This is a genomic window from uncultured Sphingomonas sp., from assembly GCF_913062585.1.
Taxonomy (GTDB): Bacteria; Pseudomonadota; Alphaproteobacteria; order Sphingomonadales; family Sphingomonadaceae; genus Sphingomonas.
Genome location: NZ_CAJXWX010000010.1, coordinates 57,401 through 114,259 on the forward strand (window position 1 = coordinate 57,401; position 56,859 = coordinate 114,259).

A 56,859-nucleotide genomic window follows, 5' to 3' on the forward strand; every position below is an offset into this window, starting at 1 on the left:
AATGCTCGATATTCTTGATGGTGAGCATCTTGCCGGTCTCACCATATTCGATCTGGTCGCCCTGGCTGCGCGACGAGGCGACGACCGCCAGCTCGTCGATCGGGAATTCCCGCTCCGCCAGAATGTTGATCATTTCCCGGCCGACATTGCCCGTCGCCCCGGCGACCACCACGCGATAACCCATTCAACCCTCCACTCGGAAGCCTGAGCCGGTAGCGACATTGCGCGGACACGTCCACCGGCTTTGCGAAAAGTGCGCATTGGGGACGGGCAAGCCGGGGTTTAGGCGGCCTGTCCCAGCGCTGGCACCTGCCACCAAGTGGGTATGGTCTGCGGACGGAGATCGGCCGCCGCCACACGGGGCGCGATGACGGCGAAGCGGTCGCCCTCTACCATCACCTCCGCCGCCAGCGCCCGGCTGTTGTAGCAGGATGCCATGGACGCGCCGTAAGCACCCGTGTCGCGGATCACCGCCAGATCACCCTCGCCCACCCGGTCGATCAGCCGTGCCTTGGCGAACCGGTCGCTACTTTCGCAGACCGGGCCGACGACATGCGCCCGCATCGTGGCGCCATTCGGCGCGACCGCCGCGACCTCGTGCCAGGCATCGTAAAGCGCGGGTCTGGCCAGGTCGTTCATGCCTGCGTCCAGCACGACGAAGGGGCATGGCTCGCCGGGCTTGACCCACAGCACGCGGGTCAGCAGCACCCCAGCATGGGCGGCGATATAGCGCCCGGGCTCGAACATCAGCGTCACGTCCCAGTCGCGCGTGACCCGCGCGACCATCGCGCCATATGCCACGACATCGGCATCCGCCCCGCCCCGATAGTCGACCCCCAGGCCACCGCCCAAATCGACATGGGTGATGCCATGCCCTCGCGCGCGCAGCGCCGCGACCAGTTCGCCGATCCGGCGATAGGCCGCCTCCAGCGCGTCCAGTCCCATGATCTGGCTGCCGATATGGACCGCCACGCCGTGCAGCATCAGGCCGGGGCGGGCCGCCAGCCGGTCATAAATGCCGGGCGCATCGGCGATCGGCACCCCGAACTTGCTGTCGCTGGTCCCGGTCGTGATCTTGGCATGGGTCCCTGCGTCGACATTCGGATTGACCCGCAGCAGCGCGGGCGCATGTCGCTCGGACAGTTGGGCGAGCGCGGCCAGCACCTCGCCCTCGCGCTCGCCCTCCAGATTGATATGGCCGACCCCGGCCTGCAGCGCTTGGGCGAGTTCGCCCACCGTCTTGCCGACGCCCGAATAGACGATGCCGCCCGCGGGAATACCCGCCGACAGCGCCGCTGCCATCTCGCCACCCGACACGATGTCGGCACCGTACCCCTCGTCCACCAGCAGCGTCAGGACGGCGCGTGACGGATTGGCCTTTACCGCAAAGGCCAGCGTCTTGCGCGGGACGGGTGCCAGCCCCTCCCGGAAGCGCCGCGCCGCCGCCCGCAAGGCACCCGCCGAATAGACATAGGTCGGCGTGCCCACTGCCTCGGCGATACGCACCAGCGAAACCCTTTCGGCATGCAGCACGCCGCCGCGCAGGGCAAAGCCCGGACCATCCGTCACGACCGCCGCCCCCGACGCAGGCGCGCGGCATGGATCGCCTCCGCCGTGTGATAATGGCCGCGCCGCTCGGCCCGAAGCGCCTGGACCAGCCGCTTGCCGTTCAGCAACAAGGTCATGCCGCCCAGCGCGACCAGGAACCAGAACAGCGCGAGCAGCGATCCGCTCGGCTCCATGAGGGTGGCCGCCGCTGCACCCAGCATCATCGCGCCGCCCAGCGAACGCCAGGCCATATCCCGTCCCGTCATGCCGTGATCTCCCGGGCACATCGCCCCTCGACCGGATCGCCGATCACCGATGTCCCCGCCGCCGCCAGCGCGGGTGCCAGACCGCCATGGCGGTGGCACATCACGATATCCGCCGGGAATTCCCGCTCGCTCGCCAGGGCATCGACCGGATCGGCGCGCTCGAAGACAAGGCCCATGCCCGCATCGCGGTGCCGGAGCGCCGCCGCGCGGGCGCGACCGATCAGTGCGGGCGAGCCGCCGATGCCGCGCCCCTCGATCGCGGTGAAGCCCATCGCGCGGGCCCGTTCGGCCACCGCGATCAGGAAACCGCCAGCGCCGCAATCGGCGTCGACGATCCGCACGGCGCGGCGACGCCGCTCGCGCAAGGAACACAAGGCCGCCTCGACGGCTGGCCAGCGGGGATCGTGTCGGTATCGCGTCATGGTGTGCATCACGCGGCCTGCGACAGCGGAAGGGGATCGAAGGACACCAGCGGGATCAGCGTATCGGTCGCGATCGCCACGCTGGCATGATAGATCTCGGCCTCCTCGGCGGCGTAACGCATCGCCGCGCTGCGAGAAACGAAACGGCCCTCCAACTGGCCCTCGCTATCCTGGACCAGCCAGTGACCGTCACGATCCTGGCCGACATAGATGAGCCGCGACGGGGGCACGGGCTCGGGGGAAACATCGGAACGCATAAGGACTTGCAACCTCTGCCGATCGGGCGAACCATCGCCCGCCGCCATCAGCTACGCCCCGCCCCATAGGGTTTCGAGAGCGATTTCCGGCTATCGCATAGCGGTGGCATAATGTCGGCGGCGCCGACCGCTCAGACCCGCCGCCAGCGCGCGCTAACCCGTACCTCGTCAACAAAGATGTGGCCGCCCAGCACGGTCAACGCGCTGCCCATGCTACCGGCCAGAAAACCGAGCGTCGCGACCGCATATCCGGCCAGTCCGGCGCGGCCGCCATGCGACACCATGACGACCAGATGCGCGATCATCCGCCAGGCGAGCACGCACAGCCCGAGCCCCAGCAACCGCAGCGCCCATGCCTGCCACCATGTCCGAACCCGTGCCGCCATACCGCCTCCTTCGACGGCCCAGCGGCTAATCGGGGCCCGCATAGCAATGCGAGAGCGATTCCGGCCTTTCGCATAGCGCCCGCATAAAGTCGGGCCATGACCTCAGTCGTGGGTACTCGCGCGCCAAGTGGCGTGGGCGATGCCATGGACCGCCTGGAAATGGTCGGTGATCCGGTCCAGTTCGGCCGCCTCGACGATGGTGGCGGTCAGCACCGCCATCACCCGGACCTGTTCGTCGCCCTGTTCCTCGATATCCAGCTCGCCGACGGGCAGGCCGGCGCCCTCGAGATGCTCGACCAGCAGATCGCCGACCGGCCCCGCCTCGGCCGCACTGGTGGTCAAGCTGACCGAATAGGTCGCTTCGACATGGCGTCCCTCAACCGGGATACGGTTGATCGCGTCGACCAGCGGACGCAGCGCGGTATTGGCCACCAGGACCATGACGGTCAGCAGCACCGCCTCCGCCACCATGTCGCTGCCCGCGATCGAGCCGACCGCCGCCGAGCACCAGAGGGTCGCGGCGGTGTTCAGCCCGCGGACGTTCATCCCCTCCTTCATGATGACGCCCGCACCCAGAAATCCGATGCCGGAGACGACATAGGCGATGATGCGGATCGACTCGACATCGCCGCCCAGCCGCTGCCCCAGATCGACGAACGCCGCCGCGCCGATTGCGACAAGGGCATTGGTGCGCAGGCCCGCCGTGCGCTGACGATATTGCCGTTCGGCGCCGATCAGCGTGCCGAGGACGAAGGCGGTCAGATAGCTGACCACCGTGTCGAGAAAGGGCCAGAGGTGGAAGGTCTTCAGGAATGCCATGGTCAAATCCGTACATCCTCCCCGTTACGGGGAGGTGGCAGCGCGCCAGCGCTGACGGAGGGGGCGTGCCGCATGGGTTTACCCTAGCGGCCAGCCCCCTCCACCATGCTGCGCATGGTCCCCCTCCCCGTGCCGGGGAGGATTGGGATCACTTCGCCGACTTGTCCTTCACGGTCCGGTCCAGGAAGTTCAGGATCGTATGCCACAGATGCTCGGACACGCCCGGTCCGCCGACGCGGTGGGTTTGCCCGGGATAGAGCATCATCTCGAACGGCGTGTCGGTCTTCTGCATCTCGGCGGCGAAGGCGGTCGCATTGTCGAGGAAGACATTGTCGTCCGCCATGCCATGGATCAGCATCAGCGGATCATGGATCTTCGGCGCGGCGGTGATCGCCTGCGACGTCGCATAGCTTTGCGGGTCGGTGCGCGGATCGCCCAGATAACGCTCGGTATAATGGGTGTCGTAGAGCTGCCAGTCGGTGACGGGCGCGCCCGACACGGCGGCGGCGTACACGCCCGGCGTCTTCTCCAGCATCTTGATCGACATATAGCCGCCGTAAGACCAGCCATAGGTCGCGATCCGGCCCGCATCGACGAAGGGTAGCGTCTTCAGATAATTCGCCCCCGCCAACTGGTCGGCCACCTCGACCGTGCCCATCGCGTGATAGATGGCATCCTCGAACGCCTTGCCGCGATTATACGAGCCGCGATTGTCGATCTGGAAGAAGATCCAGCCCTGGTCGACCAGATATTGTGGCAGTGCGCCCTGCCAGCCGCGCGTCACCTGCTGGCCGGTGCCGGGGCCGCCATAATGCTGGAAGAAAACGGGGTAGCGCTTGCCCGGCTCCAGCTTGGGGGTGATCATCTCCCAATAGAGCGTCGTGCCGTCATCGGCCTTGATCGTGCCGAACTTCGTCTCGCGGTGGCTGGCAAGATAGGGCGCATAGGGATGGCCCGCGACGATGGCGTTCTCGTTGATCCAGCTCAGCCGCTTGCCGGTCGTATCGGCCAGATAGACCTGGGTCGGCTGGCTGGGGCTGGAGCGCGAGACGATGAAGCGGCTGGCCGACGAATCCATCGTGGCGCTGTTGGTATAGCCGCGCTCGGTCAGGCGGGTGATGACATTGGGCTGGGCGATGTCGACGGCATAGAGATGCTGTTCGAGGACATCGTCCTTCAGGCCGGTGAAATAGAGCCGGCCCTTGGCCTCGTCGACGCCGACCAGATTGGTGACGACCCAGGGGCCCTTGGTCAGCTGCGTCCACTGGCCGTTCGCGAAGTGATAGAGATGGCCATAGCCATCGCGCTCCGACCGCCAGATCAGGCTGCCGTCCTTCATCGGGCGATAGGCGTCGGACAGGTTCAGCCAGCTGCGCTGCCCCGACCGCTCGGTGAACAGCACCGTCGACTTGCCGGTGGTCGGGTCGACACGCAGCATATCGAGTGTCTTCTGGTCGCGGCTCTCGCGCTGGACGAGCAGGGTCTTGCCGTCCGGCGTCCAGTCGACACGCGCCAGATAGATGTCGGGGTTGGTGCCCAGATCAACCTTCACCCGGCCCGCCCCGTCCGCCTTCATCACGTACAGGTCGACCAGCGCATTGGGCGTGCCCGCCGCGGGGTAACGCTGTTCATAGACCTTGGTGCCGGCCGCACCGATGGCGGCACGGACGGCGACCTTGACCGGCGCGTCGTCGAACCGCTCGACCGCGATATAGCGCTCGTCGGGGCTCCACCAGTATCCGGTGAAGCGGTGCATTTCCTCCTGCGCGACGAACTCCGCCTCGCCGAAATGGACGGTACCGCCGCCTTCGGTGGTCAGCGCACGCGCCTCTCCGCCCGCCAACGGCATGGCCCAGAGATTCTGGTCGCGCACAAAGCTGACGAAACCACCCCTGGGGCTGACGATCGGATTCAGCTCGCCGCCGGGGGTGTTGGTCAGGCGACGGACCTGCCCGTCCAGGCTGGCGAGATAGAGGTCGCCGTCCAGCGGCACCAGGATCGACTTGCCGTCGGGCGCCCAGTCATAGGCGACGATTCCCTTCGACCCGCCGATGCGCGCGCGCTCGCGCTGCATCTTCTCGGCCTCGGACAGTTCCGCGCCCGAGCCGACCTTCTTGGAGTCGACCAGCATCCGTTCCTCGCTGGTGCGCGTGTCGCGCGCCCAGAGGTCCAGGCGTTCCTTCTCGTCGGCGCGGGGGCGCAGCGAGGTCAGCAGCGTGCCATCGGGCGACAGGCGAAGCCCGCGCGGCTGCGATCCCGACAGGTCCGGGCTGCCGAAGACGCGCGCCAGGGTCAGTTCGCCCTGCTTCGCCGGGGTCTCAGCGGCCATGGCCGCGCTCCCCGATCCGATCGCGATCGAGGCCCCCACAGACGCCAATGCCAGACCCAACACCCATTTGCGCATTCATACGACTCCAGACCTCGAACGCGCCGGGGCATCGCCCGGCCATTGGTCCGGCGTTATCGCGACGCCGCCGCGATCCGGCAAGCGGCATCGCCAAACACCGCATTTCCGGACCGATTCGCCGTGCAAAGAAAAGGATATGATTCGTTACGGAAACGTTTTTGATTTCGTAAACCGGCCGTTAACGAAAAGTCTCTAGGCCGACTGTTCGGGCGCGACACCGGGACGACCTGTCATGGTGCCGTGAACGGCGCATTATCGGAACGGACATGGCGATCATCACGGCATTGGACATTCAGGACGATCGACGCGGTGACGTACGGGCGATTCTGGCGCGCCTGGGCAGTGCCGGGCATCCGTATGTCCAGTCGCTTCTGCTTCCCCATGTGCTGCTTCACGACCTGACCGACGCGGTTCATGCGGTGTGTGCGGTCCATGGCAATCATCCGTGCATGATCGACTATGCCATGGCCCGCGGAATCCAGATTGAGACGCTGCCGTGGCTGATCCAGTCGTCCACCGCCTTTTCCCATGAGCGCGCCTACCTCGCCGGCCTGACCTCGGCCGCCGGGCCCCTTCCCTCCACGCCGGGCCAGGCGCAGACCGATGCGGCGCTGACCCAGCTTCGCCAGACGCTGGAGATGCTGGCCAATTCGGATCGCCGGGGATGCGCGACGGGGGCCGTCTCCGCCCTTATTCTCGACTGGCAATCCATCCGCCAGGTCCTGGATCAGGCCGCTTTGCGGTTCGGCGTGACGGTGCCGGGCAACGCCATGCCGGACCCTCTGCTCGATTTCGCCGAGGACGAGACGACGCTCGGCCTGGCGCGGGCGCGCGGCTTCGGGGCGACCCAGCTGCTCATCCAGCATCGCGGCCTCTGGGACCTGCTGGAAGCGCGGGCGAGCGCGCGCCGCGGATAGGCCGGTTTCACGGTTCATCGCGTATAAGCCACGAATAAAATACCTAATATCCCGTTTACCAAAGCAAACAGTCGCTAGTTAAACCGGCAATGGATAGCGTCACCGCCATGAAAGGCATGGTGTCCAAGGCAATCCTATCGCTCTGCGCACTGACGGTCGCCCGCCCGGCCGATGCGCGTTCGCTGCTCGACTATGTCGGACAGTGCGTCCCCTTCGCACGCGCCGCCTCCGGCATACCCATCTATGGCGACGCCTGGACCTGGTGGGGCCAGGCGGAGGGCAAATATCCGCGCGGCCATAGCCCGCGGGTCGGGGCGGTCGTCGTCTTCGAGAAAACCAGCCGCCTGCCGCTCGGCCATGTCGCGGTGGTCAGCCGCGTGGTCGAGGACCGGGTGCTGATGCTGACCCATGCCAACTGGTCGCGCCAGAATGGCGAACGGGGTCATGCCGAGCAGGACGTCACGCTGTTCGACGTGTCCCCGGCCAATGACTGGAGCATGGTCAAGGTCTGGTTCCGCGACTCGGACGGCCTGGGCAGCTCGACCTACCCCATTTACGGCTTCATCTATGGCAAGGGCCGCCCCGCGCCCGAATTGACCAGCGACAAGCCGGATTATGTCGGCGCGCTGATCGACGCCTATGTCGCGCGCTGATTGTCCGCGATAACATGACGGTGTAGGATCTTTCCGACAAAAGGGAGGATCTGGACCATGCTGCTCGTCGCGCTCGCGCTCGTCGCCGAACTGGGGCTACCCGGCTCCGCCATGCCGACTATCGGCCAGGTGCCCGACCGGTGCGTTCCGAAGGAACGGCGCATCAGCCGCCGCGCCCCGACGGTCGATCTGCGCAAGCTGAACGAATTGCCTGACGCCGAGGCCCAGTTCCCGGTCGTGCGGGAGATGGATGGCTGCCCCATCCCCGCCAAGGTCGCCGCGGAACGGACGAAGCGGCGATAACCTATGTCCCGGACGGCCGGTGGATCACGCCGCCGGTCATCGGCTCGGGCACGCCCGTCGTGCCCGGAAAGCTGATCGGCCGATCGCTCAAGCGCCGGACCGCCATATAGGCGAAACCCTCCGCCTCCATGGCATCGCCGTTCCAGCCAAGGGCGTCGCTCGGCTCGGGCGTCAGGCCGGTTTCCGCCGCGATCATCGCCAGCATCGTCGCATTATGCCGCCCGCCGCCCGCGACCAGCAAGCGCCGGGGTCGCTCCGGCAGATGGTCGAGTGCGCGTGCGACGGTGCGCGCGGTAAAGGCGGTCAGCGTCGCCGCCCCGTCCGCCGCCGACAGGCCCCGGACCGGCTGGATGGAGAAGTCGTTGCGGTCGAGCGACTTGGGCGGCGCGAGGTCGAACCACTCATTGTCCATCATCGTATCGAGCACGGTGAGCTCCACCCGCCCGATCCCTGCCAGCGCGCCGTCCGCATCGTAACGCTGGCCGGTCTCCGCCTCCATCCAATGGTCGATCAGTCCGTTGGCGGGCCCGGTATCGAAGGCGACGACCGCGCCCTCGCCGCCGATCCAGGTGATGTTCGCCACCCCACCCAGGTTCAGGATCGCGACCGGCTTCTCCAGCCCCGCCGCCAGTGCCGCGTGATAGACGGGGAGCAACGGCGCTCCCTGCCCGCCCGCCGCGACATCGGCCGAGCGGAAGTCGGACACGGTGACGATGCCCGTCGCATCGGCCAGCGCCTGGCCGTCGCCGATCTGCCAGGTCCAGCCGCGATCGGGGCGATGCGCGACCGTCTGTCCGTGAAAGCCGATCACCTCGACCGCGCTCGCCTCGACCCCGGCATCGCGGAGCAGCTTCTGCACGACCATGGCATGGGTCCGCACGATCAGGTCGCTCGCCGCGACGATCGGCGGGCTGGCGCGCGGCCGGTCGAAGGTCAGCGCGAGCGCCGTCGCCTCAATCAGCTCGCCACGCGCGCTGTCCGAATAGGCTTCGGACCGGAAGGCGATGGGCCGCACCAGCGACTCGCCGTCGGTTTCGATCAAGGCCGCATCGACGCCATCGAGCGAGGTTCCCGACATCAATCCGATCGCCAGCATCGTCTCACCCTCTCCCATTCTGCGTCCTCATGCCGCGATCCTGCGGCGGTGTCGACCACATGACGATCCCGCCATCTGGAAAAGCGGTCCGATCTGGACTATGTGCGAGCGCATCCCATGGCAACGAAACTCCCTACTCCGCCGCGTGTCGGCATGGTCTCGCTCGGCTGTCCCAAGAACCTGGTCGACAGCGAACGCATCCTGACCCAGCTGCGCGCCGATGGCTATCAGATGTCGCCCGACTATGCGGGCGCGGACGTCGTGCTGGTCAACACCTGCGGCTTTCTCGACTCCGCCAAGGAGGAAAGCCTGGAGGCGATCGGCGAGGCGATCAAGGAAAACGGCCGCGTCATCGTGACCGGCTGCATGGGCAAGGAGGCCGAGGCGATCCGCACCCGCTTCCCGGACGTGCTCGCCATCACCGGCGCGCATGAATATGAGCAGGTGGTGGAGGCCGTCCACGCCGCCGCGCCCGCGAACCTGTCGCCCTATATCGACCTGATCCCCGATGCGGGCCTCAAGCTGACCCCGCGCCATTACAGCTATCTGAAGATTTCCGAGGGCTGCAACCATCGGTGCAGCTTCTGCATCATCCCCAGCCTTCGCGGCGACCTGGTCAGCCGCCGCCCCGACGCGATCCTGCGCGAGGCGGAGAAGCTGGTCGCGGCGGGCACGCGCGAGCTTCTGGTCATCAGCCAGGACACTTCGGCTTACGGCATCGACATCCGCCGCGAGCCGCGGATGTGGAAGGGGCAGGAGGTCGTGCCGCACATGACCGATCTGGCCCGCGAACTGGGCAAGATCGCGCCCTGGGTGCGGCTGCACTATGTCTATCCCTATCCGCATGTGGATCAGGTGATCCCGCTGATGGCGGAAGGGCTGGTGCTGCCCTATCTGGACATTCCGTTCCAGCACGCCGCGCCGTCCGTGCTCCGCCGCATGAAGCGCCCCGGCAACGATGCCAAGGTGCTGCAACGCATCCATCAATGGCGTGAGATTTGCCCCGACATCGCGATCCGCTCGACCTTCGTCGTCGGTTTCCCCGGAGAAACCGAAGAGGATTTCGAATATCTGCTCGACTGGCTCGATGAAGCCCAGCTCGACCGAGTCGGCGCCTTCCGCTTCGAGCCCGTCGAGGGCGCCGCCGCCAATGCGCTGCCCGATCACGTCCCCGAGGCGGTGAAGGAAGAGCGTTACGCGCGGATCATGGAAAAAACCGCCGCCATCTCCGCCGCCAAGCTCGCCGCCAAGGTCGGCCGCACCCTGCCCGTCATCATCGACGCGGTGGACGAGGAAGGTGGCGCGACCGGCCGCTCCCAGGCCGACGCGCCCGAGATCGACGGCGAGGTCTTCCTGCGCGATGCCGGGCATCTGACGGTCGGCGACATCGTGGCGGTCGAGATCGAGGATGCCGACGAGCATGACCTGTACGGCGTGCCCGTCACAGGAAACGGATAAGCATCATCACGATCCCGGCCATCGACACCAGATAGGCCAGCGACCGCACATAGCGGACGCCGAGGATATAGAGCGGCACATAGGCGACCCGCGCGAGGAACCACACCCACGCGCCGGTCGCCGCGATCCCGCCGCTCCTGCCCGTGATGGCCAGGCCCAGCACCAGCGCGATGAAGACGGGCCAGGTCTCGCGAAAATTGGCCGACGCCCGCTCGGCGCGGCCCGCATAGCGCCCGAGCGGCGCGGGCGTGCCATCGCGCGGGCCTGCGTTCCAGCCCAGCCCCCGGTCCAGCGTCGCCATCTGCGATTGCAGCGCGATATGGACGAACAGCAGGATGATCGACCAGCCGAGGATGGTCAGTTCGGTCGTCATATCCCCATGTCCTTACCCGTTACGGCGCCACCCCGGCGAAGGCCGGGGTCCAGACGCCAGCGGTCCGAGGCGCGCCACGGGGTCTCCAACGCAGAACGTCGCAACTGGACCCCGGCCTTCGCCGGGGTGGGCTAGAAAAAGCGCCGGGTGCCTCCCATCCCCGTTCAGCCTGAGCGTAGTCGAAGGCCAAGGGAAAACCATTCACATCACGGTTGGCAGATGAGCAGCGTGGCCTCCGACTTCGCTCAGGCTTAACGGCTGTTGGGTTGTTGCCTTTATGTATACGGAGCAAAGTCGAAGGCCACGCCCGCACACCCGTTGCACCACCCCGGCAAACCTGCTTCCTTAGGGGCCATGAAATACCCCTATTTGCTGGCGGCCATCGCGCTCGTCGCGCCCGCCCCGCTGTTCGCCCAGGCGCTGACCCCGGCGGAAACCCAGAAGATCGACGCGCTGGTCAGCAAGACCCTGGCGGATACCGGCGTCCCCTCCGCCTCGATCGCGGTGGTGCGCGACGGCAAGATCGTCCTCGCCAAGGCCTATGGCAAACAGTTCGAGGGACAGACGGGCCCGGCGGACCCGAAGCTGCCCTATCAGATCGCCTCGGTATCCAAGCAATTCACCGCCGCCGCGATCCTGCTGCTGGCCGATGAGGGCAAGCTGTCGCTCGACGACACGGTGTCGAAATACGTCCCCGGCATCACCGACGGCGACAAGATCACCATCCGCCAGCTGCTCAGCCACACCTCCGGCCTGCGCGATTACTGGCCGCAGGATTACAGCTTCAAAGCAATGGCGACGCCGACCACGCCACAGGGGATCGTCGACCGCTGGGCCAAGGCGCCGCTCGATTTCGCGCCGGGCATCCAGTGGCAATATTCTAATACCGGCTATGTCGTGGCGGGCATGATCGTCGAGAAGGTGTCGGGCCAGACCCTGCTCGACTTCCTCCAGACCCATGTCTTCAAGCCGCTCGGCATCCGCGCGCTCGATCAGGACAAGGCGGTCGGCCCCGGCTTCCCGCAAGGCTATCTCCGCCACGCGCTCGGCCCCGTCCGCGTCGAGACGCCCGCGGCCTCGGGCTGGCTCTATGCGGCGGGCGAGCTGTCCATGTCGCCGCAGGACCTGGCCAAATGGGACGTCGCCCGGATGAACCGCACGCTGCTGCCGCCCAAGGACTGGGCGGAACAGGAGACGCCGGTCAAGCTGACCGACGGGTCCAGCACCAATTACGGGCTGGGCGTCGGTGTCGGCAGCGCCAATGGCCGCCGCTTCATCGAACATAGCGGCGAGGCGGTCGGCTTCCTGACCGAGAATATCGTCTATCCCGACGACAAGGCCGCCGTGGTCGTCGCGGTCAACGCCTGGTTCGCCGACGCCCAGAGCCGCATCGCCAACGGCATTTCGCAGATCATCCTGCCCGCCCCCCAGGCCAGTGCCGAGGATACCGCAGCACTCGACCGGACCAGGAACGTCTATGCGCAGCTCCAGGCGGGTAAGCTCGACCGGGCGCTGCTGACCGAGGATGCGGCCTATTATTTCACGCCGGCGACCATCGCCGACTACCAGGCCAGCCTGTCGCCGCTGGGTGCGCCGACCAAGATCGAGCAGGCGGGCCGCACGCGGCTGCGCGGCGGGTTCGTCAACCGGTCCTACCGCGTGACCTATCCCGGCCGTACCTTGCGGATCAGCACCTATGCCGAGCCGGGTCCAAACGGTCGTATCGAACAATTTCTGGTGAGCCCCGCCGAATGATGGACTTTGCCCCCCTGCTCCAGCCCGATCGTGGCCAACCTGCCCGGACGATCACGCTGTTGCCGCCCGAGACCTTCGACGGCTGGCTGACCCGCCAGTCGGTCGCGACCCGTGCGCTGGCGACGGCCCAGCGTTTCGCCGCCAAGCCGAACACCCATATGCTGATCCCCGACGGCGACGGGATCGTCGTGGTCGCGGGGGCGGCCGATGCGACGTCACCCTGGGCACTGGCCAAGCTGGCCGAGTCGCTGCCCGAGGGGACCTATCGCCTCGACGGGGCGGAGGTCGGTGCGAATGCGCTGGGCTGGCTGCTCGGCCAATATCGCTTCACCCGCTATCGCAAGGCCGAGGATAGCGCGCCGCGCGTCCTCCTGACCCGCGACGTCGCGCACCGGGACGAGGTGATCCGCCTCGCCGCCGCGACCGCCCAGGTCCGCGATCTGGTCAATACCGGGGCGGGCGATCTGGGCCCCGCCGAACTGGAAGCCGAAGCGCAGATATTGGCGCGCGCCCATCATGCCGAAATCGTGGTGACGAGCGGCGATGCCCTGGCCCGCGACTATCCGATGATCCACGCGGTCGGCCAGGCCGCGACGCGTGAGCGCGCGCCCCGCCTGATCGAGCTGCATTGGGGCGACCCCGGCCATCCGCGCATCGCCATCGTCGGCAAGGGCGTGTGCTTCGACACGGGCGGGCTCGACATCAAGCCCTCGGCAGGTATGCGGCTGATGAAGAAGGATATGGGCGGCGCGGCCCATGCACTGGCGCTGGCCGGGCTGGTCATGGCGGCGAAGCTGCCCGTCCGGCTGCACCTGCTGATCCCGGCGGTCGAGAATGCCATATCGGGCGCGGCCTTCCGCCCCGGCGACGTACTGAAGACCCGGAAGGGCCTGACGGTCGAGAACACCAATACCGACGCCGAAGGCCGGTTGATCCTGGGCGACGCGCTGACCCGCGCGGGCGAGGAAAAGCCCGAGCTGATCCTCGATTTCGCGACGCTGACGGGCGCGGCGCGCGTGGCACTCGGCCCCGATCTGCCACCGCTGTTCACCGATGACGAGGCGCTGGCCGCCGAGCTGCTGGCGGCGGGCGTGGCGGAGGACGATCCCGTCTGGCGGCTGCCGCTATGGGACGGCTATGACGACATGCTGAAGTCCGACATCGCGGACATGGTCAACGCACCCGATGGCGGCTTTGCTGGCGCGATCACGGCGGCGCTGTTCCTGCGGCGCTTCGTGCCGAAGGACACGACCTGGGCGCATCTCGACGTGTTCGCCTGGCGGCCATCGGGTAAGCCGGGGCGACCCAAGGGAGGCGACGCCTATGCGCTGCGCGCGGCGTACCGGGTGTTGAAGGGGCGGTATTCGGGGGTTTGAGGCGAAGATTGCAGCGTGCGCTTCGACTTCGCTCAGCGTGAACGGCTGTTGGGTATAAGTCCAAACCCCCGTTCAGCCTGAGCACAGTCGAAGGCCGCGCCCCACCCTCACCCGGAAATCACAACCCCGCCGCCGCCTCGATGATCGGCACGAACTTCGCCGCCGTCAGGCTCGCCCCACCGACCAGCGCGCCGTCGACATTCTCGACGGCCAGCAAGGTCGCCGCATTATCGCCCGTGACCGAACCACCATACAGGATCCGCACCCCGTCCGCCGCATCGCCGATCAGCATCCGCAGCTTGGCGCGCGCGATGGCATGGATGCTGGCGATCTCGTCCACCGTCGGGGTCCGCCCGGTGCCGATCGCCCAGCGCGGTTCATAGGCCAGGGTGAACCAGCTGCCATCCGCATTGTCGGGCACCGACTTTTCGATCTGCGCCTGCACGACCCGTTCGGCACGGCCCGCGTTGCGCTCGGCCTCGGTCTCGCCGCAGCACAGGATGACGTTCAGCCCGTTGCGACGCGCCGCCGCCGCCTTGGCCCAGGCGTCCTGGCTCGTCTCGCCCTGGTCGGCGCGGCGCTCCGAATGGCCGACGATGGTGAAGCGCGCGCCCGCCTCGCGCACCATGGCGGCGGAGACGCAGCCCGTATGCGCGCCCGAATCGCTTTCGTGCACATCCTCTGCCCCGATCGCCAGGCCCGGCACCCGCTCGGCGGCGGGCGCGATCAACGTGAAGGGCACCGCCATCGCGACATCGACCCCCGGCGCCGCCTCCGCCGCCGCAGCGATCGCATCCAGTTCGACCAAAGCGGCGCGCGAGCCGTTCATCTTCCAGTTGCCCGCCACCAATTTGCGCCGTGCCATATCAGGCTCCCGATTTGAGTCGTCTGTTATACGTGTTCAACACCGATAGCGGATCGTGGGTTTCGCACAAGCTTGATGCCGAGCCGCCTCGCCCCTAAAGCACGTTCCGATTTTATTCCTTGCCGATCGGTCGTCCATGCTCAGCTTCTTCCGCCGGATCATCAATTCCAAGGCCGGCGTCGTCTTGACCGTCATCATCGTCGGCGTGTTCGCCGTCGCTTTCGGCGCCAGCGACGTTTCCAATATCATGGGCATGCCGGTCGGCCAGAACGGCGCGCAGGTCGCCAAGGTCGGCGATGCCAAGATCACCGCGAACGATCTGCGCAGCGCCGCGCAGAGCGAAGTCGATGCCTATCGCCAGGAACAGCCCACGCTCGACATGGCGCAGTTCATCGCCGGCGGCGGGTTCGAGGGCACGCTGAAGCGCGAGATCACCGGTCTGGCGCTCGAACAGTTCGGCAAGCAACAGGGCATGGTGGTCTCGCGTCGCCTGATCGATGGCCAGATCGCCTCGATCCCGACATTTCGCGGTCTCAATGGCCAGTTCGACCCGGCGCTTTACCAGCGTTTCCTGGCCCAGCGGAAGATGACCGACGCGCAGGTCCGCACCGACCTGACCCGCACGGCCTATGCGCAGCAGCTGACCCTGCCGAACAGCGATGCGTCGCAGCTCGCGATGCAGATGGCCCTTCCCTATGCCTCGCTGCTTCTGGAAAAGCGGCAGGGCGAGGTCGGCTATATCCCGACCCGCCTCGTGCCCGCCGGTCCCGCGCCGACGGATGCGGACCTCCAGGCCTTCTACACCCGCAATGTCCAGCGCTACACGCTGCCCGAGCGCCGGGTCATCCGCTACGCGCTGGTCAGTCCCGCGACGGTCGCCGCCCAGTCGACGCCCGGCGAGGCGGAGATCGCCCGCTACTACCAGACCAACCAGTCGCGTTATGCCGCGACTCAGAAGCGTGACGTGACCCAGGTCATCATCGCCGACCAGGCGGGGGCCAACGCCCTGGCCGCCAAGGCGAAGGGCGGCACCTCGCTGGCCGACGCCGCGCGCGCCGCCGGGCTGGAGGCTTCGGTCCTGAAGGGCCTCGACAAGGCCGCCTATGCCGCGCAGGGCTCGGCCGCTGTCGCCGATGCCGTGTTCGGTGCGGCGCAAGGCGCGGTCGTCGGCCCGGTGCGTGGCCCCCTCGGCTTTGTCGTCGCCAAGGTCGATGCGATCACCCAGGTCCCCGGCAAGTCGCTGGCCCAGGCCCGCCCCGAGATCGTCGCCGAGCTGACCAAGCAGAAGCAGGCCGCAGCGCTGGGCGATACGCGCAACACGATCGAGGACTCGCTGTCGGGCAATGCGACCTTCGACGAGGTCGTGGCCGACCGCAAGCTGCAGGCGCAGGCGACCCCGGCCGTGACCGCCCAAGGGATCGCGCCCGACGCCCCCGCCTTCCAGGCGACGCCGGAACAGCGCGCGATGATCACCGCCGCCTTCACCGCCCAAGAGGGCGACGCGCCGCAGATCGTACCGATCGGCCAGGACGGCAGCTTCGCCGTCGTCGGTGTCGGCCAGGTCCAGCGTTCCGCCCCCCGTCCGCTGGCGCAGGTCCGTCAGCAGGTGGTCGCCGACCTGACCGCCGATCGCGCCCGTGCCGCCGCCCGCAAGCTGGCCAATGCCGTGCTCGCCAAGGTGAATAAGGGCATGTCGATGGCGCAGGCGCTGAAGGAAACCGGGCTGGCGGTGCCGCCGGTCCGCCCGATCACCGCGTCGCGTCGCGACCTGGCCGCCGCACAGAACACGCCCGCCGCCGCCCCTCTCGCGCTGCTCTTCTCGATGCCGCAGGGCAAGGCCCGGACGCTGGAGGCGCCGCAGAACGAAGGCTGGTACATCCTGCGCACGGTCAAGATCGAAGCGGGCGACGCGACCGGCAACACCGCCGCGATCGCCGCCGCACGTGGCGATATCGGACGCCTGCTCGGCCGCGAATATGTCGCGCAATTCGCCCGTGCAGTGCGCGACAGCGTCGGCGTGAAGACCGATCCCAAGGCGGTCGCCAAGGTCCGTTCGGAGTTGCTGAACAATGGCGCCAACTGAGGCTGACCGGCTGGCGAACGGCCAGCCGCTCCTCATCTGGCGGCGGCAGATCGCCGACACCGAGACACCGGTCGCCGCCGCGCTGAAGCTGATCGAGCCCGGGCGCGGCGACTTCCTGCTCGAATCGGTCGAGGGCGGCGCGACGCGCGGGCGGTACAGCCTGATCGGTCTGGCGCCCGACCTGGTGTTCCGGGCCGAGGGGCATGAAGCGGCGATCAACCGCCACTGGGCGACCAATCGCGACGCTTTCGAGGCTTGCGCCGCGCCGACGCTGGAGGCGTTGCGCCAGCTGGTCGCCGAGTGCCGGGCCGAAGTCCCCGAAGGGCTGCCCGCCGCACTCGCCTGTCTGGTCGGCTATTTCGGCTATGAGACGGTGGGGCTGGTCGAAGCGCTGCCCCAGCCCGACGTCGATCCGCTCGGCCTGCCCGACATGATCTTCGTGCGGCCGACCGTGATCCTGGTCTTCGATCGGCTGGCCGACGCGCTCTATCTCGTCGCGCCGGTCTGGCCCAATGCCGCGCGCGATCCGGCGCGGATGATCGCGGATGCCCAGGAGCGACTGGACGCCACTGCCGCGCGGCTGGCAACGGCGACGCTGCCTGCACCCGTACGGGCCGACTTGCCCGAACCGGCCTATCAGCCTGCCCTCGCCCCCGGCCGCTATGGCGAGATGGTCGCGCGAGCCAAGGACTATATCGTCGCGGGCGATATCTTTCAGGTCGTGTTGGCGCAGCGTTTCTCCGCGCCCTTCGCCCTGCCGCCGTTCGAGCTGTATCGCAGCCTGCGGCGGATCAATCCTTCGCCCTTCCTCTATCATCTCGACCTGCCGGGCTTTGCGCTGATCGGGTCGAGTCCGGAAATCCTGGTCCGGGTCCGCAATGGCGAGGTTACGATCCGCCCCATCGCGGGCACCAGGCCACGCGGCAAGACGCAGACGGAGGACACCGCGAACCGGGACAGCCTGCTCGCCGATCCGAAGGAACGCGCCGAGCATCTGATGCTCCTCGACCTCGGCCGCAACGATGTCGGCCGGGCGGCCTCGGCGGGCAGCGTGCGGGTGACCGACAGCTATACGGTCGAATTCTACAGCCACGTCATGCACATCGTGTCCAACGTCGTCGGCCATCTGGCCGAGGACAAGGATGCGCTGGACGCCCTGTTCGCGGGCTTTCCGGCGGGCACGGTCAGCGGCGCGCCCAAGGTTCGCGCCTGCCAGATCATCGCCGAGCTGGAGCCGGAACGGCGCGGCGCCTATGCGGGCGGTGTCGGCTATTTCTCGCCCGACGGGTCGATGGACTCGTGCATCGTGCTGCGTACCGCCGTGGTCAAGGATGGCACCATCCATGTCCAGGCGGGCGCTGGCATCGTCGCGGACAGCGATCCGGCCTATGAACAGCGCGAGTGCGAAGCGAAGGCGGGCGCGATGCTCGCAGCAGCGCGTGACGCGGTGGCACGGGCGGGCGAAGGCGGCTTCGGGCAGTAAGTCGTAGCAGCCGACAATCGTCAACGCGCTCCCCGGTGAAGGCCGGGGTCCAGTTTCTAGTCGGCGTGAGGCGTGCAGAACGTCGCGTGGGAGGCCCATTCCACCGGTTTGCGACCGAGCATTATCTCAAATGTCAGAACAACTGGACCCCGGCCTTCGCCGGGGAACAGCTTTTAAAACATAGCGGTCGACCACCCTGACCGGATCTTACTGCCCATCATCCGCCGGCGGGGTCGCCTCAGCCCTACGCGCCTTGCGATCGGCGGCATATTGCTGGTTCCACTGGATGCTGCATCCGCTCTGGCCGCCCGTGCCGACCGGCGAGCAGGTATCCGGGATGCCGCCCGCCACGCGACCGACCTGGTCCATCGTCGCGGCGCGATTGACCCAGCTCTGGTTCTGCGCGGGGATCGGCTTGTCGTTCCGCAGCGCCTTGGGGATGCGATAGGGCTCGTCGTCGCGGCCGCAGACCACGACCTCGTCCGCCGTGCTCTCGGGGCATTTCTGATCGCCGGTCAGCGTGACCTGCCGCACCCGCTTGGGGGGCTGGCCGCTCTCGGCCTGCGGGTTGTTCGGCGATTGCTGGGCGAATGCCGTGGCCGGGCTCAGCAACAGGGCAGCGATCAGGGCGGCACGAACCATGGCGACGAAACTCCTTTGGGACACTCAACGTCTTACGTGGCGCATGGCTCCACGCTGAACAGTTCGCCCTAACGGCGCCATTCCGGCAAAATTGCGGCGATGTGTCGCGCGCCCGGCCATCCGGACATGCCCGATCCTTCGGACCTATGCGTCAAGCAGGCGTTGCACCGCCCGTACGATCGGCTATGGCGGGGGCATGATCCTGGTCGTCGACAATTACGACAGCTTCACCTGGAACCTCGTCCATTATCTTCAGGAATTGGGCAGCGAGGTAGAGGTGGTCCGCAACGACGCGATCTCGGCGGGCCAAGCGCTCTCGTCGGGGGCGCAAGCCTTTCTCATCTCCCCCGGCCCCTGCACGCCGACCGAGGCGGGCGTCAGCCTGGACCTGGTCGCGGCCGCCGCCGAGGCCGGCCGTCCGCTGCTGGGCGTGTGCCTGGGCCATCAGGCGATCGGCCAGCATTTCGGCGGGCTGGTCCAGCGCGGCGGGCTGATGCACGGCAAGACCTCGCCGGTGCATCATGACGGCACCGGCCTGTTCCGCGGGCTGCCTTCGCCCTTCACCGCGACGCGCTATCACTCGCTGATCGTCAACGACGTGCCCGACAGCCTGGTGGTCAACGCGCGCGCCGAGGACGGCACGGTGATGGGCTTCCGCCACGCCACGCTGCCCATCCACGGTGTGCAGTTCCATCCCGAAAGCATCGCCACCGAATATGGCCATGCGATGCTCGCCAATTTCCTGCGTGAGGCGGGCGTGGCGCACGACCTGCCCGAGCGGCTTCGCCCGCCGGTCGAGAGCGCGGCGTGACCACCCTCGCCCTGCTGCCCGATCCCGCCAGCCCGCTATCGCGCGAAACCGCTTATGCCGCCTTTGCGGACATTCTGGACGCGCGGGCGGATGACGAGGCCGTAGCGACCTTCCTGATCGCGCTGGCCGAGCGCGGCGAAACCTCGATCGAGATCGCCGAGGCGGCCCGCGCCATGCGCGAACGCGTGATCCCGATCGAAGCGCCTCGGGGCACCATCGACGTCTGCGGCACCGGCGGCGACGGGCATCACACGCTGAACGTCTCGACCGCCGTGTCGCTGGTCGTCGCCGCACTCGGCGTGCCGGTCGCCAAGCATGGCAACCGGGCCGCCTCGTCCAAGGCGGGCGCGGCGGACACGCTGGAGGTGCTCGGCCTCGACATGGAGCGTGCCGGACAGGTGGCGCAGGCGAGCCTGACCGATATCGGCATCGCCTTCCTCTTTGCCGCCAATCATCACCCGGCCATGGCGCGGATCACCCCGATCCGGCGGCGCATCGGGCGGCGGACGATTTTCAACCTGATGGGTCCCCTGGCCAATCCGGCGCATGTCGGGCGTCAGCTGATCGGCATCGCCCGCCCCGATTATGCATCGGTCTATGCCGAGGCCCTAGAACAGCTGGGTGCCGAGGCGGCGCTGGTCGTGTCGGGCGAGGAAGGGCTGGACGAGCTGTCGGGCGCAGGCCCCAGCATCGCGGTTTCGGTCGGCGCCATCGCCGCGCCCGCGACGATCACCCCGGAGGATGCGGGACTGCCCCGTCATCCCATCACCGCCATTCGCGGCGGCGACGCCCGGCACAATGCCGAGGCGCTTCGCCGCCTTCTCGCCGGAGAGCCAGGCGCCTATCGCGACGCGGTTCTCCTCAACGCCGCCGCCGCCCTGCTCGTCGCCGGGCATAGCGTCGATCTGCGCGAGGGCGCGGTCGCCGCCGCCCGCGCGATCGACACGGGCGGGGCCGCGGCGCTTCTCGATCAATGGATTGCCTACCGATGACGATGCTCGACCGCATCCTGGAAACCAAGCGCGCCGATGTCGCCGCGCGCAAGGCGACGATGTCGCTGTCCGATCTGGACGCCAAGATCGCGACCGTCTCGGCCCCACGCGGCTTCCGTGCCGCGCTCGACGCCAAGACCGGCCATGCACTGATCGCCGAGGTCAAGAAGGCCAGCCCGTCCAAGGGCCTGATCCGTGAGGATTTCGATCCCCCCGCCCATGCCCGCGCCTATGAGGCCGGAGGGGCCGCCTGCCTGTCGGTGCTGACCGACGAGCGCTGGTTCCAGGGGGCCGATATTTTCCTCGAGCAAGCACGCAATGCCGTGTCGATCCCGGTCCTGCGCAAGGACTTCATGGTCGACCCCTGGCAGGTGCACGAGTCGCGCGCCCTAGGGGCCGACGCCATCCTGATCATCGTCGCCGCGCTGGACGATACCCAGATGCAGGAGATCGAGGCCGCCGCGATCGAATGCGGCATGGACGCGCTGGTCGAGGTCCATGACGCCGGCGAGATGGAGCGCGCCGCCCGGCTGAAGTCGCGACTGATCGGGGTGAACAACCGCGATCTCAGGGACTTCACGGTCGATTTCCAGCGGACCTACGAACTGGTCGGACGTGCCCCCGCCGGGTGTACCTTCGTCGCCGAGAGTGGTTTGACGACGCGGCAAGATCTGGACGCGATGACCGCACACGGAATCCACTGCTTCCTGATCGGCGAAGCGCTGATGCGGCAAAAGGATGTCGAGGCGGCGACCCGCGCGCTGATCGGATGAGCGGGCTCACCCATCTGGATGCAGAAGGCTCGGCGCGGATGGTCGATGTCGGAGCCAAGGCCGTGACCGCCCGTCAGGCGATCGCCCAGGGCCGCATCACCATGTCGCCGCAAGCCGCCGCCGCGATCCGCGCAGGCAGCGTGCAGAAGGGCGATGTTCTGGCGGTGGCGCGCGTCGCCGGGATCATGGCCGCCAAGAAGACGAGCGAGCTGATCCCGCTTTGCCACCCCCTGCCCTTGAGCAAGGTCGAGATCGACCTGGCGCTGGACGATGAAGGTGTGACCGCGACCGCGACAGCCGCCACCGCGGGTCAGACCGGCGTAGAGATGGAGGCGCTGACCGCCGTGTCGGTGACGCTGCTGACCGTCTACGACATGGCAAAGGCGCTCGATAAGCGCATGGCGATCGGCGATATTCGCCTGATCGCCAAGACCGGTGGCAAGTCGGGCGACTGGCACGCCTGACGGAACGGACCGACTGCCCAGGCGTCCTCTACGGCCTATAGGAGCGAGCATCATTCTCTTACCCGTCCCCGAAGCCCAGGCCCGCCTGATCGCGCTGACCACCGAGCGCCCCGCCATCGACGTACCGCTTCGCGAGGCGGCGGGACGCTGGGCGGCGCGCGACATCCCTGCGCTACGGACCCAGCCTGCCAGCGACCTGTCGGCGATGGACGGCTATGCGATCCGGTTTGAGGACATGCCCGGCCCCTGGACCGTGATCGGCGAGAGCGCAGCGGGACGGCCTTTCCCCGACACGATCGGCCCCGGTCAGGCGACGCGTATCTTCACCGGTGCCGCCCTGCCCCCCGGCGCCGACACGGTCTTGATCCAGGAGGAGGCCGGACGGGACGGCGCGGCCTTGCACCTGACCGGCGAAGGCCCCGCGCATAGGGGCCGCAATGTGCGTCGGCGGGGTCTGGATTTCGAGGAAGGCGCGATGCTGATCGCCGCCGGGCAACGTCTGACCCCGGCGCGGATCGCAGTCGCAGCGACCGGCGGCCATGGCCGCCTGCCCGTTCGGCCGCGCGTCCGGGTCGCCATTGCCGCCACTGGAGACGAGCTGGTGCCACCGGGATCGGGCGATCCCTCCGCTCTCCCTGAGTCGAATGGCGTCATGCTCGCCGCCATGCTCGCCGATTTGCCGGTCGACATCATCGACCTGGGCATCCTGCCGGATGATCTAAACGCGTTGCGCGACGCCTTTGCCGGGGTGCGGGCCGATCTTCTCGTCACCACCGGCGGAGCCTCGGTCGGCGACCATGATCTGGTCCAGCCCGCGCTGAAGGCGGCGGGTGGGAGTGTCGATTTCTGGCGGATCGCGCTGCGCCCCGGCAAGCCGATGATGGCGGGCCGGCTGGGCGAGACGGCGGTGCTCAGCCTGCCGGGCAATCCCGTCTCGGCCTTCGTCACCGCGACCCTGTTCGTTCGGCCGCTGATCGCGCATCTGTCGGGCGCCGCCGATCCCTTCCCGACCCCCATCCCCGCCATCCTGGGCGAGGATCTGCCCGCCAACGGCCCGCGTATCGATTACCTCCGCGCTGCGATGATCGACGGACGGGTCCATGCGGCGGCCATTCAGGACAGCTCGATGCTGCTGACCTTGGCGCGCTCCACCTGCCTGGTCATCCGCCCGCCCCACGTCCCGGCGGCACGGGCGGGCGACTCGGCGGAAATCCTGATGCTCGCTTGACGCAAGCCAATACGTTCCATATAAGTTCCACGTCTGTTCTGGACGGAGGATCGCGATGCTCACCGCAAAGCAGCATGAGCTTGTCTGCTTCATCAATGACCGTTTGAAGGAAACCGGCGTCTCGCCCTCCTTCGAGGAGATGAAGGAGGCGCTGGATCTCAAGTCCAAATCGGGTGTCCACCGCCTGATCTCCGCGCTGGAGGAACGCCACTTCATCCGCCGCCTGCCCAACCGCGCCCGCGCGCTGGAGGTGCTGCGGATGCCGGACCGCCCCGAAAAGCCCGTGGCAGCGGCGCCAGCGGCCAATGTCCGCACGCCCGCCACGAAGCCGATCGCCGAGCCCGCCAACGACGTGGTCGAAATCCCGTTGCATGGCCGCATCGCCGCCGGCGTGCCGATCGAGGCGTTCGAGAGCAGCTCGACCCTGGCCGTCCCCGCCGCGCTGCTCGGCTCGGGCGAACATTATGCGCTGGAAGTATCGGGCGACTCGATGGTCGAGGCGGGCATCCTCGACGGCGACTATGCGCTGATCCGCCGCACCGACGTGGCGCGCGATGGCCAGATCGTCGTGGCGCTGATCGACGATAGCGAGGCGACGCTCAAATATTTCCGCCGCGAGGGCTCGATGGTCCGTCTCGACCCCGCCAATCGCGCCTATGATCCGCAGCGTTATTCCCCGGCGCAGGTCCGGGTCCAGGGGAAGCTGTCGGGCATCCTTCGCCGTTACGATTGAGGAAAAGGGCGAGGCGTAGGGCGGACGAACCATGCCTTGTCCGATAGGTTGATGATGCTGCTCGGCTGTCAGACTGGCCGAAAGGCGCTCCGCCGGGGCTCGCGTCTTTCCTCTCCTGCGAGGAGATCGCTGCAGGAGACGCGACACCCTCCTGGCAAAGGCCGGGGCTTAGATTGTTAAACGCTGATAAGCCATCCTGATCGTCCGGCATTTGGCCCCCGGCTTCCGCGGAGTTAAAGGCGGAAATGGGCCTTTCGGAACGATGGCCTACAATAGGAACAGGCCGGGGATCGGACGGAGCGCCGGACCGTCGATTGACCAACGCCATGCTCGCGATCGGGCGCAATTTGCGAGTTCATTCCATGCATGGACGGCCCAATTCGCAAGGCTCGATCGTCCTTCGACCACAGGCGACGTTGCACCAAAGCAGTAAGGTCGGGCCGCTCTGCCAATATCGGTTGTAAGGGACGCCTGGGTCTGATTGAGCCAGGCTGGACCGCAGGAGTGCTGCCCCACGCCACCGGATCAGAACTCCAGGCCGTCACGCTTAACGCCCCGATCCTCTTTCCCCACGATCCAAGGATGCCGATCGTCCGGCTGTTGCACCATCCGCACCGATGGCGGGTCGAGCCGGATCGAAACGCCACCCGTCCGGCGTAACGTCGATACATCGAGCTTTAGCCAGTGCGGGCGACAGGCCTGGGGCAAGCGTCGGTCGGCGATCACGATATCCACCCGTCCGCACAGCGTCACCAACGTCGCCCAGGGCACCGGATAGCCGCTGCGCGTCGCGGCGATCCGCCATGTCCGGCCGCCTCGTCTCAGCGCGGCGACGCACATATCCTGCCCGCACCGCGCTTCCCGCTGATCGACCAGGGCCAGCGGTTCGGTATCGCTGCCGCCCAGTTCGGCCAGCGTGGTGCGCATATAGTCCCCGGCCCGTTCGCGCAGCAACGCCAGTCCCCTGTCCGTCGCGATCGCGGCGTGACGGCCATCCCCGGTCACGATCAAGTCGGGGGCGGGCGCGACTAGCATCACCGTCACGCCCAGCGCCAGCAGCGGCGCCCCCAGCCACCGCCATCCGGTCCGCCAGAGCGCGATCCACAGACCACCCGCGACCGCCATGCCAAAGGCCCAGACCGGCGCCACCGGAAGCGCCACGACCGAGCCCGGCATTGCCGAGACCCACCGCGCCAGGGCGAGCAGCAACCCCAGCGCTTTGCCGAGCAGCCACCAGAACGGACCACCCCAGCCCAGCGGCTCGAGGAGCAGCGCGATCATCTCCAGCGGCATCGCGACGAAGGTGGTCCACGGGATGGCGACGATGTTCGCAAACGCCCCGTAAAGCCCGGCCTTGTGAAAATGATAGACCGCAATCGGCATCAGCGCAGCTTCCACCACCACACCCGTCGCCAGCAGCGCGCCCAGATGCCGGACCGCCGACCAGCGCCAGTCGGGATGCGGCCCCAGCCAGCGCCCGAGCGCGGGATGCTCGTGCAAGGCGACGATCGCGGTGATCGCCGCGAAGGACAGTTGGAAGCTCGCCCCCACCAAGGCCTCTGGCCGAAAGACCAGGACGATCAGCGCGCCCGCCGCGACCAGGCGCAGGGTCATCGCCTCCCGCCCCAGGGCCAGCGCGGCGAGCACCAGCATCGCCGCGACGCAGGACCGGATGGTCGGCACCTCCGCCCCCGTAAGCCAGGTATAGCCGATCGCCGCCAGCGCCCCCGCCGCCGCGCCGACCAGCGGCAAACGGACGCGCAGCGCCAGCCAGGGCCAGAGCGCCAACAGCCTTATGGTCAACACCATCACGATACCGACGACCGCGGTGATATGCAGCCCGCTGACCGACAGGAGATGCGCCAGCCCCGCGCGTCGCATCGCCTCGGCATCATCCTGGCCGATCGCCCCGACATCCCCGGTCGCCAGCGCCGCCGCGATCCCGCCCTCGCTGCCCGCCAGCCTGTCGGTGATTCGCTGCGACAGGCGTTGCCGCAGCCCTTGCCCATGCGCCGCCGGTCGCAGGATGCGCACCGGTGCAAAGCCCCGCCCGGTCGCCCCGATCGCCTGAAACCAAGCCGCCCGGGCGAAATCATAGCCGCCCGGCGCGACGGGCGGTGCCGGCGGCATCAACCGCGCCCGCAACCGTACCCAGGCGCCCGGCCCCAGCTCGGGTGACGCATCCCCCTCCGCCAGCGATACCCGGATACGCGGAGGCAGAGCGATGCCGCGCCCCTGTCCGTCACGGGCTTGCCCCGGCCGCAGCATCAGTCGGACGATCTGTCGCGCCGCCAGGCGATCGACCGCTTCGACCTCGGCCACCATCTCGGCCATCACCGGGCGGGCCAGGACGGGTGCCCGAACCGACTCGGCGCGCGCCCAGGCGATCAGCAATCCCGCCAGCATGAGCAATGCGGCCATAAATACCGATCGCGCCACCCGGCCGCCGCCGGTCCATGTCGCCGCCGCCAGCCCGATCCCCGCGACCAGCAGCGCCATCGCGACCCAGCTTCTGGGATCGGGCAGCACGAACCAGCCCGCAACCCCGGCGCCCAGCATCACCGGTGCCCAGAGCGCGAGCTGGTCGCGCTCGGCCTCCGCCCGGTTCTCCAGCCAGTTCCTCATCAAGATGAGGCGCGGCATTTGGCGGCGGGGACGCTTGATGCTAGGGGCTGCGGCGGCTGAATAGGCCATCGAAATTCATGATTGGGAGTATGCGCGGTTGAGCGCAACAGATGATATCGCCACCGGGTCGACCGCCACGCCAGTGGTGACCCGCTTCGCGCCCTCGCCGACCGGTTTCCTCCATATCGGCGGCGCGCGCACCGCGCTGTTCAACTGGCTGTTCGCCAAGGCGAATGGCGGCAAGTTCCTGCTGCGCATCGAGGATACCGACCGCGTTCGCTCGACCCAGCCCGCGATCGACGCGATCCTGAACGGGATGCGCTGGCTGGGTCTGGACTGGGACGGCGATGCCGTGTTCCAGTTCGCCCGTGCCGATCGCCATGCCGAGGTAGCGCATGAGATGATCGCCAAGGGCCACGCCTATCGCTGCTATATGACGCAAGGTGAGATCGCCGCGCAGCGCGAGGCTGCGCAGGCCGCCAAGCAGCCCTTGCGTATCCGCTCGCCCTGGCGCGACGCCGATCCTGCCACCGCGCCGGAAGGCCAGCCCTTCGTCGTCCGCCTCCGCGCCCCGCGCGAAGGTGCGGTGACGATCGAGGACCGGGTACAGGGCAGCGTCACCGTGCAGAATGCCGAGCTGGACGATCTGGTCCTGCTCCGCTCGGACGGTACGCCGACCTATATGCTGGCGGTGGTGGTCGACGACCATGACATGGGCGTGACCCATGTGATCCGCGGCGACGATCACCTCAACAACGCCTTCCGCCAGCTGCCGATCTACAAGGCGATGGGCTGGGCCGAACCCACTTACGCGCATATCCCGCTGATCCACGGATCGGACGGCGCCAAGCTGTCCAAGCGCCACGGCGCGGTCGGGATCGAGGCGTATCGCGACGAGATGGGCATCCTGCCCGAAGCGCTCGACAACTATCTGCTCCGTCTGGGCTGGGGCCACGGCGATGCCGAAATCATTTCGCGCGAGGATGCGGTGAAGTGGTTCGACCTCGCCGCCGTCGGCAAGGCGCCGTCGCGGTTCGACCTCAAGAAGCTCGAAAACCTCAACGGCCATTATATCCGCGAGGCCGATGACGCGCGGCTTGCCGATCTGGTCGCCAAGCGGATGGGTGTCGAGGACACCGCGCTGCTGACCGCCGCCATGCCCTCGCTGAAGCCGCGTGCCGCCAATCTGAATGAATTGGCCGAAGGCGCGCGTTTCCTTTTTGCGACCCGTCCATTGAGCCTGGACGACGCCGCCACCGGCCTGCTCGACGAAAAGGCACGGGGCATTCTCTTTTCCGTTCACACCGCGCTTGACGCGGTGCACAACTGGGATACGGAGCTTTTGGAAGACGCGGTACGCAAGGTGGCCGAAGCCGAGGGCGTGAAACTCGGCCAGGTTGCCCAGCCACTCCGCGCCGCCTTGACCGGACGCAAGACGTCCCCGGGGATCTTCGACGTGCTCAGCCTGCTGGGTCGCGAGGAAAGCCTGGGGCGGATCGCGGACCAGATGACCGCAGATAGGAAGGATCATTGAGTATGAGCGACACCGCGAAATTCGAAATCGGCGGCAAGGGCTTTGACTATCCGGTCATGTCGGGCTCGATCGGCCCGGACGTGGTCGACATCCGCAAGCTCTATGCGCAGACGGGTGCCTTCACCTATGATCCCGGCTTCACCTCGACGGCATCGTGCCGGTCGGAGCTGACCTATATCGACGGCGATCAGGGCGTGCTGCTTCACCGCGGCTATCCGATCGGCGAGCTGGCCGAGCAGTCGAGCTTCATGGAGGTCGCGTACCTCCTGCTGAACGGCGAACTGCCCAGCCAGGACGAGTTGTCGGGCTTCACCAACACCATCACGCGCCACACCATGGTGCATGAGCAGCTTGCGGCGTTCTTCCGTGGCTTCCGCCGCGATGCGCACCCGATGGCGATCATGTGCGGCGTGGTCGGTGCGCTGTCGGCCTTCTATCACGACTCGACCGACATCCATGACCCGGTGCAGCGCACGATCGCCTCGCACCGCCTGATCGCCAAGATCCCGACGATCGCGGCGATGGCGTACAAGTACTCGGTGGGCCAGCCCTTCCTGTATCCGGACAACTCGCTGTCCTATACCGGCAACTTCCTGCGCATGACCTTCGGCGTTCCCGCCGAGCATTATGAAGTGAACCCGGCCGTCGAGAAGGCGATGGACCGCATCTTCATCCTCCACGCCGATCACGAGCAGAACGCCTCGACCTCGACCGTGCGTCTGGCGGGTTCGTCGGGTGCCAATCCGTTCGCGTGCATCGCGGCGGGCATCGCCTGCCTGTGGGGTCCGGCGCATGGCGGCGCGAACGAAGCCGCGCTTAACATGCTGCGCGAGATCGGCACGCCCGATCGCATCCCCGAGTTCATCGCGCGCGCCAAGGACAAGAACGATCCGTTCCGCCTGATGGGCTTCGGCCACCGCGTCTACAAGAACTACGACCCGCGCGCGACCGTGATGCAGAAGACCGTGCGCGAAGTGTTCGACGCGCTGAAGGTCAACGATCCGCTGTTCGAGACCGCGCTGCGCCTCGAAGAGATCGCGCTGAACGACGAATATTTCGTCGAGAAGAAGCTGTTCCCGAACGTCGACTTCTATTCGGGCGTGATCCTGTCGGCGATCGGCTTCCCGACCGAGATGTTCACCGTGCTGTTCGCGCTCGCCCGCACCGTCGGCTGGGTCGCGCAGTGGAACGAGATGATCACCGATCCCGACCAGAAGATCGGCCGTCCGCGTCAGCTGTACACCGGCCCGACGCAGCGTTCCTATGTTCCGGTCGAGCAGCGCTAAGCCATGAACCGGTTCCGGCCGATCCTGATCGCTATCGGCGTCCTTCTGGCGCTGACCGGGGCTTTATGGATCGGCCAGGGGCTGGGCTATATCCATTGGCCCGACGAGAGCTTCATGCTCGGCCGAAGCGAATGGGCCGATCGCGGCGCCTTCGTTGCGGTCGCGGGATTGCTGCTGATCCTGGTCGCGCGGCGCCTGTCCAAAAGGCGGCGCTGACGCGGTTCATGGTGAACGACGAAAGGGCTCCTTCGGGAGCCCTTTTTGTTGATGCCCGGTGAAAGGCTGCGTACCTTCTGCGGAACGCCCCACTCCACAGCCTCACCCTGACAAAGGCCGGGATGGTGTGCCATGATCCCGAAATTCGAAGGGCTTCTCGGGAGTCAGCGAAGGATCATGACGACCCAGGACGGATCGACATTGAGCCTATTCCTCCCCTGCAAGGGGAGGTGGCAGGCCGAAGGCCTGACGGAGGGGTGTCCCGGTTGGAGAATTTGGACCTACCCTCGCCATCGGGGACCCCCCTCCACCCTGCTACGCATGGTCCCAGTGGCAGGTCGATCATGCCCCCGGCATGATCTGGATTGCCTGGGAGGCAATCCACCTGCCACTCCTTACAGGGGAGGAATTTGCGCCCATCTTGGCTGAATGTCGATCGGCCCTAATGCGACCGCAATCGAAAGGTGAAGGTCGCCCCCTCGCCCGGCACGCTTTCCACGCTCAACTCGCCGCCCATCGCGCGGGCCAGGCGGCGGGCGATATAAAGACCCAGGCCGTTGCCGCCGGGCTCGGTCGGGTCGACGCGCTCGAACTTCTCGAAGATGCGCGCCTGGTCCTCGGGCGCGATCCCCTTGCCATGATCGGTGACGCTGACCAGCGACCACTCGCCGTCGCGTTCGGCGGTCACGACCACCTCGCCATCGCGCGGGGTATAGCGCACGGCATTGCCGACCAGATTGATCATGATCTGCAGCGACCGTCCGAAATCGCCGATCGCGGGCATCCCCTCCGACATGCCGGGACGGCGGATGGTCACGCCGGCGGAGTCCGCGCGCACGCCCAGCAGACCCGCCGCGCGACGGGCGACATCGGCCAGGTCGATCGACGTCGCCGCCAGCCGGAAATCAGCTTGCTCGATAGCCTGCAGCTCGACCAGATTGTCGACCAGCCCCATCAGGTGCCGACCGGCATGGGCGATGTCCTGCGCATATTCGGCATAGTCCGCTGCGATCGGACCGTCGGCGCGCGCCGCGATGCTGTCCGCATTGGCGACGATCCGGGCCAGCGGCGTGCGGAGCGCACGGTCGAGCCCGGCGGTAAAGCTCTCGGTCAGCGGCGGTCCGCCCGCTATGATCGGATGCTCGGCCTCGGCCTCGCCGGGCTCGTCGATCAGATAGGTCGCGCCGACCAGCCCGGCGATGCCCCCCGCCCCGTCATGCCGAATCGCCGCCGACAGCCGCACCGGCGCATCGGTCGGACGGAGGCGCGCCCCCCTTCCGTCGAGCGGCGCAGTATCGTCGACCAGCACGCCGCTCGTCTTGGGGTCGAAGGCGAACAGCGCTTTCAACGGCTGCCCCAGCATCGTAGCCGCGTCGAAGCCGTGGCGTATTCCGGCCCCCGGCGACAGGAACGTCAGCCGAAGCGCGGCATCGGTTTCCCAGCGGAAATCGGCGCCGGTCGCGGCATAGTCCGGCGGCGTCGCACTAGGCTGCCAAGCGGTCCGATCGCGCCAGCCGCTGATGCTCAGCCGAATCTGTCCGGTTTCGGGGCGCGCCTGGACCCATAGGTCCAGATCGCCCTCGTCATCGGCGACCATCACCTGGCGCGAGACGGCGATTCCCAGCCGCCGCGCGAGCCGCGCCACGCGCGCAATCGGGGCGACGGCCAGCCGGTCCCCGACATCTCCGCCCGCGCGGACATGCAACAACTCGATCGGGGGATCTGCCGACAGGATGTGATCGCCCGCATCGAGAATGGCGCGCGCCACCATCGATTCGCCAGGGCTATCCATCGACGTCATCGACGCGCGAACCCTTCCAAACGCTCCACGGCGTCGCGAAACGGGCGGGGCAGCGTCAGCGATGCGATCGCTAGGCGCGCGTCCGCCGGGGGCACCGCCATGATCGCATCCAGCGCATCGGCAAAGCCATCCTCATCGCGACGGCGATCCGCCTCGCACAGCGAAATGCCGATCCGGGCAATGGTGGGCCGGTCCAGGTCGATCGCACGCAGCGCCAGCCATAACCGGTCGCCCTCCGGCTCCAGCACCAGGTCGCGTACCACGTCCGGCTCGATCCCAGCGGCATGGGCGAGCAAGGCGATGAAGACGGAGAGCTGGCGATCCGACAGGCATTCGATCAGCAGGTCGGGCAGTTCGGTCGCCCGCGCGTCGATGGCCGCGGCGAGCCGCAGCGCTGCCGCCTCGAGCCGATCACCGACATCCTGCGCGGCCAAAACCCGCTCCGCCGCCTGGGCCAGGATCCCGTCCTGGCCGGCGCCACCGCCCTGCCGCAGCGCCGCCGCGACCGTCCAGACCAGCCGGTGATAGAGATCAGTCGGCAGCCCGACCGCTTCGTCCTCCAACCCGGCGACGCGCGCGCGGCCCTCAGCCGCCAGCACATGACGTGCCGCCGCTACGACGATGCGGTCGGGCGCCTCGGCCAGGCGGACCAACAGGCTGCGGGCGTCACCGGCGACGGGGTCGATCGGCAGGGACTCCGCCAGCAGCGCCTGGCGTGCCTGGGCAACCAGTTCCGTCACCAGTTCGGGTTCGGCGAGCGCCCCGGTTTCGCGCAAGCGGTCGACCAGCTCGGCCGGGGGCGGCAGGTTCAAGGGTGCGCCATCCGGCGCCAGCCGCTCGGCCTGTCGCGACAGATCGCGCGCCACGGTCTCGGCCAAGGTGCGAAGCCGCGACGTAACCTCGAAACGAATCCGATCGGTCAGCCGCGAATCATCATCCAGGCGCAGATCGGCCAGCGCCCCCGCCCGCCGCGCCAAGCCCCGCGCGCGCGCCTCCGCGACGCGGGCGGTCAGCCGCGCGCCCCGCCATTCGGAGGCGTGAAATGGGTCCGGTTCGACCGCCATCAGGAACCGCTAACCCCTTTGACGTTAAAGCGACACTAAAGTTGCGAACGCAATGTCTCGATTGCGGACGCCAAAGTGACGATGGCATAGACGCCGGCCAATGCGAGGCCGCCAATCCCAACCCCGAGCATCGTCGCGGGCAGCAGGACAAGCAAATAGGCGGGCGGGCTCGCCCACCAACGCCGCCGGAACCGGTAAAGCCCTGCCCGCTCGGCCAGAATTCCCAGGATCACCAGCATCAGGGCTAGGATCGGCGCGATGTCCTGCCCCGCTAGCCGATAATATTGCCAGCCCATCGCCGCGATGGCGATGGCGGACAGGCCGGCGATCGCCGCCGATTGCGCGCGAGCCATCGCCTGCTCGTCCCGCAGACCCGCCAGCGTTTCGCCGAGCCCCAGGCCGAGCGTTCCCGCCACCGTCACCAACAGACCGAAGGCCGGGAATCCGAACAGGATCAGGACAAGCCCCAGCAGACCCAGCACCGCCCCCCCACCGCCCGTCACATGCGACGGCACCGCCCGCTCGACCAGACGCGGCAGCGCCAGCCGCGCGACAGGTGCGAGAATATAGCGGTCGAACCAGCTTCGCCGTCCCGACACCAGCCGTGCGACGACGGCGCGACCGCGTGCGTCCAGCGTTTCGGCGCGGTGAACGATGCCATGCCCCGCCTTTTCCGCCTCTGCGGGCAGAAGGATATGCGTCGCCCGCACCTGCGCCGCCATCCGAAGCAGCGTCGATTGCAGGTCATAATCGCGCGGCAGCGCGGCGACCTCCGCCACGCGGCGCGGGTCGAGCCGGGCGACGCCCGCCCAGGCCATCTGGCCGCCGACACGCTCCAGCCCCGGCTCTGCCGCCGCCTCGGGCAGGACGACGAGCGCATCCGCCGCGCCGTCGCGAAGGACCAGTGCGATCATATCCTCGGTGGTGATCAATCCGTCGGCCAGCACGACCAGGCGGGACAGCGGATGCAGCTTTTCCGCGGCCTCCACCGCGCTGCGCACCGTGTCGACCACGACCCCGCGATGGGCGATTCGCGCGATGGCACCGAGCAGTTCGGGGGTCAGCCGCGCGACGACGATGATCAGCTGCGCCGCACCGGCCGCCACCAGCAGCCGCGCCTGATATTCGATCAGGGTCACCCCGGCGAAGGGCAAGGTGGCCGTCAACCGCCCGGGACGGTCGTCGGCATCGTCAATCGCAAAGAGAAGACCAGACAGCATCGTGCGCTGTTAAGCGCTCCGGCCCCACCTTGCCAGCCCCGAGCATCGGAAGGTTACAGGCGTGCGACGACCTCGCCGATTCGGTCGAGCGATTCGACGTCCGGTGCGTCATGCTCGGCCGCCTGCCCCGCCAGGGTCATCAGTGGCAAGGCGTTGACGCTGGCTGCCAAGCCCTTGAGCCGCAAGGCAGCTTCGCGCCATTCCTGGCTGCCCTGGGCCAGGTGCATCGCCTCGACCGCGCGGGTCACGCCTTCGACAAAGGCGCGGCGCAAATCTTGGATGACGGCCGGTTCATCCCCGGCAACCGCCGCCAAGGCAGAATCGATCGTTCCATGGTCATGGGTCATCGGCTGCCCTTAGACCCGAGGCGCCCCGTCACGGAATAGCGCAAATCGCTTTCTGCGACGAACAAACGTGTTAAACCGACCCATTGTGACACGCCATTGTGACGCGGGGGCTCAGATGATCGTGGATTTGCGCGCGGAGCGTCAGGACAGGTCGGACATGCCGGATTTCCAGGGCGATACGTCCGATCAACCGATGCCGTTCGGCGCCACCGAGACGGCCGCGCCCTTCGCGATGCCAGCCAGCCCTTGGCTGGACGACGGCATCGACCCTGTCGAACTGGAGCCCGCCTCGCGCACGCCGCTGGTCCTCGCCATCGGTGGTGCCCTCTTATGGTTCGGCGCGGTGATCGGCTGGGGTATGTGGCGCATGAGCGACACGTCCCCCGCCGCCCTGGCGCCGCTGCTTTCGCTGGCGCTTGCCGGGCCGATGCTGATCGCGGTCCTGTGGCTGATCGCCCAGCGCAGCAGCCGGGCGGAGCAGCGCCGCTTCGCGATGACGGCACACGAGATGCGCAGCGAAGCCCGGTCGCTGGAGCGCGCGGTCGCCGCGATCGGTCAGGCGTTGGCCGCCAACCGCTCCGAATTGTCGGCCCAGGCGATCGCCCTGTCCGAAATGGCCCAGGCCGCCGAGACCCGCTTCAACACGATCGCGCGCGATCTGGCCGACGATATCCAGATGGTCGAGGCGCATGGCCGCACCCTGGCCGAGGTCGCCGGCACCAGCCAGGCCAGCCTGACCCAGCTTCTCGACGCCCTCCCCCGCGCGGCGGAAGAGGTGGGCGAGGCAGGCGACCGCATGGCGGAGGCGGCGCGTTCGGCCGAAAGCCATGCCGCCGCACTCGATGCACAGTTGGTGGCGCTGGGACGACGTGGCCAGGACGCCGACACCATCGCCAGCGGCGCAGCGCTGCGGCTGGCCAATCATATCGAGCAGATGGAGGCCACCAGCCGGACCGCCAGCGAACATCTGGAAAACGTCACCGCCAATGTCGCGGTCACGATCGACGCACTGCTCGACCGCACCGCCGAGGCGATCGACCAGTCACGCAAGGGCATCGCGGCGCAGGGCGATGCAATGCTGGCCATGGTCAGCGCCAACCAGGCCGCGCTGGACAGTGCGGCGCGCGACAGTGCCGACGCGCTGGCCGAACGGATCACCGTCGTGGACGACGCGATTGCCCGGCTGACCGGCGAATTGGAGGCGCAGCGGACCGCGGGCGAGACGATGATCGACACGCTCGACACCGCGCTCGACCGCGTCGAGACCCGGATCGCGGTGCTCCACGCGCAGGGCACCGAAAAGTCGCAGATGCTAGCCGCCTCGATCAGCGCACTGGGCGGCTCGGCCGATGCGATGACCGGCGCGCTGGAGGCGGGCGAGGCGATGGCCAATCGCGTGATCGGCACGACCGAAACGCTGCTGATCGCGCTCGACGCCGCCGCGCGCGAGATCGACGAGACGCTGCCCGAGGCGCTCGCCCGGCTCGACCAGCGGATGCTGGCGAGCCATGAGGTGGTGGTCGAAACCAAGCCCGAACTGCTGGCGCTGGTCGCCGCGGCCGAGAGCACGCATGAGGCGATCGAAGCGATTGCCGATGTCATTGCCGAACAGCGCCAGACGCTGGACACCCTGTCCGGATCGCTGCTCGAAACCCTGTCGAGCGGCCGCGCCAAGGCGGATGCGCTGGGCATGATGGTCGACGAGACGATCGAGCGTTCGCACCGCTTCGCCGACGAAGCCGCCCCCAAGCTGGTCGATGCGCTGCTGCGCGTTCGCGAGACCGCCGCGACGGCGGCCGAAAAGGCGCGCGAGACGCTGGCCGAGGTCATTCCCCAGGCCGCCCATGCCCTCGAACTCGCCAGCGCCGAGGCGATGCGGCGCGCGACCGGCGACACGGTCGAGCGTCAGGTCCATGCGATCGTCGACGCGACCCAGGGCGCGGTCGACGCCGCCACCCGCGCCACTGAACGCCTGGCGCGACAGGCCGATCTGATCATCGAAAAGACCGGCATCGTCGAAGCCCGCATCGAAGAGGCCCGCACAGAACGCGAGGACGCCGACCGCGACAATTTCGCGCGCCGCGCCTCTTTGCTGGTCGAATCGCTCAACTCCGCGTCGATCGACATCACCAAAATTTATGCGCCCGAGGTGACGGACAGCGCGTGGGCGGCGTATCTGAAGGGCGATCGCGGCGTCTTCACCCGGCGCGCGGTGCGCATCCTCGACTCAGCACAGGCGCGCGACATCGCCAGCCTGTATGACGACGATGCCAAGTTCCGCGACCATGTGAACCGCTACATCCACGATTTCGAGGCGATGCTGCGCGGCGTCCTCGCCCAGCGCGACGGATCGCCGCTCGGCGTGACGTTGCTGTCGTCCGACATGGGCAAGCTGTACGTGGCACTGGCGCAGGCGATCGAGCGGTTGCGGTAGGACGGGAACGGGCGCGTAGCCTGGCTGCGTCCACTTCGACTTCGCTCAGTGCGAACGGCGTGCGGGATATTGGGCCGAGGGGGATACCAACCTCCGTTCAGCCTGAGCGAAGTCGAAGGCTACGCACCGCCACCCGCAATCGGCGGAACCAGGCTCAGAGCCCCCGGCTCATCCCGCTCCAGTCGAGCATATCGGCCGTGATCCAGCCATAGACATAGTTGGCGTAGAACAAGCCGAACATCACCGTCGCGACGACCGTGGTGCGCAGAAAGAAACGCCCGATCAGAAAGACATGCGGCGCGCTCTCGGCGGTGCCGGGGATATGCTCGGCGCCCGCCTCATGCGTGGTACTGACCCCGAAGGGCAGGACCAGGAACACCGCGAGAAACCAGAACAGGACGTAGATCGCGAGGGCCGACGTCCAGTGCATGGTCTTATCCCTCGATCAGCAGGACATCGACGATCGGCTTCTTGCCGGTCCAGCGGGTCGCCACCTTGCGCACCGACAGGCGGATATCCTCGCGCAGCTTGTCGGTCGCACGGCGCGGACCATCGACCGCCTTGGCTGCCGCGGCCACCGCCTCGGCGATGAAGGCATCGCGCTCGTCCTCGACCGGCACGCCCTGCACACGGATCTGTGGGCTGCCGACCAGCCGGCCTTTCGCGACCGCGACGCCGACCGAGATCTGGCCGTTGATGGCAAGCTTGCGCCGCTCGTTCATCGTCGAACCGTCGGAGGGCAGGATCACGTCGCCGTCGAGTACCAGGCGGCCGACCGGCGCCTGGCCGATCTTGGTCGCATTGCCCGGCAGCAAACGGATCATGTCGCCATCCGACTGGACGATCGTCTGCGGCACGCCCTGCGTCGTCGCGAAGCGGGCGTGTTCCATCATGTGCCGCATCTCGCCGTGAACCGGCATCAGCGTGCGGGGACGCAGCCACTTGTACATCTGCGCCAGTTCGGGCTGGCCGGGATGGCCCGAGACATGGACATGCGCCTGACGCTCGGTGACCATACGGACGCCCTTACCCGCCAGGATGTTCTGGATGCGCCCGACCGCCGTCTCGTTACCCGGAATCTGACGCGCCGAGAAGATGACCGTGTCGCCGGTGTCGAGCCGGATCGTGTGGCTGCCCTCGGCGATGCGCGACAGGGCGGCGCGCGGCTCGCCCTGGCCGCCGGTCGCGACGATCAGCACGCGGTCCTTCGGCAGGCGCATCGCGGTTTCGGGATCAACCACCTCGGGGAAACCCTTGAAGTAGCCACAGGCGCGGCCGACCTTCAGGATCCGGTCGAGCGAACGCCCGGTGACGCACAGCTTGCGTCCCGTCTCCTTGGCGACCTCGCCCAGCGTGACCAGACGCGCGGCGTTGGAGGCGAAGGTGGTGACGACCACCCGCCCCTTGGCCTTGGCCACCGTCTCGGCGATGCCGGGGCGGACGCTGGCTTCCGAGCCCGAGGCCTCGGTGTTGAAGGCGTTGGTGGAGTCGCACACCAGGATGTCGACGCCCCTGTCGCCGATGGCCGAGAGCTGCGCCGGGCTGGCGGGCTTGCCGATGACGGGGGTCTGGTCGAGCTTCCAGTCGCCGGTGTGGAACACACGGCCGACAGCGGTTTCGATCAGCAGCGCGTTGGCCTCGGGGATCGAGTGCGACAGCGGCACGAAGGTGAAGTCGAACGGACCGACCTCGAACGTCTTGCCCGTCTCCATCACGCGCAGCTTGACGCGGTTCGCGCTGCCCTCTTCCTCCAGCTTGCCGCGCACCAGCCCGGCGGTGAAGGCGGTGGCGTAGATCGGCACGCCCAGATCCTCGGCCAGATAGGGCAACGCACCGATATGGTCTTCATGGCCATGGGTCAGCACGATGCCGACCAGATCGTCCAGGCGATCCTCGATGAAGCTCAGGTCGGGCAGGATCACATCGATGCCGGGATAGGCCGGATCGGCGAAGGTGATGCCGCAATCGACCATCACCCATTTACCTTCGGTGCCGTACAGGTTCACGTTCATGCCGATTTCGCCCGATCCACCGAGCGCGCAGAACAGCAATTCTTTCTTGGGAGTCATTCACTTCCTGACAATGGAAGCCCCTGCCCGCCAAAAGCGGGCTCCAGGGGCATTAGGGTTTGCGCCGATCAGGGCGCGGTCATTCTCTCGCGGATCGGACGCCCTGCGGATGTTCGCGGGCTGTCCGATCCGAAACTCTTGTCATTGAATATGGGCCCGTTCCCACAGGATCGCCAGCCCCTGAATGGTCAGATCGGGCTCGATATGATCGAAAACATCCGTGTGCGGGCTGAGCAGCGCCGCCAAGCCGCCGGTCGCGAGCACTTTGACCGGCCGCCCGACCTGTGCCTTCAACCGCGCGACCAGCCCTTCGATCATCGCGACATAGCCCCAGAAGATGCCGATATGCATCTGGTCGACCGTATTGCGACCGATGACGCTGCGGCTGGCGGGCGCCTCGATGGCGATGCGCGGCAGCTTGGCGGCGGCGGTAACGAGCGCATCGAGCGACAGGTTGATGCCCGGGGCGATGATCCCGCCCTTATAGGCGCCCTGATAGTCGCTGATGTCGAAGGTCGTCGCCGTGCCGAAGTCGATGGTGATCAGGTCGCCGGGATAGAGTTCGTGCGCGGCGATGGTATTGACCGCGCGGTCCGCGCCCAGCGAGGCGGGCTCGTCGACGTCGATCGCAATGCCCCACTCCACCGGCGCACGCCCCGCAATCAGCGGATCGACCTTGAAATATTTCTGCGCCAGCACCTGAAGATTGTGCAGCGCGCGGGGGACGACCGTGGCGATGATGACGCCGGTCACGTCCTCGCGAGCATAGCCTTCCAGCGCCAGCAACTGGCTGAGCCACACCGCATATTCGTCGCCCGTCCGGCGCGGATCGGTGGCGATGCGCCAGCGGCCCTTGATCGTCCGCCCCTCGAGCAGCGCGAAGACCACATTCGTGTTCCCAGCATCAATCGCAAGCAGCATGATCGTTCCTCAGACCAGGAAGATGTCACCGGCATGGATGACATGGGCCGAGCCATCCGCCAAGCCGAGCCGGAGCGCGCCGTCGCTCGCCAGCCCTTGGAATATGCCGGTCAGCGCCTGACCGTCCGGCAGACGGGCAGTCAACATGGCCCCACGCGGATGCGCCCTCGCCTCCCAGCGCGCGATGATCGCGGGCAGCCCCTGCTCGCGCCAGATCGCGACCCAGCGGGTCATCGCATCGGCGAGCAGCGCCTGCATCGCCGCGGGCGAGACAGCGACGCCATGATCGCAAAGCGCGGTCGTGGCGCGGTCGGGTAGGTCCGGGGCCGACGCCAGATTGATCCCCATGCCGATGACGACCGCATCGCCCACACGCTCCAACAAGATGCCCGACAGCTTGGCGCCGTCGATCAACAGATCATTCGGCCACTTCAGCGCAAGACGCGCGCCGATCGCGGAAAGACAGGACCGGACCGCATCCTCGATCGCAACGGCGGCGACCAGCGCCAGCGTGGCCGGCATCGGATCGCCGGGTCGCAGCCGGACCAGCGTCGATCCGTAAAAATTGCCCGAGGGCGAGGACCAATCCCGCCCCTGGCGTCCGCGCCCCGCCGTCTGGCGGTCGGCGCGGAGCCAAAGGCCCTCTTCACCGCCTGCCTCGGCAAGCTGGCGAAGATCGGCATTGGTCGATCCCGTTTCCGGGACGTGCAGCAATCGGCTCAGAACAGCGCCCGTGCCGCCGCCAGCGACCAGGCGCCGAGCAGCGGGATCGCCAGATAGCCGACCGGCGAGACGAAAAGCGCCGACAGCGCGATCAGGCCGTTTTCGACCGGCTGCACGTCGCTCTTGTCCCAGGCTCCGGCGGGTTCGTCGAAGAACATCGTCTTGACGATGCGCAGATAATAATAGGCACCGATCACCGAAGCGACGACACCGATCACCGCCAGCGGGAACAGCCCCGCCGCGACCGCTGCATTGAAAACCGCGAACTTGGCATAGAAGCCGAGCAGCGGCGGAATGCCTGCGACCGAGAACATGAAGAACGCCATCGCCCAGGCCAGCGCCGGACGCGTGCGCGACAGACCCGACAGGCTGGCGATCGACTCCATCGGATTGCCCTGCTCGTCGCGCATGCGGATGACGATCAGGAACGCACCCAGCGTCATGACGACATAGATGGTCAGGTAGGTCAGCACCGCTGCCACGCCCTGGGCCGTACCCGCCGCCAAACCGATGAGGGCAAAACCGACATTGTTGATCGACGAGTAAGCGAGCAGCCGCTTGATGTTGGTCTGCCCGATCGCCGCCACGGCACCGAGGATGATCGACGCCAGCGCGGCGAAGGTGACGATCTGCTGCCACTGCTGCGCGGCCGAGCCCATCGCCTCGACAGCGACCCGGATGGCCAGCGCCATCGCCGCGACCTTGGGGGCCGAGGCGAAGAAGGCCGTCACCGGGGTCGGCGCGCCTTCATAGACGTCCGGGGTCCACATGTGGAACGGCACCGCCGACATCTTGAACGCAAGCCCTGCGAACACGAACACCAGCCCGAACATCAGGCCCAGCGAGCGCGTGCCCATCGCCGCATCGCGGCCATAGGCACCAGCAATCTGCGCAAAGTCGGTCGAACCGGTGAAACCATACACCAGCGAGATGCCGTAGAGCAGGATACCGGAGGCGAGCGCGCCCAGCACAAAATACTTCAGACCCGCTTCGGCCGAACGCCCGTCGCGACGCATGAAGCTCGCCAGCACATAGGCCGACAGGCTCTGCAGTTCGAGACCGACATAGAGGGTCAGCAGGTCGCCCGCCGACACCATCATGCCCATGCCGACCGAGGAGAGCAGCATGAGGATCGGATATTCGGGACGCAGATCCTCTCCCGGCGAGCGCGCGAAGAAGCGCGGGGCCATGATGATCGCCACCGCGGTCGCCAGATAGATCAGGACCTTGACGAAACCGGCAAAGGCATCCGCCCGGTACAGGCCGCCAAAGGCCAGCCCGCCCGTGGTCGCCGGACCGGCGAGCGCGACCATCGCCCCCGCCAGCACGAACACCGCCGCGATGGAGATTCCGCGCGTCGAGGCAGTTCCGCCCCAGGCGGCGACGAGCATCAGCGCGATCGCGCCGAGGGTCAGCACCAGCTCGGGCAGGACCATCAAGAGGTTCAACGAATAGCTCATCAGTGCGCCTCCCCGTGCGCAGCTTGGTGCTCAGGGGCATGGGTGGTGGCCAGCGCCGGGTTACCGGCGGTGGGGCGGCTGTCCGAACCGGGGTTCGCGCGATCGATCCGCTGGAGCAGGATCGTCACGTCCTTGCGCATCGGCGCCAGGAAGCTTTCCGGATAGACACCCATCCACAAAGTCACCGCCGCGATCGGGGCCAGCAGCCAGAGCTCGCGAGCCGACATGTCGGGCATCGCCGCCACCTCATCCGACTTGATCTCGCCATAAGCGATCCGCCGGTAGAGATAGAGCATATACGCCGCACCCAGAATGATGCCCGTGGTGCAGAGCAGCGCGGTCCAGGTCGACACCTGATAGGTGCCCATCAGCGACAGGAACTCGGCGACGAAGCCGCTGGTGCCCGGCAGACCGATCGACGCCATGGTGAAGAACAGGAAGAATACGGCGTAGCGCGGCATGTTGATCGACAGCCCGCCATAGCGCGCAATCTCACGCGTGTGCAGCCGGTCATAGATGACGCCGACGCACAGGAACAGCGCGCCCGACACCAGGCCGTGGCTGAGCATCATGATCATCGCGCCTTCGATGCCCTGCTGGTTGAAGGCATAGAGACCGATGGTCACGATCGCCATATGTGCGACCGACGAATAGGCGATCAGCTTCTTCATGTCGGACTGCACCAGCGCGACCAGCGAGGCGTAGATCACCGCGATTGCCGACAGCGCGAAGATCAGCCAGGTCAGCTGTCCGCTCGCCTCCGGGAACATCGGCAGCAGGAAGCGCAGGAAGCCATAGCCGCCAAGCTTCAGCAGAACGCCCGCCAGGATGACCGAGCCCGCCGTCGGCGCCTGCACGTGCGCATCGGGCAGCCAGGTGTGGACCGGCCACATCGGCATCTTGACCGCAAACGAGGCGAAGAAGGCGATCCACAACCAGGTCTGAACCGAGGCCGGGAAGTCATAGGCGAGAAGCGCCGGGATCGAGGTCGTGCCCGCCGTGCGCGCCATATAGAGCATCGCGACGAACATCAGCAGCGAGCCGAGCAGCGTGTACAGGAAGAACTTGTACGACGCGTAGATGCGGTTCGCCCCGCCCCAGATGCCGATGATCAGATACATCGGGATCAGGCCGGCTTCGAAGAAGACGTAGAAGAGGAACAGGTCCTGCGCCGCGAACGTGCCGATCATCAGCACTTCGGTGAACAGGAACAGGCCCATATATTCGGGAACGCGCTTGTCGATCGCGCGCCAGCTGGCGCCGATGCAGATCGGCATCAGGAACACGCTGAGCATGATCAGCAGCAGCGCGAAACCGTCGATGCCGAGCGACCAGCCGAACGGGCCGAAGATGCCCGGGGCATGTTCGACGAACTGCCACTGCGCGCCGCCCACGTCGAACTGCGTCCAGAGCACGATGCCCAGCACGAAGTCGACCAGCGTGGCGGCCAGCGCCAGCATCCGCGCGCCCTGCGCGTTGAGGAAGAGGCAGGCGATCGCGGCAACAGCCGGGACCGCCAGCATGACGGAGAGGATCGGGAAGCCCTGCATCACGCGATCAACCCAAAATGGCCCAGGTGACGGCCGCGGTCAGACCGATCAACATGACGAAGGCATAGCTGTAGAGGTATCCCGTCTGGAAGCGCGCCGCACCCTTGCTGCCCTGCTGGACGAGCCAGGCGACACCATTGGGGCCGAAGCGGTCGATCGTCTTCTCGTCGCCACGGTGCCACAGGAACCGGCCGATCGCGAAGGCGGGGCGCACGAAGAGGAAATGGTAGATCTCGTCAAAATACCATTTGTTGAGGAGGAAGCGGTACAGGATGCGGAACTGGTCCGCGAACTTGGCCGGGAATTCCGGCGCACGGATATAGGTCAGATACGCGGTCAGCAGACCGAGCAGCATCACCACCGTCGCCGACAGCTTCACCCACACCGGCACGCCGTGCATCGAATGCATCAGGTGCTCGTTGAAGGCGATCGCGCCCTTCCAATAGCTCTCGCCCGACTCCGGCTCGATGAACCAGCCGTGGAAGACGAAGCCCGCCGCGATCGCACCGATCGACAGGACGATCAGCGGGATCAGCATGACCAGCGGGCTCTCATGCGGATGATAGCCACCGGTACCCTCGGGCAGATCGGTATGCGCCGCGCCGTGCACGCTCGGTTCGTCACCGGCACCCTCGGCATGGGCGACATTGTGATGCGCCTCGTCATGGTGACGCGCGTCATGCGCGTGCGCATGATCGTCATGGCCATGGCCATGCGCGTCATGGATCGCGTGCTGGATATGCTCCGACCCGGTCCAGCGCGGCTTGCCCCAGAAGGTCAGGAACATCAGGCGCCACGAATAGAAGCTGGTAAGCAGCGCCGCGATCACGCCCGCCCAGAAGGCGAAGCCCGAACCACCCGCATAGGCGACCTCGATGATCGCGTCCTTCGAGTGGAAGCCCGCGAAACCGAACGCCATCGGATTGCCGAACAGAGCCGGGATACCGACGCCGGTGATCGCCAGCGTACCCATCATCATCGCCCAAAAGGTGAGCGGGATGTGGCGACGCAGGCCACCATAATAGCGCATATCCTGCTCATGGTGCATCGCATGGATCACCGAGCCCGCACCCAGGAACAGCAGCGCCTTGAAGAAGGCGTGCGTGAACAGGTGGAACATCGCCGCGCCATAGGCGCCGACGCCGGCCGCGAAGAACATATAGCCTAGCTGCGAACAGGTCGAATAGGCGATGACGCGCTTGATGTCGGTCTGCACCGTGCCGACGGTCGCGGCAAAGAAGCAGGTGCAGGCCCCGATCACGGTGATGACACCGAGCGCGGTCGGTGACGTCTCGAACATCGGCGACAGGCGGCACACCATGAACACGCCGGCAGTCACCATGGTCGCCGCGTGGATCAGCGCCGACACCGGGGTCGGGCCTTCCATCGCGTCCGGCAACCAGGTGTGCAGACCCAACTGCGCCGACTTGCCCATCGCACCGACGAACAGCAGCAGGCAGAGCACGGTCATCGTGTCAAAGCGATAACCCAGGAACCCGATCGTAGAACCGGCCATGGTCGGCGCGGCCGCCAGGATTTCCGGGATCGACACCGTCTTGAACACCAGGAAGGTGCCGAAGATGCCGAGCATGAAGCCCAGGTCACCGACGCGGTTGACGACGAACGCCTTGATCGCGGCCGCATTGGCCGAGGGCTTACGGAACCAGAAGCCGATCAGCAGGTAGGACGCGAGACCCACGCCTTCCCAGCCGAAGAACATCTGGACCAGATTGTCCGCCGTCACGAGCATCAGCATCGCGAAGGTGAAGAGGCAGAGATAGGCGAAGAAGCGCGGCTGATCCGGCTCCTCACTCATATAGCCCCAGCTATAGAGGTGGACGAGCGCCGAGACGCTGGTGATGACCACCAGCATGATCGCGGTCAGCGAGTCGACGCGCAGCGCCCAGTCGACCGACATGTCGCCGCTGGTGATCCAGTGGAGCACCGGCGTGACGGTCGCCGCGTTTGCGCCGGTCAGATAGCCGATGAAGATCGGCCATGACAGCGCACAGGAAATGAACAGCGCGCCGGTCGTAACGACCTTGGCGGGCACGTTCCCGATAGCCTTGTTGCCGAACCCCGCAATGGCGGCGGCCAGCAACGGCAGGAAGACGATAGCGAGGATCAACCCGATTACCCCTTCATCCGGTTGACGTCGTCGACCGCGATGGTGCCGCGGCCACGGAAATAGATGACCAGGATCGCCAGACCGATCGCCGATTCACCGGCGGCCACGGTCAGCACGAACATGGCGAAGACCTGCCCCACCAGATCCTGAAGCGCGGCCGAGAAGGCGACGAGGTTCAGGTTCACGGCGAGCAAGATGAGCTCGATCGCCATGAGGATGACGATCAGGTTCTTCCGATTGAGGAAGATACCCAGCACCCCCATGGTGAACAGGATCGCTGCAACGACCAGATAATGGACGAGACCGATCGTCACAGTTCCACCCCCTGCCCGATGGGCTGATTGATGTTGCGGATCGCCTCATGCGGCTGACGCGCATTCTGCTTGGCGATGTTCTGCGGACGGACGCCGCCGCGCTTGCGATGCGTGAGCACGATCGCGCCGATCATCGCAACGAGCAGGACGAGCCCTGCGCCCTCGAAGATGAACAGGTAGCGCGTGTACAGCAGGTTGCCGATCGCCTGGATGTTGGACACCTCCGGCGCGATCGGGGCCGCGCGGGCCGCCAGTTGCACCCCGCCGACGCTCCACGCCTGGAACGCGATGATGACCTCGGCCAGCAGGGCAACGGCCAGCGCCAGCCCCAGCGGCAGATAGCGCGCAAAGCCCGCCCGCATCGCCGCGACCTCGATATCGAGCATCATGACGACGAAGAGGAACAGCACCGCGACCGCGCCCACATAGACGATGACGAGCAGCATCGCGATGAACTCGGCCCCGCACAGCACCATGAGGCCCGCGGCGTTGAAGAACGCCAGGATCAGCCACATGACCGAGTGCACCGGATTGCGCGACGCGATCGTGAGCCCTGCGGACACGATCACCACGGTCGCGAAAATATAGAAGGCGATAGCCTGTATCACTGCCTGTCAGGCCCCTTTTCTGTCCGCCCCGAACCGATGGTCGCGGGCTTTAACGGTACGGCGCATCGGCGGCAAGGTTCGCCGCGATCGCGCTTTCCCAGCGGTCACCGTTATCGAGCAACTTCGACTTGTCGTAGATCAGCTCTTCGCGCGTCTCGGTCGCGAATTCGAAATTCGGCCCCTCGACGATCGCATCCACGGGGCAAGCCTCCTGGCACAGCCCGCAATAGATGCACTTGGTCATGTCGATGTCGTAGCGCGTCGTACGGCGGCTGCCGTCGTCGCGCGGTTCCGCCTCGATCGTGATCGCCTGGGCGGGGCAGATCGCCTCGCACAGCTTGCACGCGATGCACCGCTCCTCGCCATTGGGGTAGCGACGCAGCGCGTGCTCGCCCCGGAAGCGCGGAGAGATCGGGTTCTTCTCGAACGGATAGTTGATCGTCGCCTTCGGCTTGAAGAAGTAGCGAAGGGTCAGCGCGTGCCCCTTCACGAACTCCCAAAGCGTAAAAGCCTTGACGTACTGAGCGACGCTCATGCCGGAACTCCCACGCGCGCAACCATCAGCACGCCAGACACCAAGAATACCCAGAAAAGCGACACCGGCAGGAACACCTTCCAGCCCAGCCGCATCAGCTGGTCGTACCGATAGCGCGGTACGGTCGCCTTCACCCAGGAAAAGACGAAGAAGAAGAAGCACATCTTCAAGAGCAGCCAGACGATACCCGGCACGACGTAGAGCGGGGCCCAATCCAGCGGCGGCAGATAGCCACCCCAGAACAGGATCGCGTTCAGCGCGCACATCAGGATGACGTTGGCATACTCACCCAGCCAAAACAGCGCGAACGACATCGAGCTATATTCGGTCTGGTAACCCGCGACGAGTTCCGACTCCGCCTCGGTCAGGTCGAACGGCGCGCGCTGCGTCTCGGCCAATGCCGAGATGAAGAACATGATCGCCATCGGGAAGAGCAGCGGGTTCAGGAAGAATCCGTTGATCGGCGTGTTGAGCACGCCCTTCTGCGCCTCGACGATGTCCGTCAGGTTGAAGCTGCCCGACCACATCACGACCGAGATCAGGATGAAGCCGATCGCGACTTCATAGGACACCATCTGCGCGGCGGCACGAAGCGCCGAGTAGAAGGGATATTTCGAGTTCGACGCCCAGCCCGACAGGATCACGCCGTACACGCCCAGCGACGAGGCGGCGAGGACGTACAGCAGGCCGACATTGATGTTGGCGACGACCACGCCCGGCTGGAACGGCACCACCGCCCAGACGATCAGCGCGACCGTGAAGGTGATGATCGGCGCCAGCAGGAACAGCCCGCGATTGGCGGCGGCCGGAACGATGGTTTCCTGGAGGAAGACCTTCAGGCCGTCGGCGAACGACTGGAGCAGGCCGAAGGGGCCGACCACGTTCGGACCCCGGCGCAGCGCCATCGCTGCCCAGATCTTGCGGTCGACATAGATGACCATCGCGACCGCCAGCATCAGCGGCAGCGCAATCGCCAGAATCCCGACCAGCGTCGCGATCGTCCAGGCCCAGCCATAAGGAAGGCCGAGCGTCGTGTTGAAAAACGCGGTCACTCCGCTGCCTCCGCATAGCTCTCACCATGGACCAGTTCGGCCGAGCAGCGCTGCATCGTCGGGCTGGCGCGGCAAATCGCGTTGGTGAGGTAGAAGTCCTTGATCGGATAGCCCTCGAGCGTGCCCGACGCGGTCGCGTTCAGCGACGGCGCGGCCCAGTCGAAGGTGACGAGACCGACCTGGCCAAGCGCCGGAACCTCTGTGGCCATGGCGGCGCGGAGTTCTTCCAGCGTGTCGAAGCTCAGGGTCTGGCCCAGCACTTCGGACAGCGCGCGGAAGATCGTCCAATCGTCGCGCGCATCGCCCGGTGCGAACACCGCCCGCTCGCCACGCTGCACCCGGCCCTCAAGGTTGACCCAAGTGCCCGACTTCTCGGCATAGGTCGCACCCGGCAGGATGACATCGGCATGATGCGCACCCTTGTCGCCATGATGGCCGACGAACACCTTGAAGCTGCTGCCGAACTTGGCGAAATCGACCTCATCGGCACCCAGGAAGAAGGCCAGCTTCGGCGCGGCCGCGACTACGTCCGCGATGCCGCCCTTCTGCGCATAACCGAGCATCAGCCCGCCCATGCGCGCAGCCGCCATGTGCACGACATTATAGCCGTTCCAGGCCGAACCGTCCTCCAGCGTGCGGACCAGATTGAACTGATCGACCAGCTTCAGGCTCGCGCCATGCGCACCCTTCAGCGCAGCGCCACCGACGATCACCATCGGACGCGCGGCCTTGCCGAACAACTCGGTCACGGCTTCGGGCAGATTGCCCAGCACCGACAGATCGGCGCCCAGCCACTCGACCTTGTAGGTCAGATCGGTTTCGGGGCCGATCGCGAAGACCTTGGCGCCCTTCTTGATCGCCTTGCGGATACGGGTATTCACCAGCGGCGCTTCCCAGCGCAGGTTGGTGCCGATCAGCAGGATCGCATCAGCGCGCTCGACGCCCGCGATGGTCGTGTTGAAGTTGACCGCAGCCAGGCTCGACGTGTCGTAATCCATGCCGGTCTGACGACCTTCGAGCAGGGTCGAACCCATCTTGGCCAGCAGCGCGCGTGCCGCGAACATCGTCTCGCAATCGACCAGATCGCCCGCGATGGCGGCAACGCTCGAACCGGCATTCACGTCACGGATCGCGGCGAACGCCTCGTCCCAAGTGGCGGGCACCAGCTTGCCGTCGCGGCGGATGAACGGACGGTCGAGACGACGACGGACCAGGCCGTCGATCGCGTGACGCGTCTTGTCGCTCGCCCACTCCTCGTTCACCTCGTCGTTGATGCGCGGCACGCAGCGCAGCACCTGACGACCACGGCTGTCGAGGCGGATGTTGGTGCCGACCGCGTCCATCACGTCGATGGCAAGCGTCTTCTTCAGCTCCCAAGGACGCGCCTCGAACGCATAGGGCTTGGACGTCAGCGCGCCCACCGGGCACAGGTCGACGACATTGCCCGACAGCTCGCTCGACACGGCCTGTTCGAGGTAGGAGGTGATCTGCATGTTCTCGCCGCGATAGATCGCGCCGATTTCCTCCACGCCCGCGACCTCTTCGGCGAAGCGGACGCAGCGGGTGCACTGGATGCAGCGGGTCATGACCGTCTTGACGATCGGCCCCATATATTTCTCGGTAACGGCCCGCTTGTTTTCGTCATAGCGGCTATGGCCCTTGCCATAGGCCATGGACTGGTCCTGCAGGTCGCACTCGCCGCCCTGATCGCAGATCGGGCAGTCCAGCGGGTGGTTGATCAGCAGGAATTCCATCACGCCTTCGCGCGCGGCCTTCACCATCGGGGTGGTGGTGAAGATTTCCTGATTCTCCGCCGCCGGAAGCGCACACGACGCCTGTGGCTTGGGGGGCCCAGGCTTCACCTCGACCAGGCACATGCGGCAATTGCCCGCGATGGACAGCCGCTCATGATAGCAGAAACGCGGGATTTCCTTGCCCGCAAGCTCACAGGCCTGCAGCACGGTGGCGCCCTGCGGCACCTCGATCTCGACGCCGTCGACTTTGACCTTAGGCATTATTCGGCAGCTTCCATCATCGGGGCGTTGCCGCCCGTCTCGCCTTTGCGTTCGCGAATGCGGCGTTCCATCTCCGGGCGGAAGTGGCGGATCAGGCCCTGGATCGGCCAGGCCGCCGCGTCGCCGAGCGCGCAGATGGTGTGGCCTTCGACCTGCTTCGTCACCTGGAACAGCGTGTCGATCTCGGACACATCGGCATCGCCGGTGCGCATCCGCTCCATCACGCGCCACATCCAGCCGGTGCCTTCACGGCACGGCGTGCACTGGCCGCAACTCTCATGCTTGTAGAAATAGGACAGGCGGCTGATCGCACGGACGATGTCGGTCGACTTGTCCATGACGATCACGGCCGCCGTGCCGAGACCCGATCCGACTGCCTTCAGGCCGTCGAAGTCCATCGGCGCGTCCATGATCTCGGCGGCGGGCACCAAAGGCACCGACGAACCGCCCGGGATCACCGCGAGCAGATTGTCCCAGCCGCCGCGAATGCCGCCGCAATGCTTCTCGATCAGCTCGCGGAAGCTGATCGACATGCTTTCCTCGACCACGCAGGGGCGATCGACATGGCCGGAGATCTGGAAGAGCTTGGTGCCCTTGTTGTTCTCGCGCCCGAAGGACGAGAACCACTCAGCCCCACGACGCAGGATCGTCGGCGCGACCGCGATCGACTCGACATTATTGACCGTGGTCGGGCAGCCATAGAGGCCCGCACCCGCCGGGAAAGGCGGCTTCAAGCGCGGCTGGCCCTTCTTGCCCTCCAGGCTTTCGATCATCGCGGTTTCTTCGCCGCAGATGTATGCGCCCGCGCCACGATGGACGAAGACGTCGAAGTCATAGCCCGAACCACAGGCATTCTTGCCCAGGAAGCCCCGGCCATAGGCTTCGGCGACCGCTGCGAACAGCGTCTCGGCCTCGCGGATATATTCGCCGCGAATGTAGATGTACGCCGCCCGCGCGCGCATCGCGAAGCCGGCAACCAGCGCGCCTTCGATCAGCTTATGCGGATCGTGGCGGATGATCTCCCGGTCCTTGCACGAACCCGGCTCGGATTCGTCGGCGTTGATGACCAGGAAGCTCGGCCGGTCGGGGCGCGGTTCCTTGGGCATGAAGCTCCACTTCATGCCGGTCGGGAAGCCCGCACCGCCGCGCCCGCGCAGACCCGACGCCTTGATGACGTCGATGATCTTGTCCTGGCCCAGCTCGAGCAGCGCCTTGGTATTGTCCCAATCGCCGCGCTTCATCGCCGCGTCGACGTTCCACGGCTGATAGCCGTAGAGATTGGTAAAGATGCGGTCCTTGTCAGCGAGCATTATGCGCCCCACTCCCCGCGATAGTCGTGATTTTCGCCGACCATGGCGGTCAGCGTGGTCGGACCGCCCAACGGCTCGACCGTGTGGCGACCCGGCTCCTGCGTACCGGTCTTGGGGCTCTCGCCCCGCGCCAGCGCTTCCAGGATCGTGACCGTGCGGTCGTAATCCAGATCCTCGAAATTGTCGTCGTTGATCTGGACCATCGGGGCCGAGGCGCAATTGCCCATGCACTCGACTTCGGTCAACGTGAACAGGCCGTCGGGCGTGGTCTTGCCCTTGATCAGGCCCTTGTTCTTGCATGCCGCCAGCACGTCGTCCGACCCGCGCAGCATGCACGGCGTCGTGCCGCACACCTGGACGTGATAGCGGCCGACCGGCGCCAGATTAAACATCGTGTAGAAGGTCGCGACCTCATAGATGCGCATATAGGCGACACCCAGCTGGCGCGCGACGAACTCGATCACCGGCACGGGCAGCCAGCCCTGGGTCTGCGTCTCGGCACCGACCTGACGCTGGGCCAGATCGAGGAACGGGATCGAGCAGGACTGTTCGCGGCCCTTGGGATAGCGCGCGAGGATCTCGTTCGCCTTCTTCTGGTTCTCGTCCGTCCAGGCGAAATTGCCCCAGCGGGCGCGGACTTCGGCCTCGTCGGGAATGATGGCTGCGTCGGCCATTAGCGAATGAACTCCACGCGCGACACCTTGTCGTTCTCGAAGGAATAGATGGACATGACCTCGAACGCCTCGCCACCCGGCGCACGTTCGACCTTTTCATGCAGCAGCACGGTCTCGCCGAACGCCTGGTCGGCGACGATCTCGGCGCGGTTCTGCGGGAACTGTGCGAACATCGCCTTCAGTCCCGAACGCACGCCCTCACGCCCGTCGCGCAGGACGGCACCGCGATAGCCCGCTTCGCAGGCTTCCTCGGTCATCAGCGCGACATAGGCGTCGGCGTCCTGCGCATTGTAATGCGCGACCATCTGACGCGCGATCGCGATGCGCGCGGGCGTGTCGATCGCGCTCAACGGTCGCACTCCCCGAACACGATGTCCATCGCGCCCAGGATCGCGGTCGTATCCGCCAGCATGTGCCCCTTGGACATGAATTCCATGGCCTGGAGATGGCTGAACGCGGTCGGACGGATCTTGCAACGATAGGGTTTGTTCGATCCGTCGGAGACGAGATACACGCCGAACTCGCCCTTGGGGCTTTCGGTCGCGACATACACCTCGCCGGCGGGGACGTGATACCCTTCGGTATAGAGCTTGAAGTGGTGGATCAGCGCTTCCATCGAGCGCTTCATCTCACCGCGCTTGGGCGGCGTGACCTTGCGGTCGGTGGCGAGCACCGGACCTTCGGGCATCTGCGCCAGGCACTGCTTCATGATCCGGGCCGACTGGCGCACTTCCTCGACGCGCACCATGAACCGGTCATAGCAGTCGCCGCTGGTGCCCACCGGCACGTCGAAATCAACCTTGTCATAGGCGTCGTAAGGCTGCGACTTGCGCAGATCCCATGGAATGCCCGAGCCGCGGATCATCGGGCCGGAGAAGCCCCACTTGATCGCGTCCTCGCGGTTCACCACCGCAATGTCGACGTTGCGCTGCTTGAAGATGCGGTTGTTGGCAACGAGGCCGATCGCATCCTCGAACAACTGCGGCAGACGCGTATCGAGCCAGTCGGCGATGTCGGTCAGCAGCTTGAGCGGCACGTCCTGGTGGACGCCACCGACGCGGAAGTAATTCGCATGCATGCGCGCGCCCGAGGCCCGCTCATAGAAGTTCATGCAGTCTTCGCGGATTTCAAACATCCACAGGTTCGGCGTCATCGCGCCGACGTCCATCACATGGCTGCCCAGATTGAGCATGTGGTTCGAAATACGCGTCAGCTCGGCAAAGAACGTCCGCAGATATTGCGCGCGCAGCGGCACTTCCAGGTCGAGCAGCTTCTCGACCGCGAGCACATAGCTGTGCTCCATGCACATGGGCGAGCAATAATCGAGGCGATCGAAATAGGGCAGCGCCTGCGAATAGGTCTTGTATTCGATCAGCTTCTCGGTGCCGCGGTGCAGCAGGCCGACATGCGGATCGACCCGCTCGACGATCTCGCCGTCCAGCTCCATGACGAGGCGAAGCACGCCGTGCGCCGCCGGATGCTGCGGGCCGAAGTTGATCGTATAGTTCTGGATCGACACGTCACCCGTTGTCGGGTCGGCATCGTCCGTCTTGTGGAGCAGTTCGTCGACGTAGTCGCTCACTGATTCTGTCCTCCGCCCTTGCTCGGCACGACGTCCGGGTCCTTGGGCTTTTCCTCGGCCTTGTTGCCCGGATGCGGTTGTCCCGCGCCGGTCTGCTTGGGGGCCTCGGTGGTCTTGGCTTCGGCCGCCTTGGGCATCGTGCCCTTCTCATCGCCCGGAAGGACGTAGTCCGCGCCTTCCCACGGGCTCTGGAAGTCGAAATTGCGGAAGTCCTGCGCCAGCTTCACCGGCTCATAGACAACGCGCTTTTCCTCTTCCGAGTAACGCAGCTCGGTATAGCCGGTCAGCGGGAAATCCTTGCGCAGCGGATGGCCGCGGAAGCCGTAATCGGTCAGGATGCGACGCAGGTCGCTATTGCCCGAGAACAGCACGCCGTACAGGTCATAGACCTCGCGCTCCAGCCAGCCGGCGACCGGCCACAGGCCCGTCACCGACGGCACCGGCTTGTCCTCGTCGGTGCAGACATGGACGTGCAGGCGGTGGTTGCGGGTCAGCGATAGCAGGCAATAGACCACCTCGAAACGCTCGTCGCGCTCGGGATAGTCGACGCCCGCGATCTCCATGAGCTGCTGATATTCCAGCCCCTTGGTGTCGCGCAGCGCGATCATCGCCGGAACCAGGTTCGCACGGTCGACGACCAGCGCCACCTCGCCGACATGGTCGCGCGCGTCGAGCAGCCAGGGGCCAAGCGCGGCGCGCGCCGCCTCGATCACGCCGTCGTTCGAGGCGAAACGGGGAGCAGGCGCCCTCACCGTTCGATGCTCCCGGCGCGGCGGATCTTCCGCTGCAGCTGCATCACGCCGTAGAGCAGCGCCTCGGCGGTCGGCGGGCAGCCGGGGACATAGATGTCCACGGGCACGATCCGGTCACAGCCGCGCACCACCGAATAGCTGTAATGATAATAGCCGCCGCCATTGGCGCAGCTGCCCATCGAGATGACATATTTCGGGTTCGACATCTGGTCGTACACTCGACGCAGCGCCGGAGCCATCTTGTTGCACAGCGTACCCGCGACGATCATCACGTCCGACTGGCGCGGAGACGCGCGCGGCGCGGCACCGAAGCGCTCCATGTCGTAACGCGGCATGTTCACGTGGATCATCTCCACCGCGCAACAGGCCAGGCCGAAGGTCATCCACCAGAGCGAACCGGTGCGCGCCCACTGGAACAGTTCCTCGGTCGAGGTGACGAGGAAGCCCTTGTCGGTCAGCTCGCCGTTCAGCCCGTCGAAAAAGCCCTGGTCGGGCTGCACGACAGCTTGCCCGCCATGGGCCTGCGGCTTGAACTCAACCGGACCGGAGTGAAGATTTACTCCCAATCCAACGCTCCCTTCTTCCACGCATAGACGAGCCCGAGCGCGAGCTCGCCGATGAAGATCATCATCGAAAACCAGGCGGTCCAGCCGAGGCTGAAGACACTGACCGCCCAGGGGTACAGAAACGCCGCTTCCAGATCGAAGACGATGAACAGGATCGCGACGAGATAGAAACGCACGTCGAACTGGCTGCGCGGGTCTTCGAACGCGGGGAAGCCGCACTCATATTCGGACAGCTTCTGCTCATTGGGCTGATGCGCACCCGTCAGGCGCGCGACCAGCATCGGCAGAAACACGAAGGCCGTCGACAGTGCCAGGGCAACGCCCAGGAACAGGAGGATCGGCAGATATTGCGACAGATCGACCAAGTTTTTCTCTCGCAGATGCGGAACTGGATGCGATTGGCTTTAGGCCGATGAACCGGCCGGAGCAAGCCAGCGGAGGCATGAGAATGAATCGCAACTGAACCGTGCCATTCACCCCGAACAACGGTATTTCAGATGGTATTTGAAGGGCTTAAGCGCAATAGCTGCAAGCGATTGCGCTTAAATTCCCCTGAATTGTCAACGAAGCGCGTTCGCGAGCAGCTTGTGCAGCTTGGAATGCAGACCTTCATTGGCGGCCAGATACTCGCCGCGGTCGAGCGACTTGTCGCTGCCCCGGAAGTCGCTGACGAAACCGCCCGCCTCTCGCACCAGCAGCATACCGGCCGCGGCGTCCCAGGGCTTCAGGCCCGATTCCCAGAAACCGTCATACCGGCCCGCCGCGACCCAGGCGAGGTCGAGCGCGGCCGAGCCGAAGCGGCGGATGCCGGCGACCTGCGGCGCGATCGCACCGAAAATGCGGCTCCACTGGACGAAATCGCCATGGCCCAGGAACGGGATGCCCGTGGCGATCAGCGCCTCGGACAGGTCGCGGCGCGACGACACGCGCAGGCGGCCGTCCTGCAACCACGCGCCCCGGCCCTTTTCGGCCCAGAAGCTCTCGTCGGTCAGCGGCTGATAGATGAGGCCGGTCGTCACCTCGCGCTTGCCATTGGCCAGCGGTTCCTCGACCGCGATCGAGATGGCGAAGTGCGGGATGCCGTGAAGGAAGTTCGAGGTGCCGTCGAGCGGGTCGATGATGAAGCGCGGCTTGGACGGATCGCCCTTGATCTCGCCACCCTCCTCCATGAGGAAGTTCCAGTCGGGGCGTGCCTTCTTCAGTTCCTCGAAGACGGTTTCCTCGGCGCGCTTGTCGGCCATCGACACGAAGTCGGCGGGGCCCTTGCGGCTGACCTGGAGGTGCTGGACCTCGTTGAAGTCGCGGCGGAGACGCGGGGCGGCCTTGCGCGCGGCGCGTTCCATGATGGTGAGAAGCCCGGAGTGCGAGGCCATGATCGTCCTTTCGGTCGCGCCTCTGCATCTCAGGCGCTGGAAGTGAAAAGGCCCGCCGCGAACGACGGGCCGGGACGGCGGATGACGGGGTCGCGCTCAGGTCGCGCCGGTCATCCGCCGATACCGATTAGTCCGCGCGGCGGACGTAGGTCTGTTCGTACACGTCGACGACGATGCGCGTGCCGCTGGCGATGTGCGGCGGCACCATCACGCGGACGCCATTGTCGAGAATGGCAGGCTTGTACGAGGACGAGGCGGTCTGCCCCTTCACCACGGCGTCGGCCTCGACGATGGTGGCTTCGATCTGGTCGGGAAGCTGGACCGAGATCGGCTTTTCCTCGTGCAGTTCCATCACGACGTCCATGCCGTCCTGCAGGAAGGCCGCGGCATCACCCAGCAGGTCGCGCGGCAGCGTGATCTGCTCATAGGTATCCTTGTCCATGAAGGTCAGGTCGTCACCCTCGGCGAACAGGAACTGGAAGTCCTTGGTGTCCAGGCGGACGCGCTCGACCGTCTCGGCGGAGCGGAAGCGGACGTTCGTCTTGCGGCCGTCGATGAGGTTCTTCATCTCGACCTGCATATACGCACCG

At 66.6% G+C, this 56,859-nt stretch carries 56 protein-coding genes (2 of these 56 only partly in view); 18 read left to right on the forward strand and 38 right to left on the reverse strand.

Annotated elements, in window-relative coordinates:
* From QZ546_RS08715 to QZ546_RS08750, 8 genes are all read right to left on the reverse strand, one after another.
* On the reverse strand, positions 1-184 hold the beginning of the coding sequence (locus QZ546_RS08715; RefSeq protein ID WP_294236200.1) for an aspartate-semialdehyde dehydrogenase. 845 nt of this gene lie to the left of the window's left edge; 184 of the gene's 1,029 nt are visible here — the first part of the coding sequence; the start codon lies at positions 182-184; its stop codon lies off the left edge, out of view.
* Positions 185-282: 98 nt separating this feature from the next.
* Complete coding sequence (gene lysA / locus QZ546_RS08720) at positions 283-1,569, reverse strand: diaminopimelate decarboxylase (RefSeq protein ID WP_294236201.1); 1,287 nt, start codon at positions 1,567-1,569, stop codon at positions 283-285.
* On the reverse strand, positions 1,566-1,814 hold the full coding sequence (locus QZ546_RS08725; protein WP_294236202.1) for a hypothetical protein: 249 nt from the start codon (positions 1,812-1,814) through the stop codon (positions 1,566-1,568). The genes lysA and QZ546_RS08725 overlap by 4 nt, the downstream gene beginning before the upstream one ends.
* Entirely contained in the window at positions 1,811-2,236 is a 426-nt protein-coding gene (locus QZ546_RS08730) for an SAM-dependent methyltransferase (protein WP_294236203.1), read from the reverse strand. Before QZ546_RS08730 ends, QZ546_RS08725 begins: the two co-directional genes overlap by 4 nt.
* 8 nt (positions 2,237-2,244) lie before the next feature.
* Positions 2,245-2,493 (reverse strand): hypothetical protein, encoded by a 249-nt coding sequence (locus QZ546_RS08735; protein WP_294236204.1) that lies wholly within the window; start codon positions 2,491-2,493, stop codon positions 2,245-2,247.
* Positions 2,494-2,624: 131 nt separating this feature from the next.
* Positions 2,625-2,879 (reverse strand): hypothetical protein, encoded by a 255-nt coding sequence (locus tag QZ546_RS08740; RefSeq protein ID WP_294236205.1) that lies wholly within the window; start codon positions 2,877-2,879, stop codon positions 2,625-2,627.
* Between the two features lie 102 nt (positions 2,880-2,981).
* Entirely contained in the window at positions 2,982-3,698 is a 717-nt protein-coding gene (locus QZ546_RS08745) for an MgtC/SapB family protein (protein ID WP_294236206.1), read from the reverse strand.
* A 148-nt stretch (positions 3,699-3,846) separates the two neighbouring features.
* The gene (locus QZ546_RS08750; protein WP_294236207.1) at positions 3,847-6,027 is read right to left on the reverse strand and encodes a S9 family peptidase; all 2,181 of its coding nucleotides are present in this window, start codon (positions 6,025-6,027) and stop codon (positions 3,847-3,849) included.
* 344 nt (positions 6,028-6,371) lie between these two features.
* Between QZ546_RS08750 and QZ546_RS08755 the strand changes: the two genes are divergently transcribed.
* The 3 genes from QZ546_RS08755 to QZ546_RS08765 all read left to right on the forward strand — a co-directional run bounded on the left by QZ546_RS08755 (position 6,372) and on the right by QZ546_RS08765 (position 7,978).
* Positions 6,372-7,022 (forward strand): hypothetical protein, encoded by a 651-nt coding sequence (locus tag QZ546_RS08755; RefSeq protein WP_294236208.1) that lies wholly within the window; start codon positions 6,372-6,374, stop codon positions 7,020-7,022.
* A 107-nt stretch (positions 7,023-7,129) separates the two neighbouring features.
* The gene (locus QZ546_RS08760) at positions 7,130-7,675 is read left to right on the forward strand and encodes a CHAP domain-containing protein (RefSeq protein WP_294236209.1); all 546 of its coding nucleotides are present in this window, start codon (positions 7,130-7,132) and stop codon (positions 7,673-7,675) included.
* Positions 7,676-7,732: 57 nt separating this feature from the next.
* Positions 7,733-7,978 carry a hypothetical protein gene (locus tag QZ546_RS08765; RefSeq protein WP_294236210.1) on the forward strand — a complete coding sequence of 82 codons (246 nt, stop codon included), beginning with the start codon at positions 7,733-7,735 and terminating at the stop codon, positions 7,976-7,978.
* 1 nt (position 7,979) lies between these two features.
* On the opposite strand, the gene QZ546_RS08770 is transcribed toward QZ546_RS08765, so the two are convergent.
* Positions 7,980-9,074, reverse strand: a complete 1,095-nt coding sequence (locus QZ546_RS08770) for an anhydro-N-acetylmuramic acid kinase (RefSeq protein ID WP_294236308.1) — start codon at positions 9,072-9,074, stop codon at positions 7,980-7,982.
* Between the two features lie 117 nt (positions 9,075-9,191).
* Between QZ546_RS08770 and rimO the strand changes: the two genes are divergently transcribed.
* A complete protein-coding gene (gene rimO / locus QZ546_RS08775) occupies positions 9,192-10,532 on the forward strand; it encodes a 30S ribosomal protein S12 methylthiotransferase RimO (protein WP_294236214.1) in 1,341 nt (446 codons plus the stop codon).
* Here the strand turns inward: rimO and QZ546_RS08780 are convergent.
* Positions 10,516-10,905 (reverse strand): MAPEG family protein, encoded by a 390-nt coding sequence (locus tag QZ546_RS08780; protein ID WP_294236216.1) that lies wholly within the window; start codon positions 10,903-10,905, stop codon positions 10,516-10,518. The two genes, rimO and QZ546_RS08780, sit on opposite strands and share 17 nt — an antisense overlap.
* Before the next feature lie 354 nt (positions 10,906-11,259).
* On the opposite strand from QZ546_RS08780, the gene QZ546_RS08785 reads away from it, so the two are divergent.
* Entirely contained in the window at positions 11,260-12,660 is a 1,401-nt protein-coding gene (locus QZ546_RS08785) for a serine hydrolase (protein ID WP_294236218.1), read from the forward strand.
* Entirely contained in the window at positions 12,657-14,036 is a 1,380-nt protein-coding gene (locus QZ546_RS08790; RefSeq protein ID WP_294236220.1) for a M17 family metallopeptidase, read from the forward strand. Before QZ546_RS08785 ends, QZ546_RS08790 begins: the two co-directional genes overlap by 4 nt.
* A 118-nt stretch (positions 14,037-14,154) precedes the next feature.
* Here QZ546_RS08790 and tpiA read toward each other — a convergent pair whose 3' ends face one another.
* Positions 14,155-14,901, reverse strand: coding sequence for a triose-phosphate isomerase (gene tpiA, locus QZ546_RS08795; RefSeq protein WP_294236222.1), 747 nt, complete (start codon positions 14,899-14,901; stop codon positions 14,155-14,157).
* A 136-nt stretch (positions 14,902-15,037) separates the two neighbouring features.
* Here tpiA and QZ546_RS08800 point away from each other — a divergent pair, with 136 nt between their 5' ends.
* Both QZ546_RS08800 and trpE read left to right on the forward strand, forming a co-directional pair.
* Complete coding sequence (locus tag QZ546_RS08800) at positions 15,038-16,984, forward strand: peptidylprolyl isomerase (RefSeq protein ID WP_294236224.1); 1,947 nt, start codon at positions 15,038-15,040, stop codon at positions 16,982-16,984.
* Positions 16,971-18,467: an anthranilate synthase component I gene (gene trpE / locus QZ546_RS08805; RefSeq protein ID WP_294236225.1), complete on the forward strand. Its 1,497-nt coding sequence runs from the start codon at positions 16,971-16,973 to the stop codon at positions 18,465-18,467. The genes QZ546_RS08800 and trpE overlap by 14 nt, the downstream gene beginning before the upstream one ends.
* Positions 18,468-18,674: 207 nt before the next feature.
* Here the strand turns inward: trpE and QZ546_RS08810 are convergent, their stop codons facing one another.
* On the reverse strand, positions 18,675-19,109 hold the full coding sequence (locus QZ546_RS08810) for a hypothetical protein (protein ID WP_294236227.1): 435 nt from the start codon (positions 19,107-19,109) through the stop codon (positions 18,675-18,677).
* Positions 19,110-19,305: 196 nt separating this feature from the next.
* Here QZ546_RS08810 and QZ546_RS08815 point away from each other — a divergent pair, with 196 nt between their 5' ends.
* Genes QZ546_RS08815 through lexA form a run of 6 tightly spaced genes read left to right on the forward strand, consistent with a single transcriptional unit; the run spans position 19,306 to position 24,110 of the window.
* A complete protein-coding gene (locus QZ546_RS08815; protein WP_294236231.1) occupies positions 19,306-19,920 on the forward strand; it encodes an aminodeoxychorismate/anthranilate synthase component II in 615 nt (204 codons plus the stop codon).
* Complete coding sequence (gene trpD / locus QZ546_RS08820; protein ID WP_294236234.1) at positions 19,917-20,912, forward strand: anthranilate phosphoribosyltransferase; 996 nt, start codon at positions 19,917-19,919, stop codon at positions 20,910-20,912. Before QZ546_RS08815 ends, trpD begins: the two co-directional genes overlap by 4 nt.
* Positions 20,909-21,685, forward strand: a complete 777-nt coding sequence (trpC, locus tag QZ546_RS08825) for an indole-3-glycerol phosphate synthase TrpC (protein WP_294236235.1) — start codon at positions 20,909-20,911, stop codon at positions 21,683-21,685. The genes trpD and trpC overlap by 4 nt, the downstream gene beginning before the upstream one ends.
* Positions 21,682-22,149, forward strand: coding sequence for a cyclic pyranopterin monophosphate synthase MoaC (moaC, locus tag QZ546_RS08830; RefSeq protein ID WP_294236237.1), 468 nt, complete (start codon positions 21,682-21,684; stop codon positions 22,147-22,149). Before trpC ends, moaC begins: the two co-directional genes overlap by 4 nt.
* Before the next feature lie 49 nt (positions 22,150-22,198).
* Complete coding sequence (gene glp / locus QZ546_RS08835; protein ID WP_294236309.1) at positions 22,199-23,377, forward strand: gephyrin-like molybdotransferase Glp; 1,179 nt, start codon at positions 22,199-22,201, stop codon at positions 23,375-23,377.
* Between the two features lie 55 nt (positions 23,378-23,432).
* Positions 23,433-24,110, forward strand: a complete 678-nt coding sequence (gene lexA, locus QZ546_RS08840; RefSeq protein WP_294236239.1) for a transcriptional repressor LexA — start codon at positions 23,433-23,435, stop codon at positions 24,108-24,110.
* Positions 24,111-24,635: 525 nt separating this feature from the next.
* Here lexA and QZ546_RS08845 read toward each other — a convergent pair.
* On the reverse strand, positions 24,636-26,735 hold the full coding sequence (locus QZ546_RS08845) for a ComEC/Rec2 family competence protein (RefSeq protein WP_294236241.1): 2,100 nt from the start codon (positions 26,733-26,735) through the stop codon (positions 24,636-24,638).
* A 97-nt stretch (positions 26,736-26,832) separates the two neighbouring features.
* Between QZ546_RS08845 and gltX the strand changes: the two genes are divergently transcribed.
* From gltX to QZ546_RS08860, 3 genes are read left to right on the forward strand one after another with little or no spacing between them, the layout of a single operon-like run.
* Positions 26,833-28,269: a glutamate--tRNA ligase gene (gene gltX, locus QZ546_RS08850; RefSeq protein WP_294236243.1), complete on the forward strand. Its 1,437-nt coding sequence runs from the start codon at positions 26,833-26,835 to the stop codon at positions 28,267-28,269.
* A 2-nt stretch (positions 28,270-28,271) separates the two neighbouring features.
* On the forward strand, positions 28,272-29,555 hold the full coding sequence (locus tag QZ546_RS08855) for a citrate synthase (protein WP_294236245.1): 1,284 nt from the start codon (positions 28,272-28,274) through the stop codon (positions 29,553-29,555).
* Positions 29,556-29,558: 3 nt separating this feature from the next.
* Positions 29,559-29,771 carry a hypothetical protein gene (locus tag QZ546_RS08860; protein ID WP_294236247.1) on the forward strand — a complete coding sequence of 71 codons (213 nt, stop codon included), beginning with the start codon at positions 29,559-29,561 and terminating at the stop codon, positions 29,769-29,771.
* Positions 29,772-30,213: 442 nt separating this feature from the next.
* On the opposite strand, the gene QZ546_RS08865 is transcribed toward QZ546_RS08860, so the two are convergent.
* Genes QZ546_RS08865 through QZ546_RS08880 form a run of 4 tightly spaced genes read right to left on the reverse strand, consistent with a single transcriptional unit; the run spans position 30,214 to position 34,203 of the window.
* A complete protein-coding gene (locus tag QZ546_RS08865; RefSeq protein ID WP_367113523.1) occupies positions 30,214-31,572 on the reverse strand; it encodes a sensor histidine kinase in 1,359 nt (452 codons plus the stop codon).
* On the reverse strand, positions 31,569-32,636 hold the full coding sequence (locus QZ546_RS08870) for a DUF2336 domain-containing protein (RefSeq protein WP_294236248.1): 1,068 nt from the start codon (positions 32,634-32,636) through the stop codon (positions 31,569-31,571). The genes QZ546_RS08865 and QZ546_RS08870 overlap by 4 nt, the downstream gene beginning before the upstream one ends.
* Before the next feature lie 35 nt (positions 32,637-32,671).
* Complete coding sequence (locus QZ546_RS08875; protein ID WP_294236250.1) at positions 32,672-33,856, reverse strand: hypothetical protein; 1,185 nt, start codon at positions 33,854-33,856, stop codon at positions 32,672-32,674.
* A gap of 53 nt (positions 33,857-33,909) precedes the next feature.
* Positions 33,910-34,203 (reverse strand): Hpt domain-containing protein, encoded by a 294-nt coding sequence (locus QZ546_RS08880; RefSeq protein WP_294236252.1) that lies wholly within the window; start codon positions 34,201-34,203, stop codon positions 33,910-33,912.
* A 115-nt stretch (positions 34,204-34,318) separates the two neighbouring features.
* Here QZ546_RS08880 and QZ546_RS08885 point away from each other — a divergent pair, with 115 nt between their 5' ends.
* Entirely contained in the window at positions 34,319-36,637 is a 2,319-nt protein-coding gene (locus QZ546_RS08885; protein ID WP_294236254.1) for a hypothetical protein, read from the forward strand.
* A gap of 154 nt (positions 36,638-36,791) precedes the next feature.
* Here QZ546_RS08885 and QZ546_RS08890 read toward each other — a convergent pair whose 3' ends face one another.
* The 21 genes from QZ546_RS08890 to efp form a co-directional block, all read right to left on the reverse strand.
* The gene (locus QZ546_RS08890) at positions 36,792-37,067 is read right to left on the reverse strand and encodes a DUF1467 family protein (RefSeq protein ID WP_294236256.1); all 276 of its coding nucleotides are present in this window, start codon (positions 37,065-37,067) and stop codon (positions 36,792-36,794) included.
* 4 nt (positions 37,068-37,071) lie between these two features.
* The gene (locus QZ546_RS08895; RefSeq protein WP_294236258.1) at positions 37,072-38,706 is read right to left on the reverse strand and encodes a ribonuclease J; all 1,635 of its coding nucleotides are present in this window, start codon (positions 38,704-38,706) and stop codon (positions 37,072-37,074) included.
* Between the two features lie 141 nt (positions 38,707-38,847).
* Complete coding sequence (locus QZ546_RS08900; RefSeq protein ID WP_294236260.1) at positions 38,848-39,627, reverse strand: type III pantothenate kinase; 780 nt, start codon at positions 39,625-39,627, stop codon at positions 38,848-38,850.
* 9 nt (positions 39,628-39,636) lie between these two features.
* Positions 39,637-40,341: a biotin--[acetyl-CoA-carboxylase] ligase gene (locus QZ546_RS08905; RefSeq protein ID WP_294236261.1), complete on the reverse strand. Its 705-nt coding sequence runs from the start codon at positions 40,339-40,341 to the stop codon at positions 39,637-39,639.
* 5 nt (positions 40,342-40,346) lie between these two features.
* The gene (nuoN, locus tag QZ546_RS08910) at positions 40,347-41,810 is read right to left on the reverse strand and encodes an NADH-quinone oxidoreductase subunit NuoN (protein WP_294236263.1); all 1,464 of its coding nucleotides are present in this window, start codon (positions 41,808-41,810) and stop codon (positions 40,347-40,349) included.
* Positions 41,810-43,360, reverse strand: a complete 1,551-nt coding sequence (locus QZ546_RS08915; protein WP_294236313.1) for an NADH-quinone oxidoreductase subunit M — start codon at positions 43,358-43,360, stop codon at positions 41,810-41,812. The genes nuoN and QZ546_RS08915 overlap by 1 nt, the downstream gene beginning before the upstream one ends.
* A 7-nt stretch (positions 43,361-43,367) precedes the next feature.
* Positions 43,368-45,494, reverse strand: coding sequence for an NADH-quinone oxidoreductase subunit L (gene nuoL, locus QZ546_RS08920; RefSeq protein WP_294236314.1), 2,127 nt, complete (start codon positions 45,492-45,494; stop codon positions 43,368-43,370).
* On the reverse strand, positions 45,494-45,796 hold the full coding sequence (gene nuoK, locus QZ546_RS08925; RefSeq protein WP_170170841.1) for an NADH-quinone oxidoreductase subunit NuoK: 303 nt from the start codon (positions 45,794-45,796) through the stop codon (positions 45,494-45,496). Before nuoK ends, nuoL begins: the two co-directional genes overlap by 1 nt.
* Before the next feature lie 2 nt (positions 45,797-45,798).
* On the reverse strand, positions 45,799-46,410 hold the full coding sequence (locus QZ546_RS08930; RefSeq protein ID WP_007404217.1) for an NADH-quinone oxidoreductase subunit J: 612 nt from the start codon (positions 46,408-46,410) through the stop codon (positions 45,799-45,801).
* Between the two features lie 49 nt (positions 46,411-46,459).
* Positions 46,460-46,945, reverse strand: coding sequence for an NADH-quinone oxidoreductase subunit NuoI (nuoI, locus tag QZ546_RS08935; RefSeq protein WP_294236265.1), 486 nt, complete (start codon positions 46,943-46,945; stop codon positions 46,460-46,462).
* Positions 46,942-47,997 (reverse strand): NADH-quinone oxidoreductase subunit NuoH, encoded by a 1,056-nt coding sequence (nuoH, locus tag QZ546_RS08940; protein WP_294236267.1) that lies wholly within the window; start codon positions 47,995-47,997, stop codon positions 46,942-46,944. The genes nuoI and nuoH overlap by 4 nt, the downstream gene beginning before the upstream one ends.
* Entirely contained in the window at positions 47,994-50,012 is a 2,019-nt protein-coding gene (gene nuoG, locus QZ546_RS08945; RefSeq protein WP_294236270.1) for an NADH-quinone oxidoreductase subunit NuoG, read from the reverse strand. The genes nuoH and nuoG overlap by 4 nt, the downstream gene beginning before the upstream one ends.
* Positions 50,012-51,322: an NADH-quinone oxidoreductase subunit NuoF gene (gene nuoF, locus QZ546_RS08950; RefSeq protein WP_294236273.1), complete on the reverse strand. Its 1,311-nt coding sequence runs from the start codon at positions 51,320-51,322 to the stop codon at positions 50,012-50,014. Before nuoF ends, nuoG begins: the two co-directional genes overlap by 1 nt.
* Complete coding sequence (locus QZ546_RS08955) at positions 51,322-51,996, reverse strand: NAD(P)H-dependent oxidoreductase subunit E (RefSeq protein ID WP_294236275.1); 675 nt, start codon at positions 51,994-51,996, stop codon at positions 51,322-51,324. The genes nuoF and QZ546_RS08955 overlap by 1 nt, the downstream gene beginning before the upstream one ends.
* Complete coding sequence (locus QZ546_RS08960) at positions 51,996-52,301, reverse strand: nuclear transport factor 2 family protein (RefSeq protein WP_294236316.1); 306 nt, start codon at positions 52,299-52,301, stop codon at positions 51,996-51,998. Before QZ546_RS08960 ends, QZ546_RS08955 begins: the two co-directional genes overlap by 1 nt.
* A gap of 41 nt (positions 52,302-52,342) precedes the next feature.
* Positions 52,343-53,578 (reverse strand): NADH-quinone oxidoreductase subunit D, encoded by a 1,236-nt coding sequence (locus QZ546_RS08965; RefSeq protein ID WP_294236277.1) that lies wholly within the window; start codon positions 53,576-53,578, stop codon positions 52,343-52,345.
* The gene (locus QZ546_RS08970) at positions 53,575-54,330 is read right to left on the reverse strand and encodes an NADH-quinone oxidoreductase subunit C (RefSeq protein WP_294236279.1); all 756 of its coding nucleotides are present in this window, start codon (positions 54,328-54,330) and stop codon (positions 53,575-53,577) included. The genes QZ546_RS08965 and QZ546_RS08970 overlap by 4 nt, the downstream gene beginning before the upstream one ends.
* Entirely contained in the window at positions 54,327-54,830 is a 504-nt protein-coding gene (locus QZ546_RS08975) for an NADH-quinone oxidoreductase subunit B family protein (RefSeq protein WP_042469354.1), read from the reverse strand. The genes QZ546_RS08970 and QZ546_RS08975 overlap by 4 nt, the downstream gene beginning before the upstream one ends.
* 56 nt (positions 54,831-54,886) lie before the next feature.
* A complete protein-coding gene (gene ndhC / locus QZ546_RS08980) occupies positions 54,887-55,261 on the reverse strand; it encodes an NADH-quinone oxidoreductase subunit A (RefSeq protein WP_294236281.1) in 375 nt (124 codons plus the stop codon).
* A 195-nt stretch (positions 55,262-55,456) separates the two neighbouring features.
* Positions 55,457-56,269, reverse strand: a complete 813-nt coding sequence (locus QZ546_RS08985; protein ID WP_007404243.1) for an inositol monophosphatase family protein — start codon at positions 56,267-56,269, stop codon at positions 55,457-55,459.
* Between the two features lie 127 nt (positions 56,270-56,396).
* A protein-coding gene (gene efp / locus QZ546_RS08990) for an elongation factor P (RefSeq protein WP_294236283.1) crosses the window boundary here: on the reverse strand, positions 56,397-56,859 show its 3' portion. Its footprint extends 101 nt past the window's final position; only the last 463 of its 564 coding nucleotides appear in the window; its start codon lies beyond the right edge, outside the window; the stop codon is at positions 56,397-56,399.

Bases quoted from the DNA above. Each gene is read 5' to 3' on its own strand.
- QZ546_RS08885 (WP_294236254.1), top strand. From the start codon at position 34,319: ATGATCGTGGATTTGCGCGCGGAGCGTCAGGACAGGTCGGACATGCCG.
- QZ546_RS08865 (WP_367113523.1), bottom strand. From the start codon at position 31,572: ATGACGTCGATGGATAGCCCTGGCGAATCGATGGTGGCGCGCGCCATT.
- QZ546_RS08845 (WP_294236241.1), bottom strand. From the start codon at position 26,735: ATGAGGAACTGGCTGGAGAACCGGGCGGAGGCCGAGCGCGACCAGCTC.
- QZ546_RS08755 (WP_294236208.1), top strand. From the start codon at position 6,372: ATGGCGATCATCACGGCATTGGACATTCAGGACGATCGACGCGGTGAC.
- trpE (WP_294236225.1), top strand. From the start codon at position 16,971: ATGGCGCCAACTGAGGCTGACCGGCTGGCGAACGGCCAGCCGCTCCTC.
- QZ546_RS08890 (WP_294236256.1), bottom strand. From the start codon at position 37,067: ATGCACTGGACGTCGGCCCTCGCGATCTACGTCCTGTTCTGGTTTCTC.
- QZ546_RS08875 (WP_294236250.1), bottom strand. From the start codon at position 33,856: ATGCTGTCTGGTCTTCTCTTTGCGATTGACGATGCCGACGACCGTCCC.
- QZ546_RS08800 (WP_294236224.1), top strand. From the start codon at position 15,038: ATGCTCAGCTTCTTCCGCCGGATCATCAATTCCAAGGCCGGCGTCGTC.
- QZ546_RS08895 (WP_294236258.1), bottom strand. From the start codon at position 38,706: ATGACTCCCAAGAAAGAATTGCTGTTCTGCGCGCTCGGTGGATCGGGC.
- QZ546_RS08790 (WP_294236220.1), top strand. From the start codon at position 12,657: ATGATGGACTTTGCCCCCCTGCTCCAGCCCGATCGTGGCCAACCTGCC.
- QZ546_RS08955 (WP_294236275.1), bottom strand. From the start codon at position 51,996: ATGGCCGACGCAGCCATCATTCCCGACGAGGCCGAAGTCCGCGCCCGC.
- nuoI (WP_294236265.1), bottom strand. From the start codon at position 46,945: ATGAGCGTCGCTCAGTACGTCAAGGCTTTTACGCTTTGGGAGTTCGTG.
- QZ546_RS08730 (WP_294236203.1), bottom strand. From the start codon at position 2,236: ATGACGCGATACCGACACGATCCCCGCTGGCCAGCCGTCGAGGCGGCC.
- QZ546_RS08815 (WP_294236231.1), top strand. From the start codon at position 19,306: ATGATCCTGGTCGTCGACAATTACGACAGCTTCACCTGGAACCTCGTC.
- QZ546_RS08810 (WP_294236227.1), bottom strand. From the start codon at position 19,109: ATGGTTCGTGCCGCCCTGATCGCTGCCCTGTTGCTGAGCCCGGCCACG.
- QZ546_RS08760 (WP_294236209.1), top strand. From the start codon at position 7,130: ATGAAAGGCATGGTGTCCAAGGCAATCCTATCGCTCTGCGCACTGACG.
- nuoF (WP_294236273.1), bottom strand. From the start codon at position 51,322: ATGCTCGCTGACAAGGACCGCATCTTTACCAATCTCTACGGCTATCAG.
- QZ546_RS08735 (WP_294236204.1), bottom strand. From the start codon at position 2,493: ATGCGTTCCGATGTTTCCCCCGAGCCCGTGCCCCCGTCGCGGCTCATC.
- QZ546_RS08900 (WP_294236260.1), bottom strand. From the start codon at position 39,627: ATGCTGCTTGCGATTGATGCTGGGAACACGAATGTGGTCTTCGCGCTG.
- lexA (WP_294236239.1), top strand. From the start codon at position 23,433: ATGCTCACCGCAAAGCAGCATGAGCTTGTCTGCTTCATCAATGACCGT.
- QZ546_RS08750 (WP_294236207.1), bottom strand. From the start codon at position 6,027: ATGGCCGCTGAGACCCCGGCGAAGCAGGGCGAACTGACCCTGGCGCGC.
- QZ546_RS08855 (WP_294236245.1), top strand. From the start codon at position 28,272: ATGAGCGACACCGCGAAATTCGAAATCGGCGGCAAGGGCTTTGACTAT.
- QZ546_RS08880 (WP_294236252.1), bottom strand. From the start codon at position 34,203: ATGACCCATGACCATGGAACGATCGATTCTGCCTTGGCGGCGGTTGCC.
- tpiA (WP_294236222.1), bottom strand. From the start codon at position 14,901: ATGGCACGGCGCAAATTGGTGGCGGGCAACTGGAAGATGAACGGCTCG.
- QZ546_RS08915 (WP_294236313.1), bottom strand. From the start codon at position 43,360: ATGCAGGGCTTCCCGATCCTCTCCGTCATGCTGGCGGTCCCGGCTGTT.
- nuoG (WP_294236270.1), bottom strand. From the start codon at position 50,012: ATGCCTAAGGTCAAAGTCGACGGCGTCGAGATCGAGGTGCCGCAGGGC.
- QZ546_RS08770 (WP_294236308.1), bottom strand. From the start codon at position 9,074: ATGCTGGCGATCGGATTGATGTCGGGAACCTCGCTCGATGGCGTCGAT.
- moaC (WP_294236237.1), top strand. From the start codon at position 21,682: ATGAGCGGGCTCACCCATCTGGATGCAGAAGGCTCGGCGCGGATGGTC.
- nuoN (WP_294236263.1), bottom strand. From the start codon at position 41,810: ATGAGCTATTCGTTGAACCTCTTGATGGTCCTGCCCGAGCTGGTGCTG.
- trpC (WP_294236235.1), top strand. From the start codon at position 20,909: ATGACGATGCTCGACCGCATCCTGGAAACCAAGCGCGCCGATGTCGCC.
- QZ546_RS08780 (WP_294236216.1), bottom strand. From the start codon at position 10,905: ATGACGACCGAACTGACCATCCTCGGCTGGTCGATCATCCTGCTGTTC.
- rimO (WP_294236214.1), top strand. From the start codon at position 9,192: ATGGCAACGAAACTCCCTACTCCGCCGCGTGTCGGCATGGTCTCGCTC.
- QZ546_RS08870 (WP_294236248.1), bottom strand. From the start codon at position 32,636: ATGGCGGTCGAACCGGACCCATTTCACGCCTCCGAATGGCGGGGCGCG.
- QZ546_RS08740 (WP_294236205.1), bottom strand. From the start codon at position 2,879: ATGGCGGCACGGGTTCGGACATGGTGGCAGGCATGGGCGCTGCGGTTG.
- QZ546_RS08725 (WP_294236202.1), bottom strand. From the start codon at position 1,814: ATGACGGGACGGGATATGGCCTGGCGTTCGCTGGGCGGCGCGATGATG.
- QZ546_RS08860 (WP_294236247.1), top strand. From the start codon at position 29,559: ATGAACCGGTTCCGGCCGATCCTGATCGCTATCGGCGTCCTTCTGGCG.
- QZ546_RS08765 (WP_294236210.1), top strand. From the start codon at position 7,733: ATGCTGCTCGTCGCGCTCGCGCTCGTCGCCGAACTGGGGCTACCCGGC.
- QZ546_RS08960 (WP_294236316.1), bottom strand. From the start codon at position 52,301: ATGGTCGCGCATTACAATGCGCAGGACGCCGACGCCTATGTCGCGCTG.
- QZ546_RS08745 (WP_294236206.1), bottom strand. From the start codon at position 3,698: ATGGCATTCCTGAAGACCTTCCACCTCTGGCCCTTTCTCGACACGGTG.
- QZ546_RS08985 (WP_007404243.1), bottom strand. From the start codon at position 56,269: ATGGCCTCGCACTCCGGGCTTCTCACCATCATGGAACGCGCCGCGCGC.
- QZ546_RS08785 (WP_294236218.1), top strand. From the start codon at position 11,260: ATGAAATACCCCTATTTGCTGGCGGCCATCGCGCTCGTCGCGCCCGCC.